Genomic DNA, 57671 nt, shown 5'->3' with positions numbered 1-57671 from the left:
AATCGGTAATTGTGCTAAGATTGCCCAGCGAGTCAGTAACCCGCAAGCAATTAAGATACCTCCAATAAAATGAGCAGGAGCAACATAGTGCAAAGCAAACATGCCCCCAACCATATTTTGCATGGGTTTAAACAATTCTGCAAGCATCATACTATCAGATACGAAATTAATTCCTTTAATAAACAAGAAAACACCAAGCGCTATTCTTAGTAAATCCAATGGTAAATAAGTATGCTTGTTAGCCCACTTATTTAGTGGTTTTATTGTATCCATAATTAAACTGTTTGATTTTCAATTATTAAGATACAAAAAATAAAACTAAAAAGCTAGTTAAACCTGAATCACTCCTAAATTGAATCGCTTCTCAATAGGGGCATGATTAGCGGCTTCAATACCCATACTAATCCATTTTCTAGTATCTAACGGATTAATTATGGCATCTGTCCACAAACGAGCTGCTGAATAATATGGTGAAACCTGTGCGTCGTAACGCGATTTGATTTCATTGTATAGCGCTTCTTCTTTTTCAGGAGTAATAGTTTCTCCTTTTTTCTTTAAAGATGTCGTTTCAATTTGAAGTAACACTTTAGCAGCACTATTGCCACTCATAACGGCTAATTCGGCACTTGGCCAGGCTACAATCAGTCTCGGGTCATACGCTTTACCGCACATAGCATAATTACCTGCGCCATAGCTATTACCAGTAATTATTGTGAATTTGGGTACCACCGAATTACTTACCGCATTCACCATTTTAGCTCCATCTTTAATAATACCACCATGTTCACTTTTACTTCCAACCATAAATCCGGTTACATCTTGTAAAAATACTAAAGGGATTTTCTTTTGATTACAGTTGGCTATAAACCGAGTAGCTTTATCTGCGCTATCATTATATATAACACCACCAAACTGCATTTCTCCTTGTTTTGTTTTTACTAGTTTACGCTGGTTGGCAACAATACCTACAGCCCATCCATCAATTCTAGCGTAACAAGTGATGATAGCTTTTCCATAACCTGCCTTGTATTCATCAAATTCCGAACTATCGACTAAGCGTTTTATAATTTCATAAACGTCATATTGATCAGCTCTTGATTTAGGTAAAATACCATATATATCTTGAGGGTTTTCCTTTGGTTTTAAACCGTCTATTCTATTAAAACCGGCTTTATCATAATCACCAATTTTATCTACAATATTCTTAATAGTATCTAAAGCATCTTTATCGTCTTTAGCTTTATAATCTGTTACTCCAGAAATTTCACAATGTGTGGTTGCTCCGCCTAAGGTTTCGTTGTCTATGGTTTCTCCTATGGCTGCTTTAACCAAATAACTTCCTGCTAAAAAGATGCTACCCGTTTTATCTACAATAAGAGCTTCATCACTCATTATAGGCAGATAGGCTCCTCCAGCTACACAGCTTCCCATCACCGCGGCAATTTGAGTAATAGCCATACTGCTCATGATGGCATTGTTTCTAAAGATTCGTCCAAAATGTTCTTTGTCTGGGAATATTTCATCTTGTAAAGGCAGGTATACGCCTGCGCTATCCACCAAATAAATAATAGGAAGTTTGTTTTCAATGGCAATCTCTTGGGCTCTTAGGTTTTTTTTTGCGGTAATAGGGAACCAGGCACCTGCTTTAACAGTAGCATCATTAGCAACTACTATGCATTGCTTACCTTTTATATAACCTATTTTTACGACAACACCTCCTGATGGACAACCACCATGTTCATTGTACATATCTTCACCAGCTAGCGCTCCAATTTCAATAGAATTCCTTTTTGAATCTAAAAGATAGTCAATACGTTCACGGGCGGTCATTTTTCCTTTGCTATGAAGTTTTTCGATGTTCTTCTTTCCACCACCTAAATGTACTTTTGCAAGTCGTTTATTTAGTTCGGATACTAAAAGTTTATTGTGATCTTCGTTTTTATTGAAGTTTAAATCCATTATAGTGTATTTTCCGGCTAAAATACAAAAGTTTCAAATTATCCGAATCTCAATTGTTAGGATAATATTAAAATGTATTCCATAGAAATATATTCCTTGGAATATAAAATTAATTTTTGTACATTTGAATTAAATAACCTAAAAAAAATTGTAGAATGAAAAACATAATAGCTTTTGCAGGGTCGAACAGCACAGACTCAATAAACAAACAATTAGTTACTTACGGGGCAAGTTTACTTGAATCGGTTGAAGTAGAATTGTTAGATTTAAACAATTTTGAATTACCTCTATTTGGTGTGGATTATGAGAGAGAACAAGGGATTCCGAAAGAGGCCTATAAGTTTTTAGAGTATATAAAGAATTCTAATGGTATTTTATTGTCTTTAGCTGAACATAATGGGGCTTATACAGCCGCTTTTAAAAATTTGTTAGATTGGATGTCTAGAATTGAAAGTAAAACTTTTTATGGAAAACCAATGCTTCTATTGGCAACTTCTACAGGAAAAAGAGGAGGAGCCTCGGTTTTAGAAATTGCAAAAAGCAGGTTCCCTTATCATAATGCCGAAATAACAGATGTTTTTTCGTTGCCATCTTTCGGGGATAATTTTAAAAATGGAAAAATTGTAAATGAAGAGTTTGATGCGCAATTGAAAGAAGCTGTAGAGGAATTTCAGAAGAAATTAGAGGTTGAAACTGTTAAATAGCACAATTCTATATTATGGGGGACTTAGGAAAAGAAATACGCTCAAAATTTGTTAATCATAGACAAAAGGCCTTAGTTAACATTCTTTACACTGCAAATTGGATTACGAGCTGTCAAAATGAGTATTTAAAGGTTTATGGTATCTCACCTCAACAGTATAATATATTAAGAATATTAAGAGGTGCTGGTGAGCCATTGAAGGTTCAGGTTATAAAAGACCGCATGATTGATAGAGCTCCAAATGCCACAAGGCTAATGGATAAATTATGCGCTAAAAATTTCATTGAGCGTTTACCATGTGCACATGATAGGCGCGTTGTGAAAATAGCCATAACCGATAAAGGTTTAGGGCTTTTAGCCTCTATACCTAATGATTTTAATAAAGATTTATTAAAAAACCTTAATGAAGAAGATGCAGAACAATTAAGTAATCTTCTTGATAAAATGAGGTAAACAAAAAGAAAGGAAAGAAACAATGAAAACAGTAGTTCACAGATCAGATAGTCGAGGTTTTGCAAATCATGGGTGGTTACAGGCAAATCACTCCTTTAGTTTTGCTAATTATTATAACCCTGAAAAAGTACATTTTGGTGCGTTACGCGTGTTAAATGATGATATGATTGCTCCTAGCATGGGTTTTGGTACACATCCGCATGATAATATGGAAATTATAACGATCCCGTTAAAAGGTATTTTAAAACATAGAGATTCTATGCATAATGAATGGCAGGCAGTATTGCCGGGAGAAGTTCAAGTCATGTCGGCTGGAACAGGAGTTCAGCACTCAGAAATCAATGGTTCAAATGAAGACCATTTAGGTTTATTTCAAATTTGGATATTCCCAAATAAGCAGAATGTAGCACCTCGATACGATCAAAAATCGTTCGGTGCTGAACATAGAAAAAACAAATTGCAGACTTTGGTAACATCTATAGATGAAAATCATGAAGGTAGTTTAAAGATTCATCAGGATGCTGTTTTATCAAGAATAGATTTAGATAAAGGAAAATCTTTTAATTATAAGCTAAAAAGTGAAAATCACGGGGTTTATGTTATGAATATTTACGGTGAATTACTTATTGATGACAGGGTGTTAGCAACTAGAGATGCGATGGGTATTTCAGAAACGAATAGTTTTGAAATTGAAGCTAAAGATGATTCTAGTATTTTATTTATTGAAGTCCCAATGGAAATTTTAAAAGATAATCTTTTTGCATAAAGTCTGACCCAGATGGTCGGACTTTTTTATTTTGTGATATTAACAATAAGACAACTATTAAATGTTCTATATATTATATTTCGAGTTATTTGAAAATGAAATGAAAACGGAATATTTAATAGAATCAAAATCCATATCAAGTAATAATATTAATTTTTAAGCTTTCCAATTCATGTTAAAAGTACGATATTTGTCGTTTAAAACAGGGTTCAAAGAAATACGGTGGTATCTTTTTGATTTTTTCACTAAAAAGTCACCAATGTAAAATCTAATCTTGTCTTTTCAAGAGAGTCCTAAAGAATTAAAATAATTAAGTATGGCAATGAATAAAAACACAGTGTTGGCATGGGCAACATGGATAATGATTTTTGTAGGTTTAATGTTAATCGCTCTGGGGGCATTTCGCTATGACGATGTTGCAGGCTGGGGTTTTGCTGCTGTTGGGCTTGGTTTTTTTGCAGTTGCTTGGGTTTTTAACGCTTTAAAAGGTAGAGTATAATGAGTGACGATAAGAAAGTTATATTTTCAATGTCTGGTGTAACCAAGACATTTCAGGGAGCTAACACCCCTGTGTTAAAAAATATTTATTTAAGTTTTTTCTACGGAGCTAAAATTGGAATTTTAGGTTTAAATGGTTCTGGTAAATCAACTTTACTTAAAATTATCGCCGGTATAGATAAAAATTATCAAGGAGATGTTACATTTTTACAGGATTATTCGGTTGGATATTTAGAGCAGGAACCGCAATTAGATGAAGATAAAACCGTTATAGAAATTGTAAAAGAAGGTGCTGCTGAAACGGTAGCTATTCTTGATGAGTACAACAAAATTAATGACATGTTTGGTCTGGAGGAAGTTTATAGTGATCCAGATAAAATGGAAAAACTAATGAACAAGCAGGCTGAACTTCAAGATAAAATTGATGCGTCTAATGCCTGGGAATTAGATACCAAGTTAGAAATTGCCATGGATGCATTGCGTACTCCAGATGGAGACAAAAAAATTTCTGTATTGTCTGGAGGTGAACGTCGTCGTGTAGCTTTATGTAGATTGTTATTACAAGAGCCAGATGTTCTATTATTAGATGAACCTACAAACCACTTAGATGCGGAATCTGTTCATTGGTTAGAGCAGCATTTAGCACAATACAAAGGAACGGTTATTGCGGTTACCCACGATAGATATTTCCTAGATAACGTAGCTGGATGGATTTTAGAATTAGATAGAGGTGAAGGTATACCGTGGAAAGGTAATTATTCCTCTTGGTTAGATCAAAAAGCAAAACGTTTAGCGCAAGAAAGTAAATCAGCATCTAAGCGTCAAAAGACATTAGAACGCGAGTTAGAATGGGTGCGTCAAGGACCTAAAGGCAGGCAAACCAAACAAAAAGCCCGTTTAAAAAATTACGATAAGTTAATGAGTCAGGACCAAAAACAACTTGACGAAAAACTTGAAATTTATATTCCTAATGGGCCACGTTTAGGAACGAATGTCATTGAAGCCGTCGGGGTTAGTAAAGGATTTGATGATAAATTGCTTTACGAAGATTTAAATTTTAAACTTCCACAGGCTGGAATTGTTGGAGTTATTGGCCCTAATGGTGCTGGTAAAACCACAATTTTTAAAATGATTATGGGAGAAGAAATTCCAGATAAAGGTGAGTTTATAGTTGGTGACACAGCTAAGATTGCTTATGTGGATCAAAGTCATTCTAATATTGACCCAGAAAAAACGATATGGCAAAATTTTAGTGACGAGCAAGAGCTTATTATGATGGGAGGTAAGGAAGTAAATTCTCGTGCGTATCTAAGTAGATTTAATTTTTCAGGCGGAGAACAAAATAAGAAAGTAAAATTACTTTCAGGAGGAGAAAGAAACCGACTGCATTTAGCAATGACCTTAAAAGAAGAAGGCAACGTATTGCTTTTAGATGAGCCAACCAACGACCTTGATGTAAACACTTTACGGGCTCTGGAAGAAGGACTAGAAAACTTTGCAGGTTGTGCTGTAGTTATCTCTCACGACAGATGGTTTTTAGATAGAATTTGTACGCATATTTTAGCTTTCGAAGGTGATTCTCAAGTATATTTCTTCGAAGGAAGTTTTAGTGAATATGAAGAAAATAAGAAAAAACGCTTGGGAGGTGATTTAACTCCAAAGCGTATTAAGTATAAAAAATTAGTTCGATAAACTATATGAATATATAAAAAAAGCCTGCATCTAGCAGGCTTTTTTTTATTAAAATTGACACATTATTTGTTGTTACCACCATACATGTGGCCTTCGGTAAAGTCGGTGTATTCTTCTTTTTGATTAGTAATTTCTTCGCTCAATTTATCGAGACGTTCGTTCTCTTTTTTTAGTTTATATGATTTCCGAATACCTAAAATTAATAAAACGGAAAAAAATATAACTACAACAATAAGCAGTGTAACTACATTACTCTGGCTTAATAATGAAGTATTCATTAAAATGAATGAGGGCAATTTGGGAAACATATTAGTCTTACAGATAAGGTGTTAGTCATGCTAAAGATAAGATAATTTTAATTACTAAGGATTAAAAATGGGATTATTCTCTAAAAAAATGTCAGATTTATACCATATAAACGTACAATTAATCTACTAAATTGGGAGGTTTTAGTTTAAAATATAAAATTAATTTTTACTGGAAATAATTAAAACTAAGACTATAATTTATAGGGAAATTTGTTAATTTCAAAAATAAATTAAGATGATTATTTATGCGTGAAAACCATATAAAAAATATAGAACAAGAAGTACTTTCTGATAATTATTATATATTAAATAAGATAACCTTTAGTTATTTAATGAAGAGTGGACAATGGGTAGCTCAAATGCGTGAGGTATATGATAGAGGAGACGGTGCAGGAATTTTACTTTATAATAAGAAAAAGCAAACGGTGATTTTAACAAAACAATTCAGAATGCCGACTTTTATGAATAATAATCCTGATGGTTATCTAATTGAAATCTGTGCAGGCATGTTAGATAAGGATAATCCTGAGGCCTGTATTATAAGGGAAACGGAAGAGGAGGTGGGCTATCGATTGAAAGAAGTAAAAAAAGTATATGAAGCCTATTCGTCACCTGGAGTTATGACTGAAAAGATGCACTTTTTTATTGGAGAATATACTGATAATATGAAAGTAAATGATGGAGGTGGTTTAGAAAGTGAACATGAGGATATAGAGGTTTTAGAGCTCCCGTTTACGGAAGCTCTGGAGATGTTACATACTGGAAAAATTCAAGATACGCGCACTATTGTGTTATTACAGTATGCGCAAATACATAAATTAATTGAAGTTTAGTTGTTATTAGCTCTAATAAAATCGGTAATTAAATAAGTGATTAATTTACCTATAAGACTCGCTGTTTTTGATGTTGGTGCCGCTTCGCAAATGTGTAGGTACTTGGCATTGTTGTGTGCTGCAAAAAAATTAATGAATTGTCTGGTTTTATTTGTTGAAAAACCACTTGGAGATTTTGCACTACTATTTATATTTTCAATAGCATCACAGTCTATCTCAATACCATAAGGACTTTCAGATATAAAATCAGAAGCGCGATTTAATTCTTTTTTAAATTTTAATTCTTTAGTAACTTCAAGGTCCTCATAGGTATTATAAGCAATATTTTCTAGCTTATTTAAAGATTTTAAAATTTTATCGGAGGTATAATTTTTATGTAAACCGAAAATAAAATAGTTGTTCAAGAACCCTTCATTATAGGCGTAACTAAAACCATTACCACTATGGCGACCTTCTTCTTGTCTAAAATCTGAATGCGCGTCAAAATTTATTGCATTTATTGGTTTTTTTAATGCAAGACTGGCTCCCTTAATATTTCCGTAAGCATTATTATGGCCTCCTCCAATTATAATAGGTGTCTTACCGGCCGTTACAATTTGCTCCACTAAATAAGCTACTTGAGTATCTATTCTCCCTACGAGTTCTCGGGCTTTAACAAGATGTTTCTTTTTAGACTGATCTAATTTAGAAACTTTTTCCATTTCTTCTGAAAAATCTAAATGTCCTAAAATAAGAACGGATTCCGGCATAGTATATTCATTGCTTTGTATATTTAATAAAACTTTTATTGTAGCGTCCCATGCTTTCGAGGTTCCTATTTTACCGTAATTAGCAAAAACCCCAACATCTTCGGGCAAACCAAATATTACGTACTTAACATCTAAATCTTTTAGATTTTCGTATATATTTGAAATGCTGGGTAATACCTGAACATATTGGCCAAATTTGGATTCGCCAGTGCGTTTGTTTAAAAGTTTATTAATATTGCTTCTATTAAATAAAACGAGCTTATCCATTAAAATAAATAATTTTTGTAACTAAAATACATTAATATTTATTTTCAGCATTAGAAAAATCAAATAATAAAAAAACAAAACAATTAAACTTAAAAAACACGTATTATGGACGGAAACAAAAGTAGCAAAGGATTAAAAATAGCGCTAGGTGTAGCTATAGCATTATTTATTGGAACTGCATTTTATACAATGAATTTATATTCAACAAGCTCTAAAATCCAAAAAGATTTACAGTCTGAAAAAGAGTTAGTAATAAACGATTTAGATGCATTATCAAAGCAATATGATGAAGCTTTAAGTGAAAATGAAGTAGCTAATAAAGATTTACTCGAAGCTAAAGCTAGAATTCAAGGGTTAATAGATTCTTTAAAAATTTCTGAAACCAATGTAAAAAGTCTTTGGAGGTATAAGCAAAAATATGTAGCGTTACAGAAAGAAATGGATGTGTTGTTAGCTCAAAATGACTCATTAAGAATTGAAAACTCATATTTAGCAACGTCTTTAGACAGTACGAGAGTTCGATTAGAAGAACGCACTATTTTTACCGATTCTTTATTGCTTCAAAATGATGCATTAGCAGAAGTAGTGTCTAATGCTTCAGTATTAAGTGCTGTAGATTTAAAAGGTTCTGGGGTTATTGTAAGAACATCCGGAAAAGTAATTCCTACTGAAAGAGCAGGTAGAAGTGATAAAATTAGAGTATGCTTTATTGTAGCTAAAAATAAATTAGTACAAGCTGGAGATCAAGAATTGTATGTGCAGGTTATCGATCCAAAAAACAATACACTTGGACTGAATGAGCAAGTACAGTTTGATGAAACTACTTTAAACTATAGTATTATTAGTAAATTTAATTACGAAAACACAAATTTGAATGTCTGTGAATTTGTTGAAGCTAAAAAGGATGAGAAATTTGAGAAAGGACGATATATTGTAAATGTGTTTAATGAAAAAGATTTGGTAGCAACTTCTGAATTTGTTTTAAAATAATAAATCCTTGATTGTAAAGTAAACCTCAAACAGATGTTTGAGGTTTTTTTTATTTAGTTCAATGAAAATCAATTCTTTATGTTTTTACATTGAAATTTAATCGATATAAAGTAAGTTTTTACGACAACGTGTTAACAAATTTATTGGTATCTAATAGATTAAATTTATTTTGTTTGTATTGTTGCTGTAACTTTATTGATTGAATAAGACTTCCTAATAAATAAGACTAAAAAATAATCGATTAAAAAAACTTTAATTTTTAATGAATTCCACTATAGCATTTTTAAATTCATTTACGTCATTATCAAATGAAACTTTACAGGAGCTTTCAGATATTTCGAATTTAAAAAGAGTAAAGGCTGGAAATCAACTGGTTAAATTTAATGAAACACCTTCTAAAGTATATTTATTAGTATCTGGAGTTATTCGCTGTTATTTAAATACTGAGGCAGGCAAGGAATATAACAAGAGTTTTTATTTGCCTATTAGTTTTGTTGGATCATTAACAGCTTTAATTGAAAAAAGGCCATCACTTTTTGTATTTGAAACGGTTACAGAATGCAAAATTTATGAAATTAGGTTTTCAGACTTTAGAGAGCTTTGTGAACGTAATATTGCTGTAAACACATTTTATTCGAAAGTATTAGAATCGGTATATAAGAGTTACGAAACACGCTTAGTAGAATTAATTTCATTAGATGCCACCGGCAGATATCTAGCATTAAAGAAGCAAATTCCTGAATTAGAATCATTAATTCCACAGTATCATATAGCTTCCTATTTAGGAATTACCCCGGTGCAATTAAGCCGAATTAGAAAAAAAATTGAGAGTGTTAACATTTGTTAACAAATAGAACTTATCTAAAACATATATTTGTTTCAAATCTTTATCAACTAACTAAGAGAAGATTAATAGCTAACCAACCAAGAAAAAAAACAGGTAATTTAATTACCTGTTTTTTTGATATTATACCTAAGTATATATTATTATTTTAAGCTTCCTACCATATCTTCTGGTTTCACCCATTCGTCGTATTCTTCGGGCGTGACATAACCTAGATTAACAGCTTCTTCTTTTAGTGTAGTTCCATTTTTATGAGCTGTGTTTGCAATTTCAGCCGCTTTATAATAACCAATTTTAGTGTTTAACGCAGTAACTAGCATTAAAGAATTGTTAAGTAACTTGGTAATCACCTCCTGATTTGGCTCTATACCAACAGCACAATTCACATCAAAACTAATACAAGCATCACCTATTAATTGAGCTGATTGTAAAACGTTAGCCGCCATAACAGGTTTGAATACGTTTAATTCATAATGTCCCTGTAATCCGCCAACAGATACAGCTACATCGTTACCCATTACTTGTGCGCAAACCATAGTTAAAGCTTCACATTGCGTAGGGTTTACTTTGCCTGGCATGATAGAACTTCCGGGCTCATTGGCGGGAATAATAATTTCACCAATACCACTTCTAGGACCAGAAGCCATAAGTCTAATATCGTTAGCTATTTTATTTAAAGAAACAGCTAATTGTTTTAATGCGCCATGCGTTTCAACTAAGGCATCGTGTGCGGCTAAAGCCTCAAATTTGTTCGGAGCCGTAATAAATGGTAATCCTGTAAACTGTGCTATAAATTCTGCTACACGCTTACTGTAACCTTTTGGTGTATTTAATCCTGTTCCAACAGCAGTTCCTCCAAGGGCTAATTCGCTTAAATGTGGTAATGTATTTTCTAAAGCTTTTAAACCGTGATCTAATTGCGCTACATAGCCCGACAACTCTTGTCCTAAAGTTAAAGGCGTGGCATCCATTAAATGTGTACGACCTATTTTTACAACATCTTTAAAAGCCTCTGATTTTTTCTTTAATGTGTTTCTTAATTGCTTAACCCCAGGAATGGTCGTTTCTACAATTTTTTTATATGCTGCAATATGCATCCCAGTAGGGAAAGTATCATTAGATGATTGCGATTTATTTACATCATCATTAGGTTGAATAACTTTTTCACCTTCACCAATCACTTTACCTGCTAATTGTTGAGCGCGGTTTGCTACAACCTCATTCACATTCATATTGCTTTGAGTTCCCGAACCTGTTTGCCAGATTACTAAAGGAAATTGGTCGTCATGCTTACCTTCTAAAATTTCATCACAAACCGCAGCAATTAGGTCTCGCTTTTCTATTGGTAAAACACCAAGTTCGCAATTTGTGTAAGCAGCCGCTTTTTTTAAATAAGCAAAGCCATACACTATTTCTAAAGGCATAGACGCAGAAGGACCTATTTTAAAATTATTTCTAGAGCGTTCTGTTTGTGCTCCCCAAAGTTTATCGGCAGGTACTTGTACCTCACCCATAGTGTCTTTTTCTATTCTAAAACTCATTGTATTATTCGTTTAATATGGAACACAAATTTAAATCTTTTCATACGGTTTTGGGTATGATATTAGTTAGTTTTTTAATTTTTTTAAACTAATTCTTTATTAATTAAAGGTTAGAATGAGCTTTGGCACTGCTCTTTAATTTTTTTGAATTGAATAATTTCAAAATCCAATTAATTTAGAATACCGGCTAAAACAAGCTAAATTTAAATTAACTAGGATGTTAATAAATCTTAATTTTAGTATTGTATAACAAAAAGGGATATATTATCTTTGCGACATATTATTAAAAGACACTTACACTTATGTTTGATTTTGACCAATATTTAGGATTTTTAGCTTTTTTAACCATACTTACTATTGGATTTTGGTTAATGATATTTTTATTAACCTTTGTAATTCCTTACTGGATTGGTGGTTCGTTAATTGAAAGATTAAAAGAAATCAGAGAAGAGAAAAAGGCGAAGCGTGAGAATTCTTAATCAAACAACAATATAAAATAAAAAAGGAAGCTAATAGCTTCCTTTTTTTATGCCTTATAATTACATTTCAATGGCTCCACCACCATAATCACCGCGATTCATAGTTGGTTTCTTTTTCTGATTGAATCTGTAGGTAAAAGAAAGATTATACGTTCTACCCCCTCTAAATCTTAAATTGCGTTCTGTAGTAAAATCTTCAGTATCTACTATGCCTGTCATAACACGAGTATTAAATAAATCATTTACGTTAAAGGCTAACGAAGCTTTCTCCTTAAATAAATCTTTACTCAGTGCCATATTGGTAGAGAACATGCCATCTCGCTTGTTCTGTGCATCCTGACTTGGACCGTTATAATTTAAATTCGTTTGCCAGTCTACACTACCTGGTAAGGTGTATTTATTACTTAGTCGCACGGTCCAACTCACATTTTTCGAATCGAAATTAACATCTTGATAATCGCCTTCTATAATCGAATTAAAGATGTTGAAATCTGTATTTACACGCCATTTTCTACTGGGATTGTAGGTTAAATTAAATTCAAACCCATAACGATCTTCCGTTGCAATATTGGCCGGACCTCGCTTAATTACAGGAACTTCCTGACCATCAATAATAACAGTTTCTCCTGTATCTTCACTAATAAATTTAATGATATTGATTGAGTGCTGGTAGTAAGCGGAGGAGCTAAGGGTAAATTTCCCCAATCGGTTTAGGTATCCTAAATCAAATTTTCCAGCATATGTTGGATCTAAACCGGGGTTGCCTTGAAAAATATTCGTTAAACTAGACCTGGATGGATAAGGATTTAAGAAAAACGACCATGGTCGGCTTAATCGACGGTTATAACCTAATGTTAGATTTTCTCGTTCACTAAATTCGTAACTTAAATTAACTGTAGGAAACAAACCAGTGTAATTGCGCTTTTCAAAATCACCGCTCGTAGGTTGATCTAATGTTAATTGCGTGTTTTCCATTCTCAATCCCAATAAATAAGAAAACTTATTAATTTTACTGCCAAATTGAGCATAGGCCGCATGTATATAATTTCGGAAGTTAAATACATTGGAAAGATTTTTGTCTAATTCGAATTCACCTGTATTTTCATTCAGTAATTCTACTTTGTAATCGGTCGTTCTATCACTATAATCACCTCGATACCCCATTTCAAATTGATTATTATCACCTATAGGTAATACATAATCTGCTCTTAATAATATTTTAGCCTCATCATTTAATTCAGTAAGGATATCTGTATTTACACCATCTACCTCTATTAAAGAAAGATTATCGTCGGAGTTATCTTCATGCTGAAAATCAAAAGAGAATTTATGACCTTCTGTTTCAAATTCTTTAGTAAAATTAACAGAATACTGAAGGTTTTTATTGTCGTTCAATTTAGGGTCAAATCTTAAACTTTGTCCAATTAAATTGTTATTAGAATCGTATTGAAGCAGTCTATTAGTAGAATTATTGTCGTTACTCCCATCATTATAAACAAAAGAGGTTGTTAAGGATGCGGAATCATTGATATACCATTCAACACCAATATTATTAGTGACACCTTTTCTAGTGTCTACCCAATTTCTTTTTTCATCTAAGATGTTACCGTTGTTTTTATAGGTGGTATAAGAATACCAATTACCTATAGATTCATTATATCTATAAGACAAGGTGTTAAATATATTAACATTTCCGGTTCTGTAATTTATGTTTCCAGAAATTCCAGCTGCATCTGGATGACCTACATTTGCCGTTAAGGCTCCGTTAAGTCCAAGTAATTTGCTGCGACGAATAATGATATTTAAAATACCTGCAGTTCCTTCAGATTCATAGCGTGCTGAAGGCGATGTAATAACTTCAACTTTTTCAATGGCATCGGCGGGTAATTGGCGTAATGCATCTGTAGAATTCAGCCCCACTAAACCAGAAGGCTTTCCATTAATCAATATTCTTACATTATCATTACCGCGTAAAGCTACATTGCCTTCGGCATCAACTGAAACCGAAGGTACATTATCCAAAACATCACTAACGTTACCTCCGCGTACCGTTAAATCTTGACCTACATTATAAATTTTTTTGTCTAATTTAACCTCTACGGTTGTACGCTCGGCTATAATTTCAACCTCACCTAAAGATTCCAAATCGAGATCGAGCGCTATTACGCCCAAATTTAAATTTTCAATAATTTTCTTATTAGAAAGTTTATATGACTTATACGATATGTATTCTGTTGAAATATCGTAAATACCTGGTTTTATTTTAATAGAAAAATTACCATTAACATCTGTAATTGTGCCATCGACTACCTTTTGGGCTTCAACACTGTAAAAGGATATGGTAGCGTATTCTAATGGTTGCTTTGTTTCCGAATCGATAACTTTTCCTGATACTGTAAAATTTTTATCTGTAATTGCTCCGGAAGCAAAGGAAATCATTAAAAGAAATAGACTGAAAATAGTTTTGAGCATAAGTAAGTGTTAAAAAGTAAAAGTAATGGAAGATAGAAGGTATAAAGGTTAAAGACTTGTTAAATTAGTTCTGTAATTCGTTAATATATAAGAAAAGGACTCGTTTGAGTCCTTGTAATTTGGGTTATAAAAGATTGCTAAAATTCAAAGTCATCATCACCACTATTATCACCAGAATTTCTACGCTCATTTCGTTGTTTTTGTTGATTAAAGCGATAGATAAACGAAACATTTACCTGGCGTTGCCTCCATTGTGATTCACTATAACGCTCAAAAAAACCTGTAGTTGTTAGAGTTTTTCGTTTTCTAGAGTTAAAGACATCACGCGCATTCAATGCGATAGTAGCATTATTATTAAGAATTTCTTTGCTAATTGCTAAGTCTAATGAAAAAATACCTTCCGATTTACTTTGAGCATTTTCATTGGGACCCCGATAATTAGCATTTGTTTGCCAGTCAATTTTACCAGGTAATGTAACTTTGCTGTTAAAACGAGCAAACCAAGAGGTGTTTTTCGCACCATAATCGACATCATTAAAAAATCCATCTTTCTTAAATTGAAAAATATTAAAACTAGAATTTAATCGTAACCACTTTTTAGGGTTATATAATATCCCGAATTCTGCTCCTGTTCTTTGATTGGTTGATAGATTCACAGGAATCCTTCTAATAATATCGATACCATCTGATGTTTGTTTACCTGTGTTTTCCTCAATACGCTCAAAAGCATTAGTTTCATACTGATAATACACCGAACTGCTTAATGTTATCTTTTCCCATCGTTTTAAATAACCTATATCGAAGGCACTAGCAAAGGCAGGATTTAAATTGGGGTTTCCTTGAAACACATTGGTGCGACTCGATCTAGAAGGAAATGGATTGATGTAATAACCTCGTGGACGGTTAATACGGCGGTTATAGCCGATTGTAATGCTTTCTTCTAAATCATCATTTTTGCTTAAGTTATATATTAGATTTACTGTGGGAAATAACCCGAGATAATTTCTATTGAAATCCAGATCGATTGGAAAACCAAAAGCTTCTTCAATTTCTTCATCTGTTAATTTTGAATCGATAGTACCTTTAAGTTGTGTGTTTTCTAATCTTAAACCTAATAAAAATGAAAATCTACCAAGTTTAGAACCGTATTGCGTGTAAATGGCATTAATATTTTCGGTATAATCAAAAATATTAGAAATGGTATCGTTAATAATAAACGCTCCTGTATTAGTGTCTTCCTGCTCTAAGAGATAGTTGGTTATTTCATTATCATATTTACTTCGGAAACCCGCTTCAAATCTTGAATTTTCTCCAATAGGTAATACGTAGTCAGCTTGAATTAAGTATTCTTTTTCGTCCTCGGTGGCATAGACTTTTTCATCTTGTAATTTCTCTGGATTAGGAGTGATAGTTTCTAAAATTTCTTCATCAATAAAAGTGAATTGCTTCTCGAACCCACTTTCAATTTGGATGTCGGCCGTTAATTGATGCCCGTCATTATTAAATTTATTAATATAGTTCAAAGCAACCTGAAAATTATCACCATCTTCATCTTGCTTTTCCGAACGTAAGGTACGCTCTTCAATAGTTCCACTATTAAATCTGTCGCTATTATTAAGTGATAAATCGGCATCTTCACCATACCTATAAAAAACAGTTCCCGTTAATGATGATTTTTTAGTTAGAAAATATTCCATTCCTAAATTCGCATTGTAATTTCTATTTAATCGAGTAACTTCTTGTTTCTCACGAATACGTTCAAATTTTGGCACTACTGGATTTCCTGTTTCCTCAAAAGATTCAAAATAATGAGCATCGCTAAAACTATTTCTTGGAGCATCGAAATAACGAAAGCCTAGAGTAGAGAATAGGTTGAATTTTTCTGTGCGATAATTAATATTTGCTGAAACACCTACATTATCAGGGCTACCTAGTGTAAAGTTAAAAGAACCATTAAAACCGAGGGTTTCCTTTTGTCTTAAAATAATATTTAAAATACCTGCGGTTCCTTCAGCGTCATATCTAGCAGAGGGAGACGTTATTACTTCGACGCGTTCGATAGCTTCTGCCGGTAATTGACTTAAAACATTGGTATCCCCAAAACCAGCCATCGCCGATGGTTTCCCGTTAATTAAAATACGAACATTTTCATTACCACGCAGACTAATACCACCTTCAATATCGACAGCTACCGATGGCACATTGTTTAAGGCATCACTTACTGTTCCTCCAGCCGAGGTAAGATCTTTACCTATATTATAAATTTTCTTGTCAAGTTTAATCTCAACAGTAGTACGTTCTGCTATAATTTCTACCTCGTCAAGGGTGCCATAATCAATTTCTAAAAAAAGGACGCCTAAATCCACGTTTTTGGAAAGGTTTTTATTCTTGAAAACAATAGGTTTATAAGATATATATTCAATGGAAATGTCGTAGACACCATGGTGTATTTCTATGGCAAATTCTCCATCAAAATTAGTGATACCTCCATCGATAATTTTACCAGCCTTTTTATTAAAGAATGAAACAGTCGCATATTCTAATGGCAGCTTAGTTTCTTTATCCAAAACCTTCCCTGAAACTATAACTTTTTTATCGTCATTAAGAATGATGTTTTTAGGTTGTGCAATTAATGATAGAAATGAAAAAATGGAAATAAATATAATGAATGAAAATTTAGTCATAGTTATACTTTAACATTTAGACCCAGTAGGCTCTACTTGGTTTAACTAATAATAGTTAAAAAAAAGTTAATAAAAAAGAGGCATAAAAGCCTCTTAAATGATTTTAGAAATATTTTCGGTAGGTCTTCCTATAACTGCCTTATCTCCATTTATAATTATTGGTCGTTCAATTAATTTCGGGTGATTAACCATAGCTTCAACAATGTCGTCATTACTAAGCTCTTTTCCTTTGAAATCACTTTTCCATATGGCTTCGTTTTTACGGACTAAGTCAATAGGTTTTACACCTAAAAGAGATATGATATTCTTTAATTCTGAAGCTGTAGGTACATCTTCTAGATATTTTATAATTTCAAATTCTTTACCTAATTCTTCAAGGAATGCCACGCCTAAACGTGATTTACTACACCTGTTATTGTGATATATTTTTATCATTTTAAATAGTTATATTATATCGTTGTAATTCTTTTCTTAGTTGATTGGGGGTTTTAAAGTGAATACCCTTTATTCCTAATGATTTGGCAGCTTCAACATTACGAAGATTGTCATCGATAAAAATGGCATTTTCAGGAGTGATATGGTAACGATTTATACAAGTTTGATAGATTTCTTTGAATGGTTTACGAGTTTTTTCTTCACCAGAAACCACAATACCTTCAAACCAATTTAAAAACTCGAATCGTTGTTGTGCAATCGGGAAGGTTTCGCTACTCCAGTTGGTAAGAGCTACAACCTGATATTGATTAGAATTGATTAATGCCTTGAGAATATCTACGGTTCCCGAAATAGAACCGCCTAACATTTTTGGCCAATCTCCATAAAACATTTTAATATACGATTTGTATTTGGGGAATTTTGCAATTAAATCGTTAGTCGCTTGCTCTAATGGATATCCGGCATCTTGATTTTCATTCCAGTCGCTCGTACATACGGTATCTAAAAACCAACGCATTTGTTCGTGATTACCATTAAAAGCATCCAGAAAAACATATTCTGGATTCCAATCGATTAATACGCCTCCTAAATCAAAAATAATGGTATTAATAGTCATTATAAGCTGTTTTCGTCCTCTACTTTTTGACCCATCATCATTAAATAGGACTTTAAAAACGGACTAATATTACCATCTAAAACGCTATCTACATTACTTGTTTCGTGCGCCGTTCTAACATCTTTAACCAATTTATAAGGTTGCATAACATAGTTACGGATCTGACTTCCCCATTCAATTTTCATTTTACTTGCTTCAATGTCATCTCGTTGTGCTAATTGCTTCTGAAGTTCAATTTCATACAATTGCGATTTCAGCATTTGCATTGCACGAGCACGGTTATCATGCTGAGAACGTGTTTCTGAACATGATATTTGAATACCGGTAGGTTTATGTGTTAACTGCACTTTAGTTTCAACCTTATTTACATTTTGCCCTCCGGCACCGCTAGATCGCGCTGTAGTAATTTCTATATCTGCAGGGTTGATTTCTATCTCAATAGTATCGTCTACTAGTGGATAAACATACACTGAAGCGAAACTAGTATGTCGTTTAGCATTACTATCGAATGGAGAAATTCTAACTAAGCGATGCACACCGTTTTCACCCTTTAGCCAACCAAAAGCAAAATCGCCTTCAATTTCTAAAGTAACGGTTTTAATTCCTGCAACATCTCCTTCCTGAAAGTTCAGCTCTTTTACTTTGAACCCACTTTTTTCTGCATACATTAAATACATACGCATAAGCATACTAGCCCAGTCACAACTTTCTGTCCCTCCGGCACCTGCGGTAATTTGAAGTACAGCACTTAGGCTGTCACCTTCATCGGAAAGCATGTTTTTAAACTCGATATCTTCGAGCAGAGAGAATGCTTTTTCATATTGCTCTTCAACATCTTCCATGCTAGATTCTCCTTCTTTATAAAATTCATAAAGAACATCTAAATCTTCAATTAAGATTTTTGCAGCATTGTAATCTTCAACCCATTTTTTCTTACCTCGGAGCGACTTCATGGTTGCTTCCGCAGATTTTGGGTCATCCCAGAAATTAGGGTCAAACGTTTTTTCTTCTTCGTTTTGTATTTCTATAAGCTTAGTATCTACGTCAAAGATAGTGCCTTAGTTTGTCAAGGCGGGTATTGAGATCTTTAATTTGATCTGAAGTAATCATAATTCAATTGTTTTGAGCAAAAATATAACTTAATAATCAGCAGAAAAATATTTAAAACTTTAATTTTATCGAATTAAAATAAAGATTGCGCATATGAAAATTGATTTAAGAAGCGATACAGTAACAAAACCTACAACCGAAATGCTTGAGGCTATGATGCAGGCCCAAGTTGGAGATGATGTTTTTAGCGAGGATATTACCGTAAATGCACTTGAAGACAAATTAGCAAACATGTTTGGTAAATCGAACGCTCTGTTTTTTCCAAGCGGAAGTATGGCTAACCAGACAGCCATAAAATTACACACCAACCCAGGGGAACAGGTGATTTGTGATAAATATGCTCACATCTATAATTACGAAGCTGGAGGCGTATCGTTTAATAGTGGCGTATCATGTAAGTTAATTGATGGTAATAGAGGTATGTTTAACGCTGAACAAGTGATGGACGCTATTAATCCTGATTTGTATTATTATAGTAAGACAACGTTAGTTGAAATAGAGAACACCACAAATAAAGGAGGAGGGGCCTGTTGGGATTTTGATGAAATAAAAAAAATTAAAGACGTATGCGATGTAAATAATTTTGGTTTTCATCTGGATGGTGCGCGCTTATGGAATGCCATGCAAGTGAAAAATGTTTCCCCTAGACAGTATGGTGAAGTGTTTGACACCATTTCGGTATGTTTAAGCAAAGGATTAGGATGCCCAATAGGCTCAGTGCTAATTGGTGATGCAGATATTATGGCGGATGCTATGAGATACCGAAAGGTATTTGGAGGCAATATGCGTCAGGTAGGATATCTTGCAGCAGCAGGCTTATATGCCCTTGAAAATAATATAGAGCGACTACGTGATGATCATAAGAGGGCTGAGGAACTTGGTGTTGAGTTATCTAGATTATCGATCGTAAAATCAGTAGAGCCAACAGAAACAAATATTGTAATTTTTGAACTTAACAAAGGGGTTAATGAATCATTTTTTTTACAAAAATTACTAGATAACAATATACATATCATCAGTATGGGCAGTGGTAAATTACGCATGGTAACACATCTTGATTATACCGATGATATGCATGACATTGTAATTAGAACTTTAAAAAATATATAACTATTTAAAAAAATCCATACCAGGGATATTAGGCATTCCCTCTTTAGCAACAGCCGCTAATTCAGCTTCATTAACTTTAGTAGCTCTTTCTATAGCTTTGTTTATAGTTAAAATAAGATAGTCTTCTAGCTGTTCTTTGTCTTCTAGTAAAGCATCGTCTATAGCAATAGATTTAATTGTTCTATTAGCTGTTAGCCTTACTTTTAAAAGGTTGTCACTGCTAGATTCATCAATTAAAACGGTATCTAATCGCTTTTTAGTTTCTTCAACTTTTTGCTGGGTTTCTTTTAGTTTCCCCATCATATTCATCATATCTCCAAACATAGTATATAATTTAATTTTTACGCAAATGTAAAAAATCACTATCTTAAAAACTTATTATATATGAAAAATGAAAAAGCTTACTGTTATTTTAATCATTAACTTTATTTTTGCGCATTCGTGCAAACAAGAAATTAAAATGACAGATAGTAACGTGATAATTACACCTCCTAAAGCGAAAAAAATACCGAAAGAATTAGTAATTCATGATGATGTTAGAATAGATAATTATTATTGGTTGAATGATAGAGAAAACCCTGATGTGATTGATTATTTAACAAAAGAAAATGATTACACTAAAGCTACATTGAAACATACAGAGGCATTTCAAAAGACTTTGTTTGAAGAGATGAAAGCTAGAATAAAGGAAGACGATACTTCGGTACCATACAAATTAAATGGTTATTGGTATATTACACGTTATGAAAAGGGTCTGGATTACCCAATTTACTTACGAAAAAAAGAATCTTTAGATGCTCCTGAAGAAATTTTATTCGATTGTAATGACATGGCTAAAGGACATGCGTATTTTAATTTGGGGAGTATTGCAGTGAGTCTAGATAATAAATTAGCTAGTTTTTCTACAGATATTGTTGGAAGACGCCAATATACCATTCAGATAAAAAACTTGGAAACGGGCGAAATATATTCGGATAAAATTACAAACACAACAAGCAGTAGCACTTGGGCAAACGATAACAAAACATTGTTTTATTGTAAAAAGGATGAAGTCACCTTACGATCGGATAAAATTTACAAGCACACATTAGGTGTTAATGATACACAAGATGTCTTAGTTTTTCACGAAGAAGATGAAACCTTTAATACTTTTGTTTACAAGACAAAATCAAGAAAATATATTGTTATTGGTTCGTCCAGCACCTTAACTTCAGAATACCGCTTTTTAAATGCTGATACCCCGAATGATGATTTTAAGGTGTTTCAAAAACGTCAACGAGAACTAGAATATAGCATTGCACACTATGATGATCGTTTTTATGTTATTACGAATAGTGATCATGCTACCAATTTTAAGCTTTTAAAAACACCTGAAACACATACAGAAATGAAATATTGGGAAGAAGTACTTCCGCATAGAAAAGATGTGCTTTTAGAAGATATTGAAATTTTTAAAGACTATTTAGTTGTTAATGAACGGGAAAACGGACTAAACAATCTGCGTATAATAAGTTGGGATGGTACAGAAGATTACTACCTGCCATTCGACAGTGAAACATATACGACCTATATAGGTAACAACCCTGATTTTGACAGTGATGTATTGCGTTATTCTTATAACTCACTAACATCTCCCAGTTCTGTTATAGAATACAATTTTAAAACAAAGAAGAGTGAAATTAAAAAAGAGCAGGAAGTTTTAGGTGGTAAATTTAAAAAGAAAAATTACGAATCTAAACGCGTGTGGGCTACTGCAAGAGATGGAGTTAAAGTACCTATTTCATTAGTTTACAAAAAAGGAGTGAAGTTTGATGGCACAGCGCCATTGCTACAATATGCATATGGATCTTATGGTTCAACAATTGATCCTTCCTTTTCATCAATCAGATTAAGTTTATTAGATAGAGGATTCATTTATGCTATTGCTCATATTCGTGGTGGCGAATATTTGGGGCGTGATTGGTATGAAAATGGAAAACTTTTAACGAAGCGTAATACTTTTTATGATTATATAGATTGTTCAAAATATTTAATCTCAGAAAATTACACATCTGCTAAACATTTATACGCATACGGCGGTTCTGCGGGTGGATTATTAATGGGGGCCATAATTAATATGAATCCGGAATTATATAATGGTGTACTAGCCGCTGTACCTTTTGTAGATGTGGTAACTACGATGCTCGACGATTCTATACCATTAACCACTGGGGAATACGATGAATGGGGGAATCCTAATAACGAAGAGTATTATTTTTATATGAAATCATATTCTCCATACGATAATGTTGAAGCAAGGAACTATCCTAATATGTTGGTGACTACAGGGTTGCATGATTCTCAGGTGCAATACTGGGAACCGGCAAAATGGGTAGCTAAATTAAGGGAGTTAAAGAAGGACAATAATATTTTACTATTACATACAGACATGGATTCAGGTCATGGTGGGGCCTCTGGAAGATTTGAAAGCTTAAAGGAAGTCGCGATGGAATACGCCTTCTTATTAGATTTAGAAGGAATACATGGCTAATTCAAAAAAAAAAATTATTTTTGTCTGGTTTTTGGTTACAAAAATATTTCTTAATATTACTGTAGCTTTTTAAAAAGCATATATGAAACACAGAAATCAAGTTTTTGATAATGTATTAGACTTAGTAGGTAAAACACCACTTATTAAACTAAATAGAATCACGTCTAAGTTTGAAGGTGATTTTTACGCCAAAGTAGAATCTTTTAATCCTGGACATTCTTCAAAAGACCGTATAGCCCTCTACATTATTGAACAAGCTGAAAAAAAAGGAATTCTAAAGCCTGGTGATACAATAATTGAAACAACTTCAGGTAATACTGGGTTTAGTATTGCCATGGTAAGTATAATTAAAGGTTATGAATGTATTTTAGCAGTAAGCTCGAAATCTTCAGCAGATAAAATTGACATGCTGAAAACTATGGGTGCCAAAGTATATGTTTGTCCTGCCCATGTTAGTGCGGACGACCCAAGATCGTACTATGAAGTCGCTAAGCGTTTACATCAGGAAATTAAAGGATCGGTTTACATAAACCAATACTTTAATGAATTAAATATTGATGCGCATTATAACTCCACTGGTCCAGAAATCTGGAATCAGACTGAAGGGGGAATTACACACCTTGTGGCTTGCAGTGGTACCGGAGGAACGATTTCAGGAACCGCAAAGTATTTAAAAGAACAGAACCCAAATATTAAAGTTATAGGTGTAGATGCTTTTGGTTCAGTAATTAAAAAATATCACGAAACCAGAGAATTTGACGCCAAGGAAATATATCCATACAGAATAGAAGGTTTAGGTAAAAACTTAATTCCTACGGCGACTAATTTTGATGTTATAGATGAGTTTGTTAAAGTAACAGACGAAGATAGCGCACACACGGCAAGAGAAATAGCGAGAACCGAAGGCATGTTTGTTGGGTATACTTCGGGTGCTGCTATGCAGGCTATCAAGCAATTGGAAGAGCAAGGTGCGTTTAAAAAAGGAGATAGAGTAGTTGTTATTTTCCCAGATCACGGTTCACGATACATGAGTAAAGTATATAGTGATAAGTGGATGCAGGAACAAGGGTTTTTCGATAGTATTAATGAAGCTGCAGCGCAAGAGATTCAGTACATAAAATAAGATTTATTGATATATTACCAAAGAGATAACAAATTGTATTAAAAGCAAAAGTTATCTCTTTTTTATTTTAGTACATAATTGAATCAATAAAATTATGTACTAATAATTTAAATAATTAGTTTTGCAGAAATCTTAGGACTATAAATATGTGTTAAGATTTTTTTAATGAACATCGATAGGTTAGTCAATTTGATATCCGAAGTTTAATAGCAAATAAAAGTAAATGAAAGATTTATTTGAAAAAATTTATAGAGATAAAGGTCCATTAGGTAAATGGGCGTCACAAGCCGAAGGCTATTTTGTTTTTCCAAAGTTAGAGGGGCAGATTTCCAACAGAATGAAATTTCAGGGAAAAGATGTTATTACTTGGAGTATTAATGATTATTTAGGATTAGCTAACCACCCTGAAATCCGAAAAGTGGATGCGCAAGCGGGTATCGATTATGGATCGGCTTATCCAATGGGAGCGCGCATGATGTCTGGTCATACAGATTTACATGAAACGCTTCAAAATGAATTGGCTGAATTTGTAAACAAAGAAGCGGCTTATTTGTTGAATTTCGGGTATCAAGGTATGGTTTCTACAATTGATGCCTTAGTAACTAAAAATGATATTATTGTTTACGATGTAGATGCACATGCCTGTATTATTGATGGTGTACGTTTACATATGGGTAAACGATTTACTTATAAGCATAACGACGTTGAAAGCTTAGAGAAAAACCTTGAGCGTGCTTCGAAAATGGCCGAGCAAACAGGTGGAGGAATTTTAGTTATTTCTGAAGGTGTTTTTGGTATGCGTGGTGAGCAAGGTCGTTTAAAAGAAATTGCAGCGCTTAAAAAGAAATATAATTTTAGATTCTTAGTTGATGATGCACATGGGTTCGGGACTTTAGGTAAAACGGGAGCTGGAACAGGTGAGGAGCAAGGTGTTCAGGATGATATTGATGTTTACTTTGCAACGTTTGCCAAGTCTATGGCAGGTACTGGAGCTTTTATTGCAGCAGACCAAGAAATTATTGATTATTTAAAATACAACTTACGTTCTCAAATGTTTGCAAAATCATTGCAAATGCAATTAGTTGTAGGGGCAAGGAAACGTCTAGAGATGCTTAAGACGATGCCAGAATTAAAAAATAAACTTTGGGAGAATGTAAATGCCCTTCAATCTGGTCTTAAGGATAGAGGTTTCGATATTGGAACTACACAAAGTTGTGTAACGCCTGTTTATTTAAAAGGTAGTATTCCAGAAGCTATGGCATTAGTTAAGGATTTAAGAGAAAACTTCGGAATATTCTGTTCAATAGTAGTGTATCCAGTAATTCCTAAAGGATTAATTCTTTTAAGATTAATACCAACTGCTACGCATACCCTAGAAGATGTAAATGCAACTTTAGATGCTTTTGACGGTATTAGATCTAAACTTGAAAATGGAACTTATAAACGTTTGTCTGCAGCTGTAATGGAGGCTATGGGAGAATAATAAAAGTCAAGAAATACGATATTAAAAAAAGCACCGTGTATTTAACGGTGCTTTTTTGTTTTTATAAGTCTTTTCTAAAAGTTTTACGGCGTTTCGTAACAGTAGAGTCAAAATGCTTCCAGATTTGCTGTATTGCAAAATTATCATCTAATTCCGGAGTACGAATACAGTATTCAATACCTTTTTCTTTAAATGTTTTATAGTATTCCTTGAAAATTAAGGCGTTAAGTCCTTTGTTTTGATATTCTGGTCGTATTCCAATCAAATAAAACATAACTTGTTTGCTGTTCTTTTTTGCTTGTAAAATATGCCAAAATCCAAATGGAAATAACTTTCCTTTTGCTTTTTGTAGTGCTTTTGCGAAAGAGGGCATTACAATAGAAAAAGCAACAAGCTTATCATCCTTATCTACAATAAATTTAATGTATTCAGGGTTTATGAAACTAATAAATTTCTTTTTAAAATACTCTTTTTGAATGTCCGTTATGGCGACGAATGATGAAAGTTTAGCATAGGTCTCATTAAACAAATCGAACATGCTATCCACATAAGGCATTACATCAGAAGTCTTAGTAAAGTTCAAAGGCTTTACCTGATAACGCTTGGTTATTATTTCAGAAGCCTTTACAAAAAAGTCAGGGTTTACATTTGAAAATGGAAAAATGCTTTCGGCATAACCTTTTTCTATTCGGTAGCCGGCAGCTTCATAATGTTTAACATAATATTCATGGTTATACCAAGTTATCATGGTTGAAATGGTGTCGAAACCTTCCGTCATAACACCTACCTTATCCAAGTTCGAAAATCCAACCGGACCTTCTGTATATCCAAGATTGTTTTCTCTCCCTATACTTTCTACTTTGTCAAATAAAGCCTTAGAAACCTCCAAATCATCTATAAAATCGAACCATCCAAAGCGCATTTTTTTTACACCCTGATCATTAACTTCTAAATGATTTATCATGGCAGCCACCCGACCAACAATTTTTTTGTTTTTATAAGCTAAAAATAACTGAGCATCTGCATTCAAAAAAACAGGATTTTCCTCCTTATCGAAAGTTTTCATTTCCTGACTAATTATAGGGGGTACCCAATACTTTGAGCCTTTATAAAGTGTAAAAGGAAATTTTACAAAAGCTTTGAGGTCTTTCTTCGTTTTAACTTCTTTTAATGTTATCATAAATTATTGATGGGTAGATTTAGTTGAAATCTATCGCTTCGCGTTTTTGTTGTTTTATACTATTGTTTGTGCCAACTCTTTTATTTCTGTTTCTTCGAGAGCGTCTTTTGCCTTCATCTTCAGCGGAGGTTCCATTGTCTATTTCAGGATCTTGATGAAAATCTAAACGATAAGACATGCCAAAGTTAACATTAAAAATCGAAGGAGTGTCTTTTGTGTTCAGAGTTAAAGCCGTATCTAGTTGAAAATTTTTAGACAATAAATAAGCGCCTCCAAAGCGAATTAAGTTATCTGCATAAAAATCGCTTTTAATACCCTGTGTTTCACCAAAAATCACCCATTTAGGACTAAAGGAATGAGTAAGTGTTAATATATATTGAAAATCAGATTGGTCGGTCCCAATTCTATCTTTTATAAAATTCATTACAAATACCCAGCCTCCGTTAAAATTATGTTGTGTTGCAATTAATACTTTTGGACTAAAACCTTCAATTCCATATGCCGTATACGGATTATCTTTTGTATCGTAATTAACTCCGGCATATAAAGATACTGCTGGTATTAACGAGTTCCACTTAAAACTATGATTAGCTTTCCAACTATATAAATTAGGTTTGTCACGCTCGGTATTTTTATACGGATCGTAAATTAAATATTTAGCACCGATAGCTAAAAATTTAAAGTTTGCTCGATCTACTTCCTCTATAATAGTAGTGGCATACGTTTTTGTATCATTTTGATAAGTTCCTTCAATATTTAATTCTAACTGTTCAAAAAACAAGCCATAACGTGCTGCAAAATCAACGCCGAAACCAGAGACTTCATAAGCAGTTGCAGGCGTTCTTTTTTCTTTTAAAAAATAAGGTCCCGCTTCGAATTGTAATACGTTAGTACCTACCGAAAACGCACTTCTAGAAACGCCTGGTCGATTTGAATTAATAACGTCGGTATACTGAGAGAAAGCATTGATACTAAGTAGGCTAATTAAAAAAAACAGTGTAGATTTTACTGGGTTCATAGTATTGTTTTTTATTAATGTAGTAATAACAAGCCTATAAAATAAAGGCTTCTTCACATATTATGGGTGTTCAAAGATAACTTTTTTATAGTTTTTTTATCAGTTTTAGCCCTTTTTTACTCGTATAGAATTGTATTTTTGTGTATAAATTTAATATTATGTTACATCAAGCATCTGTGCCTGGTTTCCTCAGAACAATCTTAATCATACTTCTTATATATTACGGGCTTAAAGTGCTATCAAGACTTTTTGCACCCTTTCTAATAAAATATGCCGCTAAAAAAGCAGAAGAAAAATTTGGCGGGCAGTTTAGTCAATTTCAACAAAAACAGCAGGAATCGATGAAAAAAGAAGGAGAAGTGAGTATTGATAAAATGCCTAACAAAAAATCTTCAAACAAAGAATTGGGTGAATATGTCGATTACGAAGAAATTGACTAATTTTCGCACTCATTGGTTTTTAAAGACATTATATGCAATTTTCTATAAAAAGAATACTTCCACATTTTTTAATCTTAGTTGGTTTCGTAGTAATTTCATTAGCCTATTTTAATCCTGTATTAAAGGGTAAAGAAATATTTCAAAGTGATATCATGCAATATATTGGCATGAGTAAGCAACAAAAGGACTTCCGTGACGCCACAGGTGAGGAAACCTACTGGACAAATAGTGCATTTGCTGGAATGCCAACATATCAATTAGGTGCTAAATATCCACATAATTATATAAAGAAACTAGATTTAACCCTTAGGTTTTTACCAAGACCTGCTGATTATTTGTTTCTATATTTTTTAAGTTTCTATATTTTAATGTTAGTGCTTAAGGTTGATTTTAAATTAGCGGCATTAGGAGCATTAGCGTTTGGCTTTTCTACGTATTTAATAATTATAATAGGGGTTGGGCATAATAGCAAAGCTCATGCTATTGCATATATGCCGCTTGTTTTAAGTGGAATATTACTCACTTTTCAAAGGAAGTACATTGCTGGATTTTTACTAACAGCAATAGCCATGGGGCTTGAAATTGTTGCGAATCATTTTCAAATGACCTACTACTTGATGTTTTTGGTTTTTATTATAGGAGTAGCATTTTTGGTAGATGCCTACAAAAAAGCGGAATTACCACATTTTTTTAAATCTGTGGGTATACTAACTTTAGCCGTCGTGCTTTCTGTAGGTTTAAATGCAACTGGTGTTATGGCAACCAAAGAATATGTAAAAGAGAGCACCAGAGGTAAAACAGAGTTAACAATAAATGAAGATGGCTCACCAAAAGAAGTTACTGCCGGACTTGATAAAGATTATATAACACAGTTTAGTTACGGATTTTCTGAAACATTTAACCTTTTTATTCCAAGGTTTATGGGAGGCGGAAACGGTGAGGACGTAGGCAAAGATTCCGCTACTTATGAGGCTTTCCGAAAATTGGGAGCAACTACATCGCAAGCCGCACAGGAAGCTAAGCGAGCACCTATGTACTGGGGAGAACAGCCTATAGTTGAAGCGCCAGCGTACATTGGCGCTGTTGTCTTGTTTTTATTTGTTCTAGCTTTATTCTTGGTTAAAGGACGCTTAAAATGGTGGCTTGTAGGCGGTACTGTGTTTTCGCTATTGTTATCATACGGTAAAAATTTAGGTTTCCTTACAAATTTCTTTATAGACTATGTGCCGCTCTATAATAAGTTTAGGGCAGTCACTTCTATTCAGGTTATTTTAGAGCTATGCATTCCTGTGCTGGCTGTTTTTGGGTTGGTGAAATTATTTGGTAATGAATACAAAAATCAAGATAAGTTCAGAGCCCTTAAAAAAACAACGCTTATAACAGGAGGTTTAGCTTTACTGTTCTTAATGTTTAAATCTTCATTATTCGATTTTGTTGGAATCAATGATGGTTTTTACAGACAAAATTATGGTCAAGATTTTGTAAATGCTTTAAAGACCGACCGAAGCGCAATTTTTACTGAAGACACTATAAGAACTTTGGTATTAGTAATAATATCTGCGACTCTCATATTTTTCTATTTAAAAGAAAAATTGAACCAACAATGGGTCATTGTCGGATTGACTGCATTGATTTTATTTGATCTAGTAGGTGTTGGTAGACGTTATGTGAATAATGATGATTTTGTTGCTTCAATTGAGGTTAATAAACCATTTAAAGCTAATGCGGTTGATCAACACATATTAAAAGATACTACATATTATAGGGTTTTCGATTTGGTTTCAGGACCATCAAAACCTTCTTATTTTCATAATTCGTTAAGTGGGTATAATGCTGCCGAGTTAAAACGTTATCGGGAAATCTTCGATTGGTATGTGTCGAAAAACAATATTAATATTCTTAATATGCTTAATACCAAGTATATTATAGCGCAAGATGAAAAAGGTAATTTGTTTCCTTATAAAAATGAAGAAGCCAATGGTAATGCCTGGTTTATAAAGGAAATTAATAAAGTGGCCTCGGCAAATGAGGAAATTCAAGTGCTTGATAGTTTGGATAATAAAAATAAAGCTGTGTACACTTTGCAAAAGCATACACAAGTAATTGATGAATTAAAACCTTCATATAAAGTTGACTCTTTAGCAAATATTAAAGTATTGAAGCATGCTCCAAATTATTTAAAATATGAATCTAACAACTCAAATGACGGTTTTGTTGTTTTTTCGGAAATATATTATGGTAATGGCTGGAAAACTTTTTTAGACGGTAAGCCAGTGAATCATATGCGTGTCAATTATACCTTACGTGGTATGCCAGTGCCAGGAGGTAAGCATATTATTGAATTTAAATTTGATCCAGATGTCGTTAAAAATGGGAGTCGCATAGCTTTAGCTAGTTCTTTGTTATTAGCTGTATTGCTAATAATAGGTTTACTCTATGCGTTTAAAAATAAATCAGCAAAAATTGCGTAAAAAGGCACTCATAATAGCGTATTATTGGCCACCTGCAGGAGGGCCGGGTGTGCAGAGGTGGTTGAAGTTTGTTAAATATCTGCCTGATTTTAACATTGAACCCATTGTTTACATCCCTGAGAACCCGAATTACCCATTGATAGATAAAAGTTTGACGGATGAAGTTTCTCAAGATCTAAATATTTTAAGATACCCAATAAAGGAACCTTATAAGTTAGCGGGGTTGTTTTCTAAGAAATCGACAGATACGATTAGTAAGGGTATTATCTCTAATCCGAAGAAGCAAAATTTAATTGAAAAGTTACTACTATTTATAAGAGGTAATTTTTTTATTCCAGACGCCAGAAAATCTTGGGTAAAGCCTTCGGTAAATTATTTGTTGGAATACATTAAAAAAGATCCTATCGATGTCGTTATAACAACGGGGCCTCCTCATAGCTTGCATTTGATTGGTTTAGAATTAAAGAGACAGCTTAATCTAAGATGGATAGCTGATTTTAGGGACCCATGGACAACCATCGGTTATCATAAGCAGTTAAAACTGACAAAATACGCCAGAGAAACACATAAAGCATTAGAAAAAACTGTTTTAAACACAACCGATCAAATTATCGTGACCAGTCATGCTACAAAAAAAGAATTTGAATCATTAACCACCAAACCAATTGAGGTTATTACTAATGGTTATGATTATGAAACTGTAGGAGCAACAACTCTTGATGAAAAATTCAGTATTTCTCATATAGGGTCATTATTATCAGATCGAAATCCTGAAGTACTTTGGCGTGTGTTAGGTGATATCATTCTAGAAAATCAATCCTTTTCAGAGGACTTACAGTTAAATTTTGTTGGTGCTATTAGTGAAGACATACTCAAATCTATTAATCTTTTTGATTTAAGTGATTATGTAAATAATGTTGGTTATGTTTCACACAATGAAGCAATTATTTTCCAGAAAAAATCTCAAATATTACTCCTGGTAGAGATTAATTCTGAAGACACAAAATGTATTATTCCTGGCAAATTGTTTGAGTATATGGTTTCAAGTCGCCCAATAATGGCTATAGGTCCAAAAAACTCAGATGTTGAAATTATTATTCAGCAAACCAACACGGGGAAATACTTTTATTATGACGATTACGATTCGTTAAAATCAATTATTTTAGAGCATTACGAATCTTATAAAAACAATAATTTACAAGTGCATCCAATAGGTTTGCAAAAGTATAGTAGAAAGAATCTAACGGAGACCTTATCTAAACTGATTTAATGGGAGTTGTTGCATCGCAATCTTTTAAAAATGTTATTTCAACCTATTTAGGCTTTTTTATAGGAGCCATTAATACGCTATTTCTTTACACTAAATTCCTAAGTGATGAATACTACGGCATGGTTGGTTATATGTTGTCTTTAGCATATGTAATAATGCCTATCATGGCATTTGGCACACATAATACGATTGTTAAGTTTTATTCAGTTTTTAAGACAAAAAAAACACTTAATAGTTTTTTGACCTTGATGTTGTTTCTCCCAATGGTTTTAATTATTCCAATTACATTAATTGGATATTTTAGCTACGAGAGTATTGGAGAATTTTTATCTTCAAAAAACACTATCATTAAAAGTTATCTATTACATACTTTAATAATTGCTGTATCCTTGGCTTATTTTGAAATCTTCTTTGCTTGGGCTAAAGTGCAAATGAAAACAGTTTTTGGGAATTTCATGAAGGAAGTTTTTCACCGAGTAGGAGCCATGGTACTGTTATTCTTATTGTTTTTAGATGTCTTGGATGTAGAAGGGTTTATGGTAGGCTTGGTTGTTGTATATGTGTTAAGAATGGTAATTATGAAAATATTTGCCTTTTTTGTTTATCATCCCGTTTTTATAGTATCTAAACTAATTAATCTCAAGGAGGTGCTGAGTTACTCATTTTTAATAATTATAGCAGGTTCGATTGCGACTATTTTATTAGATGTTGATAAGGTGATGCTTGGACATTATATTCCTATAGAAGAAATAGCCTATTATAATGTCGCTATATTTATAGCTGCTGTTATAGCTGTTCCACAACGCTCTATGCATCAGATATTACTACCACTTTCAGCACAATATATCAATAACAAAGATATTGATTCGCTAGATGATTTAGCTAAAAGAAGCTCCATTACATTGTTTTTAATTAGTGGCTTAATATTTATATTAATAATCACTAATATCAAACAACTATATCATATTATACCAGAAGAATTCAGTAACGCTTTATTCGTTGTTTTTATAATTAGCCTAGCTAAACTTTATGATGCTTTATTAGGAAGCAACAATGCTATCCTATTTAATAGTGATTACTACAGAATGGTTTTATTTCTCGGCGTTATACTTGTTGTGTTGATGGTGATTTTAAATATTATTTTTATTCCTTTATTTGGAATAAATGGAGCTGCTTTAGCGACCTTTTTAGCTATGTTTGTCTATAATACTATTAAGTTGTTTTTTGTTTATAGGAAGTTTAAGATAATTCCATTTACAATGGCCACCGTTAAGATTGGAGGACTTATACTTAGTAGTATATTAATCTTTTATTTTTGGGATTTTAACTTTCATCCTATTTTAAATATAGCTTTAAAATCTAGTTTAATAGGAGGGGTGTATCTTTTTGTAATTCATAAATTTAAATTATCTGAAAACATCTCTAATTTTTTAGATAAATTCATAAAACTTAATTAAAACAGAAAGCCCTTCATTGTTGCTTTGAGGCATACATTAAGAAGGGCTTTCCAAACTAACCAACCAAAATTTTAAAATCGTCTAGTATTAACGTTACGAGACTTTGTATTATTATTTCTACTAATGCTCTTGTTTTTATAAACAGCCTGATTGCTTCTTGTAGGTCTAGAAACAGAATTTCTCTGTTTACTATAATTTGAACTTTGTTGAGCTACCTTTGGCGCATTTCTAGAAATTGTTTTGCTTTTATGATATGTACGAGAATTATAAGTATTTGGTTTTTTTGTCTCTATATTTTTTTGTCCTCGATACTGATTACTCATTCTTGAATTGTTCTGCGAAGAAATAGTTCTTCGACTCGATTCCTTTGAAGTGCTGTTTCTATTTGATTTGTAATTATTGTTTCCCTTGTATTTATTAGTATTTCCAACTCTAGAGCTGTGATTGTTGTGGTTTGAAACCGTTGTTCTCCCTGCGTTATTATAAATAGCTGTTTTATTTCTTGGATTCCTGTTTACCGTTGCATACTTCTTGTTCCTTACGATTCTATCACCATGTCTTAGTGAGACGGCTGTTCTCGGTCTGTAATTATTGTAAAAAGGTCTCTCATATCTGTATCGAACTGGATGATAATATTGTCTATACGGTCTGTTATAAACAATACAATGGTTGCGAGAAGGTACTCTATAATATCTATGCCAAGGTCTGTAGATATAACCTCTATTATAAACGTTTATATACCCGGTACAATGAGAAAATACTCTGTAATTATTATAGTGTACATATAGACCGCCAACGCGTGAAACATAACCATAATTATTATAATTTATATTTACATTACCCACCTGATTAACACGTCCGTAATAATCATAATAAATTGGAATATTTTCTATTTGAATTATGGCTCCGAATTCATCGTATTGCACATAAGGATTGTAATCGTAACCCGAATTAAAACTAACATTAACATTAGGTGTTCCAATAGAAACACTTAAATTTGAATTGTTTCGCAATATGTTAAAATCGAATTGTCCATCAGGAAAAACAGAGAATTCAATACCACCTTCTAAAAATATGAAAGAATTTCCATAGCCTCTATTGTATGTCGTGGATACCTGGCTAGATTCGATAACTGAAGTGGCGTTTAAAATAAAGCTATTTAAAGCGAACGCAACTAATAAAAACATAATCTTTCTCATAATAACTTGTTTTAAAGTGATACGCTAGGTTGATTACAAACAGCGTGCCAAAAACAAAATCGTTAATCTATGAGAATGAGTAAATATATTGTAATTACTTTATTATGAGTTGCTTATTGTTTTTGTCAGTAAGTTTTAAAATCATAATTTTTCTTTTAAATATGCCCCAATCACCGATTCTTTATTAGTAATAATTTCTTCAGGCGTGCCAAAAGCGATTAAATTTCCTCCGTGCTCACCGCCTTTAGGTCCGAGATCTATAATATGATCTGCACATTTAATAAGTTCAATATTATGTTCTACAACAATAATAGAATGCCCTATTTGGATTAAAGCATTAAACGATTTTAGTAATTTCTTAATATCATGAAAATGTAACCCCGTAGTTGGTTCATCAAAGATAAACAAGGCTTTTTCCTTAGTTGAGCCTTTCCCTAGAAAGGTCGCAAGCTTAATGCGCTGTGCTTCACCTCCAGATAAGGTAGAAGAACTTTGTCCTAATGTAACGTATCCTAAACCAACATCTTGTAAAGGCTGTAACTTGTTTTTTATTTTAGACTGTTTATGGGTTTCAAAAAATGTTATAGCGTCATCAATAGTCATATTTAAAATGTCGTCTATATTTTTATTCTCAAAAGTGACTTCAAGCACTTCCTTTTTAAAGCGCTTTCCTTTACAAGTCTCACATTCCAAATGTACATCGGCCATAAATTGCATTTCAATAGTAACTTCACCTTCACCTTTACAAGTCTCACAGCGTCCGCCGTCTACGTTAAATGAAAAATGCTTAGCCTTGTAGTTTCGAATTAAACTTAACTTTTGTTTCGAGAATAAATTTCTTATGTCATCATAAGCCTTAATATAGGTAACGGGATTTGAACGCGATGAACGGCCAATAGGGTTCTGGTCTACAAATTCAATATGTTTTATATTTCCAAAATTCCCTTCCAACGAAGTAAACTGCCCTGGCTTATCACTAAAATCGGTTAGTTTTTTCTGTAAAGCAGGAAATAATATTTTTTTAACCAATGTGCTTTTTCCACTACCAGAAACCCCTGTAACCACAGTTAGCATGCCTAAAGGGAATTTAACATTTATATTTTGTAAATTATTTTCGCGGGCTCCTACAATTTCTACGTAATATTTAGTAGTTCTTCTGGATTTTGGTGTATCAATTTTTAATTGCTCGTTTAAGTATTGAGCGGTTAAAGAAGACGAATTTAAGATGTCTGAAAACGTGCCGTTAGCAACCACAGTCCCTCCAAAGGTCCCTGCTTCAGGACCAATATCGATAATGGTGTCAGCCGCTTTCATAATATCTTCATCATGCTCAACTACAATTACAGTGTTTCCTAAATCACGTAATTGTTTCAATACCATAATTAACCGCTCCGTATCTTTCGGATGCAAACCAATACTAGGTTCGTCTAATATGTACATTGATCCTACAAGACTACTTCCTAGAGAAGTTGCGAGGTTTATGCGCTGACTTTCACCACCTGAAAGGGAGTTTGATTTCCTATTAAGCGTTAAATAATCTAGTCCCACGTTAGCTAAAAAAGTTAAGCGGTTATTAATTTCTTTAAGCAGTCGATTAGCAATTTTCGTATCGTATTCATTTAATTTAAGTTCATTAAAAAAATGCGCTAATCGATCTAAAGGCATTTCTACCAAATCTGTTATGGTAGCTCCGTTAATTTTCACATAATTAGCCTCAGCCCTTAAACGCTTCCCATTACAGGTTTTGCATTTGGTTTTTCCTCGGTAACGTGAGAGCATTACGCGGTTTTGAATTTTGTAGGCCTTGGCTTCTAATTCAGAAAAGAAAGAATTTAACCCTTCAAAATATTGATTTCCGTTCCAAATGAGTTCTTTTTGCTCTTGACTTAGTTTAAAGAATGGTTTATGAATTGGGAAATCAAATTTATGAGAATTATTTACTAACTGATCCCGATACCAACTCATACTTTCACCGCGCCATGGGAAAATCGCATTTTCATAGATTGACAATCCGGTATTCGGAACCACTAAATCTTCATCAATACCTACAATGTCACCATAACCTTCACATTTAGGGCAAGCTCCATAAGGATTATTAAAACTAAAAAGGTGTACATTGGGCTCTAGAAAACTGATGCCATCAAGTTCAAACTTATTACTAAAATGTCTTTGATCACTATTAGATAAGCTTTCAACGTAACATTCACCTTTTCCTTCAAAAAAGGCTGTCTGGATAGAATCTGCTAAACGATTATAGAAATCTTCATCATTCTTGGTGATTACACGGTCTACTACCAAAAAAACAGAAGCGTTATCATCAATAGTCGAAATTTCATCTATTCTCTGAATGTTTCCATTTACTTTTATTCTAGCGTATCCTTGCTGATTGAGTGTTTTAAGTTTATCTTCCATACTGCGCCCTGATTCTAAATGAATAGGAGCGAGGAGTAGAAGTTTTTCCTGCTCGGGAAATACTTTAAAATAGTTTAAAACATCAGTTACAGTATCTTTCTTTACTTCTAGCCCCGAAACAGGTGAATATGTTTTGCCAATACGAGCAAAAAGAAGTTTTAGGTAATCGTATATTTCGGTGGTGGTTCCTACTGTTGATCTTGGATTAGTGGAATTCACTTTTTGCTCTATAGCTATTGCTGGCGCAATACCTTTAATGTAATCAACTTTCGGTTTATTTAGCCGACCTAGAAATTGTCGGGCATAACTGGAAAGGCTTTCAACATAACGTCTTTGCCCTTCTGCATACAAAGTATCAAACGCTAAACTCGACTTTCCTGAGCCAGACAAACCTGTTATAACGACTAGTTTGTTTCTAGGAATAACAACATCTATGTTTTTTAAATTGTGCAACTTTGCACCTTTTATAATGATATTTTCTTTTGGATTTACTTCTAAAATATTAGCATTCATAGGTTGTGATAACGTAATTTAACAAAGATACTATAAGTATTTTTTCTGCTGAGTTTAATTCAAGCTAAAAATAATATTATCGCTTACTTTATGTTTTAGTACTCAAAGATTTTTGAACATGTGTTTTTTGTTAATTTTAGAATAAATCATAAAAAATAGTTTATTTTTTTGCTTTTTTGCTTAGATTGTTCATATATTTGAATAACAACAAACACAATTAAACACTTGCCTATAGCATAAAATTACTTTATAAACAAATAACCTTAAGTACAATATCATAGGATTTGTACAGCTTAAAGTAATTAATATGCAAAATCAACTAACATCGGATGCTACTTTAGTACACAGTTATATTAATGGGAATGAATGTGCTTTAGAGATTCTTATTCACAGGCATAAACAAAAGATATACAGTTTTATTTATTCTAAAGTTTACGATAAAGATATCGCTGAAGATATTTTTCAAGATACCTTTATTAAGGTAATACAAACTCTTAAGCGTGGTGCTTATAATGAAGAAGGTAAATTTTTACCATGGGTAATGCGTATTGCTCATAACTTAGTAATCGACTACTTTAGAAAGAATAATAGAATGCCAAAATTTGACAACACTGATGAGTTTGATATTTTTTCTGTTTTAAGTGATAACTCATTAAATGCGGAATCATATTTAATTAAAATGCAGGTTGAAAACGATGTACGCCGGTTAATTGAAGAGTTACCTGAAGACCAAAAACAAGTGCTGCTAATGCGCATTTATGAAGATTTAAGTTTTAAAGATATTTCAGATAAGACAGGGGTAAGTATTAATACGGCGTTGGGACGTATGCGATACGCCTTAATTAACCTCAGAAAGGTGATAGAAAAACATAATATAGTTTTAACAAATTAATACAATAAAGTGAATTTTATAGCGTTAGTAGTGTGTAGCAATCCTTAAACCACTATAATGGCAAAACTTTACTCTGAAAATTCTATTAAAAATTCGAAACACCTAGAACCTAAAGAAGAGACCATCAATTTTCTTCTTAACTATTCAAAAGCTTTAAATGTGATAAATTGTAATAAAATGAAGTTTGAAGCACTTCTAAACTAAGTGTTCGAGAAAAAAGTCCTAAATTCCTTAGGACTTTTTTGCTTTATAATAGTCTTGTATTACAGATTTCCTACCTACGGTTTTAGTAATAACATCCTTGTCTAAATCCCAACCTCTGGCAGGTGAATATTCTCGACCATACCAAATTATTTGAAGGTGTAAGTCATTCCATAATTCTTTGGGAAACAATCGTTTAGCGTCTTTTTCTGTTTGAGCTACATTTTTTCCATTGGACAAACCCCATCGAAACATTAATCGATGGATATGAGTATCTACAGGAAAGGCTGGTATCCCAAAAGCCTGTGATAAAACAACGCCAGCGGTTTTATGACCAACCGCCGGAAGCTCTTCTAAATCCTCAAAATTTTGAGGCACTTCTCCATTGTGTTTTTCAATTAGTATCTTAGATAATCCATGAATACCTTTGCTTTTCATAGGGCTTAAACCAACCGGTTTTATAATTTCTCTGATTTCTTCAACGCTTAATTTTACCATATCATAAGGATTATCAGCCTTTTTAAATAATATAGGTGTAATTTGATTTACTCTCACATCCGTGCTTTGCGCAGACATTAATACAGCGATTAAAAGTGTATATGGATCTTTATGATCTAATGGCACAGGGATGGTAGGGTATAAGTCTTTTAGGGTGTTTATAACAAATGCAACCTTTTCGTCCTTAGTCATGAATAATATTTTTATCATTGCCAAATTTAATATTATAAATTTGACTGAGCACATTGTTTTGAGAGATAAACTATTTCAGTATCTTGCTAAATAATATTGAAAAACAAAAACATTATATGAAAACATTACAAGCAGGAGATCAGGTACCTGATTTTACAGTGAAAGACGAGCAAGGTAATGACGTGTCTTTAAGTGATTTCAAAGGAAAAAAGTTAATTGTTTTTTTCTATCCGAAGGCAAGCACACCAGGTTGTACGGCTGAAGCATGCAATCTAAGAGATAACTATGAAGTCTTAAAAGAGGCTGGGTATTCATTACTAGGTGTAAGTGCTGATAGTGAAAAACGACAGGCTAATTTTAAAGATAAATATAAATTTCCGTTTCCTTTATTAGCCGATGAAGATAAAACAGTAATTAATGCCTTTGGGGTTTGGGGACCTAAAAAATTCATGGGAAAGGAATATGACGGGATTCACCGAAAAACTTTTTTAATTAATGAAGAGGGATTAGTTGAACGCGTAATCGATAAAGTCAAAACAAAAGATCATGCTGCTCAAATTTTAGAATAAAAAAAAGTCCTTCTATTTTTGAAGGACTTTTTTATTTATTTAATTTTTTTTCTGTTTAACAAGGTTAATGGTTTTCTTGAATACCCAAATAATCTGTATTCTTTTATTAAATCGGCAGTACCTTCAGGTACCATCTTTTCCCAGCCAGTATCACCACTTGCAATTAATTGTAGGATCTCTCTTGAGAAGATATTCATAATTTCCGGATCATAATCCTTGATATCAACCACTTTACCATTGTATTTAAAGAATTTATACAATTCTTTCATACGTGGATAAACTTTTAAATTCTCACTAGTGATTAATTCTCCAGTTTCTGGATCTAGCATAGGGTATAGGTAAACCTTTAAATCTTTAAAGAATAATTTTCCGAAGGCCTCTAAAATTCCACCACTAATATGACGATAGTATTTCTCGTCAAAAATATCCACTAAATTACTAACTCCCATAGCTAATCCCATACGTGCTTTGGTGTAGTTTGAGAAGTACTCCACTACCTTATAGTATTCCTGGAAATTAGTAATCATAACTGATTGTCCTAAAGAGCATAGTAGGTCCGCTCGATCTATAAAATCCTGTTCGTCAATTTCGCCTTCAGCTCGTAAATTTGAAAGTGTAATTTCGAAAACTACACAGGTCTTATCAACATCGACTTTGTTTTCAGCAATAAACATTTTATACGACTTCTCGTACATTTCCATATTCACTTTAGTTACGGGTCTAAAACTACCTCTTAAGGCTAAAATGTTCTTTTTGTAAAACACCTTAGCTGGTAACACATTTGTCCCATCTGGCCCAAACATTACCGCATCGGTCATGCCGTTTTTGACAAGTTGCAAACTCATTAACCGGTTGTCTACATTTTTAAAGACAGGTCCTGAAAAGTTAATAGTGTCAATCTCTATTTGATCCTTATGAAGATGATCATATAAATAGCGTAACAATTTTTTCGGTTCATTGTATTTATAAAATGCCCCATAAATCAAGTTTGTTCCTAATACTCCTAAAGTTTCTTGCTGTAATCGAGCATCAGTTTCTTTAAAGCGTACGTGTAAAATAATCTCATTATATTCTCCTTTTGCTTCTACCTGATATTTAATACCAACCCAACCATGTCCTTTAAACTGCTTAGCAAAATCAATAGTTGCAACAGTATTGGCATAAGTAAAGAAAATTTTATTTGGATTCTTCTCACGAGTTAATCGATTCTCCATTAAATTCATCTCATGAGAAAGCATTTTTCGTAAACGCGCCTCGGTTACATAACGCCCATCATCTTCCGCGCCGTAAATAGCGTCACTAAAATCTTTATCATAGGCAGACATAGCTTTTGCTATTGTTCCGGATGCACCACCTGCTCTAAAAAAATGACGACAGGTCTCTTGACCTGCGCCAATTTCAGCAAAGGTTCCGTATATATTTTGATTTAAGTTGATGCGGAGGGCTTTTGATTTTAACGAAGGAATATCATCAAACTCTTTATCTCCTTTTATTCTAATCTCCATAGGCTTTAGGTTAAATTCAATAAAGAGTAAAGATAGAAATTAAGTACCTCAAACAAAAAAATAACCTTATTTTTGAGGAAATTTTATGATATTTTGAAAATTACTTTTCTCGGTACAGGCACATCACAAGGGATCCCTATTATTGGGAGCAATCATCCGGTTTGCTTAAGTGAAAACCCAAAAGATAAACGCTTAAGAGTATCAGTTTTAATTGAGTGGGATAACTATAGTTATGTAATTGATTGTGGTCCAGATTTTAGATATCAAATGTTACGTTCAAAATGCACGCGTATAGATGGCATTTTATTTACTCATGAGCATTCTGATCATGTTATGGGGCTTGATGATATCAGACCTTTTTATTTTAAACAAGGAAATATATCGCTTTATGGGCATCAACGCGTGATAAAGTCTCTTAAACAGCGATTTGATTATATTTTTGCTACAGAAAATAAATATCCTGGAGCGCCTTCTGTAGATATTAATATTTTAGAAAATAAACCATTTAAATTGAACGACTTGAAGGTTGTTCCTATAAATGGTGAGCATGCTGAATTACAAGTTTTCGGATTTCGATTTAAGGATTTCGCTTATTTAACCGATATGAAAACTGTTTCAGATGAAGAAACAAAGAAGCTAAAAGGAGTTAAAATTCTTGTTGTAAATGCGCTCCGAATTGAACCACATAGGTCACACTTTAACTTAAAAGAAGCTTTATGTTTTATTGAAAAAGTGAAACCTGAAAAAGCATACTTAACTCATATTAGTCACTTGCTAGGTTTTCATGATGAAGTTGAAAAAAACTTACCAACCAATGTATTTTTAGCTTACGATCAATTGCAATTATCTATTTAAATAGCACTATGAAACAAAAAATTTTCACCTATCTATTCGTGTTTTCTATTTTATTAATAATCTTTCAATTTATGAATTCGAAACGTGTTTTCGAAGACATGAACAGACAGCTCGGCAATTATAAAGAGCAATATCACTTATATAAAGACTCCGTTAATAAATTAGAAAATGAAATTTCGGAATTGTCACATTTTAATTTTTCTAAAAACGAAGATGCTTTAAGTTATTTTGAAAACAAAGGGCTTTCGGTAAATGGATTAGAAAACCACATAAAAGATGAGCTTTATAAATTAAACGAAGCAAAGGACGAACACCCTATAATACCTTATGCCTCGAGTGAAGGCAGGCGTATGATGATTAACACTATTAAGCTATTAAATCATAAATGGATAATTTCCGACTTTTCTGATGGAGAGTATTGGGGAGAAGTATTTCTGACTTATTATATTAATGAAGACAAAACTGTAGACTTCGAATTAGCAGAATCATTTTTATATCCGTTTAATTAAAATTAATCAACCTTGTAAGCAATACCTTTTTGTTTTCTAGTTTCACCAACATATGAATATTCAAAAGTGTAAGAAGAATCAGTGGTTGTTAAAATCTTTAAATGAATGTCTTTTTTATCGGCCATACTTTTTGGATTGATAGTTTTAAAAACAACCTCACAATCATTAACCCATCTTACTTTTGCAGAATCTATTTTGGCATTGTAGACTTCAATTTGAAACTCTTCTGTTCTACGAAATGTAGATTTATACACAACACCATCTATCACAACTTCACTACGAAATTTGCCCGTTTTAAAATCTTTGCAGTTTCTACTGGATTCATAACAACTAAAACAGCAAAGCAGGAATAAAAGATAAAGGGATTTCATGTATTTAATGATTGAAGTTAAACCTTAATTATAAATCGTAAGCAAAGGTACATAACTAGATTCATTAATTATGGTAGTTTTTAAAAGTGCCGTCAGAATAAAATACAACTATGCGCTCTATAACTTTTCCATTTGTATTTTCTGAAAATATTTTTTCGTTTACGGGATTTACGGAAACCGGCTCTGAGGATGGTCGACTAGGTATTGATGCTTCTTTTTGCATTGTCGGAACAGATGCTTCACTTTCTTTTGATGAAGGGAAGCTTCCTTTGCCATTTAATAACCAATATAATTCCACATCCGGATAAGCAGAAAGAATTTTTAAAACAAACTCCAAACTTGGCTTATTTCTTCCTGATAAAATATGTGAAATACTGGATCGTTGCACTCCAACATTTTCAGCAAAAGAGGAGGCAGATTCACCGTAATAATCCATCACTTTTTCTAATCGCTTTGCGAATTGCTCTGTGTTTACCATTGTATCAGTTTACAAATGTTATTTGTTTACAAATGTAATCAATAATTTTGTATTATATCAAATTTTATGTTTAAAATTGTAATTATACTTAAATTATCACATCAATATATATTAGCTAATATACTAGGGGGTAATATCGTATATTAATTATTTTGATGTACTTTTTTAGATATTTAACACTGTAAACACTGTATATAATTTATGTTTACAGATGTAATAAATTTGATACTAATTTCTGTTTACAATTGTAAAACACCTATTGTTTACAATTGTAAAATATGAAATTCATACATTTGAAGCTTAATTTATAATCATGACATTAGAGGATTTTAAGGCGCTTTATCAATCAAATAAAGAACAAGATTTATCACACAGATATATCACTAATTCACATATTAAACCATTGTTTTCTAAGCTTAATAAAATTGTTGAGATTGAAACCATTGGATATTCAGTATTAAACAACCCTATTTATGGATTAAAAATTGGCTCTGGAGAAAAACGAATTTTAATGTGGTCGCAAATGCATGGTAATGAATCAACTACCACAAAAGCAATTTTTGACTTATTAAACACTTTAGTCAATAATTCAGGAGATATAAATTACATACTAAACTCGTGTAGTTTGTATATCATTCCTATATTAAATCCAGACGGCGCTAGGTCTTATACTCGTATAAATGCTAATGAAGTGGATTTAAATCGTGACGCACAGAACTTAACTCAACCAGAAAGTATCGTGTTGCAAAACGTCTTTAATACATTTAAACCGCACTTTTGTTACAATCTGCATGGGCAACGTACTATATTTAGTGCCGGAAAGACTAATAAGGTGGCTACAGTATCGTTTTTGGCACCTGCACAAGATAAAGATTGCACGGTGACTAAAAATAGAACGCGAGCCATGGAGATTATTAGTGTCATGAACACTGCCTTACAGCAAATCATCCCTAATCAGGTCGGTGTTTACGACGATGCTTTTAATATTAATTGTGTGGGAGATACGTTTCAATCTAAAAATGTTCCAACAATTTTGTTTGAAGCCGGGCATTTCAATAATGATTATGGTCGTGAATTTACAAGAGAGCTCATCTATTTATCTTATATAGTTTCTCTTGATTACATATCATTAAATGATGTTACTGGAGAGAACTACAAGGCTTACTTTAACATTCCTGAAAATGAAAAGTTATTTTTCGATGTTATTATCAAAAATGCTAGGAATGGCAATGATGAAACCGTAGATATTGCCATCCAATACCAAGAACGCTTAAGTGGAGATCTGGTAGTTTTTGTTCCAAAGGTTGAAAAAATTGGAAATTTAGGTCAATTTTATGCTCATAAAAATATAGATGCTAATAGCTTAAAGGTGAAAACTCATAAAGGTGAGGTGGTGAATATTGGGTACGAAAACGATTTCGTTATTATAGAAAATGAAAAAGTATCGTTGTTTTCGTAAAAAAACGTAGTGTTTATATGTAAATATTAACAAAAATGTACTAATTTTGGAATATATTTAAGAATAGTTAATTATGGGGAAAATAAAATTAGACGAAATTGATCACCAAATTCTTGATATGTTAATCGATAACACAAGGATTCCGTTTACAGATATTGCAAAAAAATTATTAATATCAGCAGGTACTGTTCACGTTCGCGTAAAGAAGATGGAAGAGCAGGGAATTATTAGAGGCTCTTCTTTAATGTTAGATTACAAAAAGTTAGGCTATTCGTTTATCGCTTATGTAGGGGTATATTTAAACAACACGTCTCAAACAAAATTTGTTTTAGAACGTATTAGTGAGATTGCTTATGTCACTGTTGCGCATATAACAACGGGGAAGTTTAATATATTCTGCAAAATTAGAGCTAGAAGTACAGAGCATGCAAAAGAAGTTATTTTCCTTTTAGATGATATTGAAGGTGTATATAGAACTGAAACAATGATATCACTAGAAGAAAGCATTAATGACAAGAAAAGATTGATGCATTCTATATTTAACGATATGTAATGTGATCGGTGCTAATTATTACAAAAAAGCTCAACTTAATTTTTAAGTTGAGCTTTTTTGATTTGAGAAGTAGTAACTAAAGTCGTTTGGTTACAGCTTCTTTAAGTACACCTTTTACGTCGTATAAGACACCGTTTGATTTAACCAGACTTGACAATCCTTGGTTTAGAAATTCATTATGAGCTACAGTTAGTACAACAGCGTCATAACAATCTGTTGGTAATTCGTTTGTCATATTTAACTGGTATTCCCTTAAAACTTCGTCGACATTAGCCCATGGATCATAAATTGAAATTTCTGGCCCATAGCTTTTTAACTCCTTAATTAAGTCTACAACTTTTGTATTTCTAACATCCGGACAATTTTCTTTAAAAGTGATACCTAAGATTAAAATTTTAGAACCTTTAATTTTTATATCCTTCAAAGACATGAGTTTAATAACTTCAGATGCGACATATTGCCCCATACCATCATTAACTTTTCTACCTGCAAGAATAATTTCGGGATGATAACCAATTTCTTGAGCCTTTTGTGCTAGGTAGTAAGGATCAACACCGATACAATGTCCGCCAACAAGTCCAGGTTTAAATGGAAGAAAATTCCATTTGGTTCCTGCAGCTTCTAAAACAGCATGAGTGTCAATATTCATTAAGTTGAATATTTTCGCCAATTCATTAACAAATGCAATATTAATATCCCGTTGGGAATTTTCAATTACTTTGGCCGCTTCAGCTACTTTTATGGTTGGAGCTAGATGGGTTCCAGCCTTAATAACACTAGCGTAAAGTTTGTTTACTTTTTCTCCTATTTCTGGTGTTGATCCAGCCGTAACTTTTAGTATATTCTCAATAGTATGAATTTTGTCGCCTGGATTAATTCGTTCTGGAGAATAACCAACAAAAAAATCACTATTATATTTTAAGCCACTGGTTTTTTCCAGTATTGGAACACATTCTTCTTCCGTTGCACCAGGAAATACGGTGGATTCATAAATAACAATATCATCTTTTTTTAATATCTGCCCAACGAACTTACTGGATTTATATAAGGGGCGTAAATCAGGATGATTATTTTCATCAACAGGAGTAGGAACTGTTATAATATAATAATTACAATCTGCAATATCCTTAAGGTATGAGGTGCAAAACAAACCTCTTTCAGGGGTATTGCTAGACTTAAGTACAGATTTAAGTTTATCGTTTTCTATTTCTAAAGTACTGTCAAAACCAGATTGTAATTCTTTGATTCGATCTAATTTAATATCAAACCCTGTTACGCAATATTTTGTAGCAAATAATCTTGCTAATGGTAAACCTACGTAGCCTAAACCTATAATTGCGATTTTTATATCATTCATACCAAATAATCTTTATTTTAAATTGTTCCAATACCAACAAATAGCTTCTTTTAATCCTTTATTAAAGTCGTGTGTCGGTTTGTAATTTAATAAGGTTTTTGCTTTTTGAATAGAGGCTAAGGAATGAGGGATGTCACCAACTCTATTATCTCTAAATTTTATATCAATGTCATTAATCTTACCATCAAATTCAGTTAAATAAGATTTGATAGAGGTGGCTAATTTTAAAAGTGTAGTTCGTTCACCACAAGCCACATTGTAAACAGTATTTAATGCTTCTGGATCCTCAGTAATAAGCGCATTAATATTCATTTGAATCACATTTTCTATATAAGTAAAATCTCTTGAATAACTACCGTCTCCATTAATTACAGGTGATTCGTAGTTTATATACTGCTGTATGAATTTTGGTATAACTGCCGCATATGCGCCATTAGGATCTTGATTTTTACCAAATACATTAAAATAGCGCAGTCCGATTGTATCTAAATTGTAAGTCTTTTTAAAGATGTCAGCATATAATTCGTTTACATATTTGGTAATTGCATATGGAGACAGAGGTTTTCCAATAATATCTTCTTTTTTTGGTAAGGCTTCATGGTCGCCATAAGTTGAAGAACTAGCCGCATAAACAAATCGACTTACGGCATTATCTCTTGCGGCCACCAACATATTTAAAAAACCTGATACATTGACATTGTTTGTTGTAATGGGATCGTTGATAGATCTCGGCACGGATCCTAAGGCAGCCTGATGAAGAATATAATCGACATGCTTACAGGCAATCATGCAATCATGCAAATTTCTTATATCACCTTCAATCAATTTGAAATTTTCATGCTGCAAAAAAGGCGCAATATTTTCATGTTTTCCGGTAGAAAAATTATCTAAGCATATAACATGTGTATTTATAGATAACAGGTGCTCACACAAATTGGAGCCAATAAAACCAGCACCACCTGTGACCAAAACCGTCTTATTTTTTAATTTTTCATACAGATTCATATTCCTTAGTTCATTTCGTTTCTGATAACAAATATTGTAAATTCTAATAGTTTAACTGTCTTTTTTGGAAAGATATTTTTTCTACTGCAAAATACAGTCAAAAATTGAAATCAGGATAGGTTAATTCAATTAATTGATTATGTTTATAGGGTGAATTAAAAGCTAAAATGGAAACAGCGTCTAAAATATATTTATCACCACCACATCTAGGTGATTTTGAAATCGAATATATTAAAAAGGCTTTCGAGTCAAATTGGATCGCACCAATAGGTCCAAATATAGAGTTGTTTGAAAATAAAATCTCGAAATATTTAAATGAACCAGTTCATGCTACAGCCTTGAATTCTGGTACTGCAGCTATCCATTTAGCACTTCAGCTACTTGATGTAAAAGAAGGGGATGAAGTGATTTGTCAAAGTTTTACCTTTGTTGCAACAGCTAATCCTATTATTTATCAGGGAGCGAAACCTGTATTTGTAGATAGCGAATTGGATACTTGGAATATTTGCCCCGAATTACTTGAAACAGCAATATTAGACCGCATTAGTAGGTATAAAAAACCAAAAGCTATTATTGCCGTGCATCTATATGGCATGCCTTATAAGGTTAATGTAATTCATGATATTGCTAAAAAATACGATATTCCTATTATTGAAGATAGTGCCGAAGCGCTTGGTTCGAAATACAACGGTAAATATTGTGGTGTATTTGGAGATTTTAGTGCTTTTTCTTTCAATGGAAACAAAATAATAACGACCTCTGGTGGTGGAGCATTGATTACAAAATCGACTGAATTAAAATCGAAATCGATTTATTTAGCTTCTCAGGCTAAAGAAAACACCGTTCATTATGAACATAATAACACAGGATACAATTATTTATTGAGTAATGTGTTAGCGGGAATAGGCGTTGGACAGATGGAAGTTTTAAATAATAGAATAATAGCCAGACGGTCTAATTTTGAGTTTTATAAAAAGTATTTGTCTCAATATGATGATATTTCTTTTCTGCATGAACCTGAAAACATGTTTAGCAATCGATGGTTATCATGCTTAATTACTACGTCGTTCGAATTAAGAGAACAAATACGATTAGAATTAGAGCAAGAGAACATAGAATCTAAGCCTCTTTGGAAACCCTTACATTTGCAACCTGTTTTTAAAGATTGCCTAAGATTCACTAATAATGTATCAGAAAACCTTTTTGATACAGGCTTATGTTTGCCAAGCGGCTCTAATTTAAATCAAGCAGAATTAATCAGAATTGTTTCGACTATTTCGAAAGTTTTAGAAAACAAATAATAAAGTACTGCGACTTAAGCATTATAATAATCAAAGGACTCTATGATTAAGTCATCTTCAACTAAACAATCTATTTTTGGTTTTCCAATAGCTTCTAAGAGTACGAAATTAATATTACCATGATTATTCTTTTTATCATATTTTAATAAGTCGATAATAGGTGTGTAATCTTCTTTTGGAATGATGATTTTATCGTAATAGTTCAAGAATAGCTTCTTTATCTCGTTGGTGGTTTCCATTGGAAAGCCTGCTAGTTTTGACGATAAATACGAAGCTAAAATCATACCAATTACAATTGCTTCACCATGAAGTAGGGTAGTTCTATTAGGATTGCTTAAATAATAAGATTCTATAGCATGACCTAAGGTATGTCCGTAATTCAAGGTTTTTCTTAAACCATTTTCAAACGGATCTACTTCAACAACATGCTTCTTTATTAGAACAGATTCGTAGATTAATTGATCTAAATCGTCAAGTTTTAATTTTGATAAATCTTGAAATTTGTTCCAATATGCTATATCGCTTATTAAGCCATGTTTTAACATTTCTGCTAAACCTGAACGCATTTGATTTTGAGGCACTGTATTTAAGTAAAACGTATCGATTAATACCAAATCAGGATTACTAATAACGCCTATTTGGTTTTTTAAATGCCCTAGATCTACACCGGTCTTCCCTCCAACAGAAGCATCTACCATAGATAACAGGGTAGTTGGCACATTTACATATGCCATGCCGCGTTTAAAAGTACAAGCAACAAATCCTCCTAAATCGGTAATAACACCACCACCTATATTAATAAGTAAACTTTTTCTGTCAGCATCTAATTCAGAGAGGGCGTTCCAAACTCCCGTACATGTTTCAATAGTCTTGTTTATTTCTCCAGATTCGATCTCAATAATTTCAATACTAATATTGGTGTCCAATTTTTCCAGAAAAATAGGTAAGCAATTTTGGTGAGTATTTTCATCAACTAAAATGAATATTTTTGAAAAATTATTTTCTTTAACATGTTGATTTAAAGATACGTAGCAGTCTTCATTAAAATGAATAGTACAATTTCCTGTAGTAATGGAATCCATGAAATAAATTAACTTTTTTTTAAGTGCGTGAAATTAAGAAGAATTTGGGAAAAAATGATAACTTCGCCACGCTTATATTCAATAATTTTCTCAATTAATGAGTGCCAAAAAACTATTTGACAATACAGAGATTGCTTTTGCGTTAAAAAGCGACTCAGAACTAGAGCGTGCTTATTTCTTATTTAAGATGATATCAATTGAGCCATTGGTGAAAATTGGTACTGCCGCAACAAATTTCGCATTAAAAGCTAAATTACCCATTGAAGGTTTAATACGAGCAACTGTGTTCGACCATTTTTGCGGAGGGGTAAATGAAAAAGACTGCTTACCAGTAATTGATAAAATGTATCAAAAGGGAGTGAGTTCGGTATTAGATTATTCTGTTGAAGGAAAGGAAAATGAACAAGAATTTGATTCTGCTAAAGATATCATTTTAAGAATTATGAACTTTTCAAAAGAAATCAAGGCTATGCCTATCGCCGTTTTTAAACCTACGGGGTTTGGAAGACTAAGTCTTTATGAAAAGGTTGGAAAAGGTGAGGCTCTGACAAGTGAAGAACGGAGTGAATGGAGTCGAGTAGAGGCACGTTTTGATGCTGTTTGCAAACGAGCACAGGATAACAATATAGAAGTCCTAATTGATGCAGAAGAAAGCTGGATGCAGGATGCCGCGGATGCTTTAGTAACTAAAATGATGCAGAAGTACAACACCCAAAAAGCAGTTGTTTTTAATACTTTACAGATGTATCGTCATGATCGTCTTGCTTTTATGAAAAAGGAACATGAAAAAGCTAAAAATGAAGGCTACTTTTTAGGTTATAAATTTGTTCGAGGAGCCTATATGGAAAAGGAGAATGAGCGTGCTGAAAAACGAGGATATACATCTCCAATTTGCCCAAATAAAGCTGCGACAGATGAAAATTTTAATGAAGGATTACGCTACGCAGCTGATCATATCGATACAATTTCTATTTTCAACGGAACACATAATGAAGAAAGTTCATATTTGTTAATGGATTTGATGGAAAGTAAGGGTATTGCCAAAAACGATTCGAGGATTTGGTTTGGACAACTTTACGGAATGAGTGATAACATCAGTTACAATTTAGCTGCCGAAGGATACAACGTTGCTAAATATATGCCATTTGGACCTGTAAAAGACGTGATGCCTTATTTGATTCGTAGAGCAGAAGAGAATACTTCGGTTGCAGGACAAACAGGACGTGAATTAATGTTAATAGAGCGCGAGAAAAAACGCAGAAAATCATAATAATCCTTCAATATAATTTTTTAAAATAATTTTTAAATTATCATTATTAAAACCTGCAGGTATATTTAGAATATCTTGCAGGTTTTTCTTTTTTGGTACTCTAGAGTTCTTTTTTGTTATTTTTAGAATTTCAGGAAAACGAGTCGCTGTTACATCTTCATTTTTAGAGACTATTTTTTCATGAAGTTTTTCTCCGGTTCGTAAACCTACAATATCAACCTTTTTTCTGTAGTCATGTTCTTTCATGATGTAGCTTGCCAATTCAACTATTTTTATTGGAGTACCCATTTCGAAAGTAAATAGATTGCCCTGAGATTTATTGAAAGTTGCAATTTTTAAAATAAGATTACCTGCTTTTTTCTTGCTTATAAAATAACGTGTAGCTTCAGTACTCGTTATGGTTATAGGTTTGTTTTGTTTTATTTGCTCTAAAAAGATAGGTAATGCAGAACCATTTGAGCCAAGAATATTGCCAAAACGAGCGGAAACAAAAGAAATATTATGGTTGTTATTTAATTCCATTAGATAATTTTCAGATATTGCTTTAGTCATTCCCATTACACTAATCGGATCTACAGCCTTATCGGTAGAAATGAAAATAAATTTTCTGCATTTATATTTAATTGCTAATTCAGATAAACAAACAGTCGACCCGATATTTAATGTAATGGCCTCATAAACTTTGCTTTCCATTTCTGGTACATGTTTATGCGCAGCAGTGTGAAAAATTAATGTCGGAGTATACTTTTTAAATAATTCAGTTAAATCACCTCTTTTAGTAATATCTAAACATTCTACTATGATATTAATGTTGCTATCTAAACGTAATTCCTTATTTAATTGAAAAAGTGCGTTTTCAGCAATATCTATAAGAACGAGCTTAAAGAATTTTAACCTAGAAATTCTTTTGACTAATTCGGAACCTAGTGAACCAGCAGCCCCTGTGATTAGGATTGTCTCTTTCTCGAATTCTGAATCAAATGTGTATGCATCATCCTGTTTGGATGGTGTCATTAGCTTTTCCAATTGATGACTTAAAATTACGGGCATTTAAGTTTTTAAGTTTAATAGAATTTCTAAAGTATACTAAATTAATTTGAAGAGCAAATTCAGTAATACATTAAACTAGACATAGTGTTAATTAAATATTACGATGAAAATAGTTCGCCATAATATTTTTAGATCGAATAGAAAGCTACTCTTTTTTAAATAAACCTTGTTAAATTTCAGCTTAGCAGGTATTATGTTTTTTATATAGTAAATTTCGGGAGCTTTTTGATTCTTTAACAATTCAACTTCATTTCGGAAGTTTAAGGATGCTAAACCAGTTAAACCTGGTCTGACGCTAAAAATATTTAAATCATCTTCGTTATAGTAGTTTACAAAATGTCGTAACTCTGCTCTTGGCCCAACAAAACTCATATCTCCTTTTAAGATATTATAAAGTTGCGGGAGTTCATCAATCTTGTAGCGTCTTAAAAACAAACCAACTTTAGTGATTCGCGAATCCTTATTTCCGATAGTTAATAAGCCGTCAAATTCAGAATTAAGCTTCATGGTCCTGAACTTGTAAATTTTAAAATCCTTATTGTGTAATCCAACCCTATTTTGCTTAAAAAACACAGGTCCCTTAGAATTAAATTTAATTAAAATGGCAAGACATAAAAATAAAGGAGAAAGCAATACGAGGCCTAAAGTTGAAAAAAATATATCAAAAGACCGTTTTAGCATTATTAATCCTTTATTTTAAACTGTAGATGTTTAATAGTTGCTGTGCTATCACAGTTCTCTATAGTTAAAAGAACCTCCTTGTTACCATAATCACCTTCAACTTCATAAATCCCACAAGGTTTTTTTCTAGATTCACTTGTCGAAAAATTTACACTTCCCTTCTTTAAAACATATGGCACCAATAACGAATCGATATGATTTTCTAAGATTATTTTATTTACTATATCAGAATATTCAATATTTTTCTGTCTAATATTTTTTAAAACCCTTGCTTCAGGACCATAACTACATGATGTTTTTTTTCCATTTAAAAAGAAAGCTAAAATGATTAATCCCATGGAAAAACCACCGAGATAGTAACCTATACGTTGTATTAATTTCATTAATGTTTTTTAAAAGCTAAAGAGTAGATGTTCTTAGAAAATAATTAAATTAATATCACTGTAATTTAAATCGAACCATTCTCCAACCGATTTACTAGTTAAAATTCCGTGGTAAAAATACAACCCATTTTTTAAACCCTTATCAAATCTTAAGGAATTTTCAATACCACCATCATCTGCAATTTTTAATAAATATGGGGTAAATATATTACTGATTGACAATGAAGATGTTCTAGAATATCTTGCCGGTATATTAGGAACACAATAATGTACTACACCATATTTAATAAATGTAGGGTTCTTGTGGGAGGTAACCTCGCTAGTTTCAACACATCCTCCCATATCGATACTTACGTCTATAAGTATGGATCCTTTTTTCATCGATTCAACCATAGATTCATTCACAATAACAGGGGCTCTATTGGATCCGCGAACAGCTCCAATAAGGACATCACAACGTTTTAAGGCTTTGGTTAAATTTTTAGGTTGAATGGTAGAGGTGTATAGAGGGCGTCCTAAATGTGCCTGAACTCTCCTAAGTTTTGTTATAGAATTATCAAATATTTTCACACTTGCACCCAAACCAATAGAGCTTCTGGCTGCAAATTCACCAACGGTTCCGGCTCCAAGAATTACAACCTCTAAAGGGGGTACCCCACTTATATTGCCAAACATACGTCCGTTTCCGCTACTTGAATCAGATAACAATTCAGAAGCTATTAAAACCGAAGCTGTACCTGCAATTTCACTTTGAGATTTTACCGCTGGATAATTCCCGTCAGAATCTCTAATAAATTCAAACGCCAAAGCCGTGATGCGCTTTGCTGCAAGGGCTTCAAAGTATTTTTTTGTTTGTGTTTTTATTTGTAAAGCAGAAATTAAAATAGTTTGTGGATTTATAAGTTTAATTTCATCTAAAGTGGGCGGCTCTACTTTTAAAATCATTGGGCAAGCAAACACTTTAGCTGTGTCATTGGTAATTTCGGCACCGGCTTCACTATAATCCCTATCTACAAAATTAGCCCCATCACCTGCACCAGATTCTAAAATCACTTGATGTCCGTTACTAACTAATGCATAAACAGCATCAGGAGTTAAACATACCCGCTTTTCCTGATAAGAATTTTCTTTAGGTATTCCTATAAATAGATTTCCTTTTTTTTTGAATATTTCAAGCGTTTCTTCTTGTGGTAATAATTGCTGCTTAGTAAAAGGAGATAACTGTTTAGACATGTTTGGTTGAATTAGAATAAATCAAATTACGAATATTTTCCCTATTGTTTTAATTTATCCCAAAAATAACTATTTTACGCTTATTAGGCATTCCTTTTATTCGAACTAAATAAAAAAGTGAGAATTTTATGGTTTTCCCTCAAAGCGATTCAAATTAAATATTTTAAGTTTGTAGTTATAACCCAATCCATGACAGAAAAATTTCTTTTTTATTTAGCATTTCTTTTGTCCAGTCTCAGTTATAGTCAGGTTTTTTTTCTGAAAGGGCAGGTTATGGATCATTCCGGCACAGAAATTCCTTTCTGTAATGTAACGATCTTAAATCAAGAAGAGTCTAAAATTTTATTTGGGACCACAACTAATGAAAATGGGATATTCCGCCTAGAAAACATAAATACAGGAGATTATTATATAAAAATAACCTATTTAGGCTTTGAAAATTACCTGTCAGAGATTAATATAAACTCTGACAAAGATTTAGGAACTATTGTTTTAAATGAAAAAACAGAATCACTAAAAGGAGTAACTATTACTGCAAAACGCCCAACAATTAAAAGACTAGTGGATCGATTGGTGTTTAATGTAGAAAATTCAACATTATCAAATAATAATATTTTAGATGTACTTAAACATGCTCCGGGGGTATTTGTTTCCAATGACAAAATAACTGTGAAAAATGGTAGTCCGACTATTTATATAAATGACCGAAAAGTGCATTTATCTACTAATGAGGTTCAGCAATTATTGGAAGGCACTTCCGCGAGTAATATTAAATCCATTGAAGTCATTACGAACCCTCCTGCAAAATATGAAGCTGAAGGAGGAGCTGTAATTAATATAATTACAAGTAAAAATATTATTTCTGGATATAACGGAAGTATTTTTGGTAATTACAAGCAAGGTTCCAATTATCCGAAATATATGGTTGGTACTAGTCATTTCTTTAAAACGAAAAAATTAAACACATACTTAAATTATAGTTATAGTCCCCGCAAAGATTACCGCAACAATGATGAATTTATAAATTTCATAGATAACAATCAAATTGATTCACGTTGGCAAACAGACTACAAAAGAACAAAGCAATCAGCTCATCATAATATAAACGCCAATTTGGATTACAATTTTGACCAATTTAATTCAATAGGATTTTCATCTAACATATTAATAGCTCCAAAAGAGAACACTAAAACGAAAGTCAATTCTTTAACCGAGGTTTATAGTAGTAATATTGTTTTGGACTCTTTGTTTAATACAGAAAACAACTCCTTTGGTGAAACCTTTAATTTAGCTTTTACTTTAGATTATACCCATAAATTTAAAAAGGTAGGAGAGAAGCTGTCGGTGAGTTTACATCATACTAATTATGACGATACTAATTTTCAGGACGTCTACACCGATTATTTTTTACCAGATAATAACAATCCTTTTAATACAAACAATTTTCAAACCCATTCCAGGCAATATATTAAACTCTACACTGGGCAATTAGACTATGAATTACCCACTAGCGAAACAGATTTGTTTGAAGCGGGCATAAAAATCTCTAGTATTAATTCTGATAACTTATTAACTCAATATACTATAGAAAATGAGGTCATGATCCAAGATTTTGGAAATACGGATACTTTCTTGTACGACGAGATGAATTATGCTGGTTACTTGAGTTATTCTAAAGATTGGTCGAAATGGAATTTAAAAGCAGGGCTACGAACCGAATATACTAGTTTAAAAGGAGTGTCTGTGTCTTTAAATACTGAAAACAAAAAGGATTATGTGAAATTTTTCCCTTCTATCCATATTTTGAAAAGATTTGATTCTGATGATGAAATTTATTTCAACTATAACCGAAGGATTTTCAGACCTCGATACAGTCAATTAAACCCTTTTAGATATTACTTTAATGATAATAGCTTTATGACTGGAGACCCTAAATTAAAACCTCAAATTGATGATGTTTTTACACTGGGATATACTATAGATCAAAAGTATACTTTCGAGGTGTATTATAGGCAAGAATATGATACGGCTTTACAGATCGTCTTTCAAGACAATGAAGATAGGTTGATTAAATATGTAAATACAAATATAGACAATAGTATTTCTTACGGTCTAGATTTTACAACCTATACTTCAATTACCAAAAACTGGGATTTTTATTGTTTTTCATCTGTGTTTTTTTATCAAAACAATTTTTTTGCCTTGGCAAGTAATAATGAGTTAACCTCTACTAATCAGTGGTCTTATTACGGGCAATTCGCAAATTACTTTAGTATTCTAAAGGACAAGAGCTTGATAGCTGATTTAAGTTTGTCTTACATATCTCCTGTTAATGATGGACCAAAATTAGGTAGTGAACGAATGGGGGTAGATATTAATTTTAAAAAGACCTTCTTTGAGGATAGAGCTTCCTTAAACATTGGTGTTACAGATATATTTAATACTCAAAATTTTAGTGAAACGACTAAATATTTAAATCAGGATATTTACAGTAAGAGTTATATAGAAAACCGATTATTTGTTATTGGTTTTAATTATAACTTTGGCAATTCCAAATTAACAACCAATGAAAAGTCTATAGAATCAGAGGAGAGAGAAAGACTTTAACTTCATTATGCTTTT

Annotated in this window: 53 protein-coding genes (1 of these 53 only partly in view); 27 read left to right on the top strand and 26 right to left on the bottom strand. The window is 32.7% G+C overall.

Annotated elements, in window-relative coordinates; genetic code table 11:
- Window positions 1–273, bottom strand: partial view of a DoxX family protein gene (locus H611_RS0100575; protein ID WP_027136517.1) — the 5' portion only. 150 nt of this gene lie to the left of the window's left edge; only the first 273 of its 423 coding nucleotides appear in the window; the start codon lies at window positions 271–273; the stop codon falls past the left edge of the window.
- 57 nt (window positions 274–330) lie between these two features.
- A complete protein-coding gene (locus H611_RS0100570; RefSeq protein WP_027136516.1) occupies window positions 331–1959 on the bottom strand; it encodes an acyl-CoA carboxylase subunit beta in 1629 nt (542 codons plus the stop codon).
- 155 nt (window positions 1960–2114) lie between these two features.
- Here H611_RS0100570 and H611_RS0100565 point away from each other — a divergent pair, with 155 nt between their 5' ends.
- The 5 genes from H611_RS0100565 (at window position 2115) to ettA (ending at window position 6071) form a co-directional block, all read left to right on the top strand.
- Window positions 2115–2663 (top strand): NADPH-dependent FMN reductase, encoded by a 549-nt coding sequence (locus H611_RS0100565; RefSeq protein WP_027136515.1) that lies wholly within the window; start codon window positions 2115–2117, stop codon window positions 2661–2663.
- Window positions 2664–2677: 14 nt separating this feature from the next.
- Window positions 2678–3115 carry a MarR family winged helix-turn-helix transcriptional regulator gene (locus H611_RS0100560; RefSeq protein ID WP_027136514.1) on the top strand — a complete coding sequence of 146 codons (438 nt, stop codon included), beginning with the start codon at window positions 2678–2680 and terminating at the stop codon, window positions 3113–3115.
- Window positions 3116–3137: 22 nt separating this feature from the next.
- Window positions 3138–3881 (top strand): pirin family protein, encoded by a 744-nt coding sequence (locus tag H611_RS0100555; protein WP_027136513.1) that lies wholly within the window; start codon window positions 3138–3140, stop codon window positions 3879–3881.
- A 316-nt stretch (window positions 3882–4197) separates the two neighbouring features.
- Window positions 4198–4380 (top strand): CAL67264 family membrane protein, encoded by a 183-nt coding sequence (locus tag H611_RS0100550; RefSeq protein WP_027136512.1) that lies wholly within the window; start codon window positions 4198–4200, stop codon window positions 4378–4380.
- Window positions 4380–6071: an energy-dependent translational throttle protein EttA gene (gene ettA, locus H611_RS0100545; RefSeq protein ID WP_027136511.1), complete on the top strand. Its 1692-nt coding sequence runs from the start codon at window positions 4380–4382 to the stop codon at window positions 6069–6071. Before H611_RS0100550 ends, ettA begins: the two co-directional genes overlap by 1 nt.
- Before the next feature lie 62 nt (window positions 6072–6133).
- Here ettA and H611_RS0100540 read toward each other — a convergent pair whose 3' ends face one another.
- On the bottom strand, window positions 6134–6349 hold the full coding sequence (locus tag H611_RS0100540; RefSeq protein ID WP_035483171.1) for an FtsL-like putative cell division protein: 216 nt from the start codon (window positions 6347–6349) through the stop codon (window positions 6134–6136).
- A gap of 275 nt (window positions 6350–6624) precedes the next feature.
- Between H611_RS0100540 and nudK the strand changes: the two genes are divergently transcribed.
- Window positions 6625–7212 (top strand): GDP-mannose pyrophosphatase NudK, encoded by a 588-nt coding sequence (nudK, locus tag H611_RS0100535; protein ID WP_027136509.1) that lies wholly within the window; start codon window positions 6625–6627, stop codon window positions 7210–7212.
- Here nudK and H611_RS0100530 read toward each other — a convergent pair.
- Complete coding sequence (locus tag H611_RS0100530) at window positions 7209–8228, bottom strand: formimidoylglutamase (protein ID WP_027136508.1); 1020 nt, start codon at window positions 8226–8228, stop codon at window positions 7209–7211. The genes nudK and H611_RS0100530 overlap by 4 nt on opposite strands.
- Before the next feature lie 105 nt (window positions 8229–8333).
- Here H611_RS0100530 and H611_RS0100525 point away from each other — a divergent pair, with 105 nt between their 5' ends.
- A complete protein-coding gene (locus tag H611_RS0100525; RefSeq protein WP_027136507.1) occupies window positions 8334–9218 on the top strand; it encodes a chromosome partitioning protein ParA in 885 nt (294 codons plus the stop codon).
- A gap of 262 nt (window positions 9219–9480) precedes the next feature.
- Window positions 9481–10065, top strand: a complete 585-nt coding sequence (locus tag H611_RS13720; RefSeq protein ID WP_051238668.1) for a Crp/Fnr family transcriptional regulator — start codon at window positions 9481–9483, stop codon at window positions 10063–10065.
- 140 nt (window positions 10066–10205) lie between these two features.
- Here H611_RS13720 and fumC read toward each other — a convergent pair whose 3' ends face one another.
- On the bottom strand, window positions 10206–11603 hold the full coding sequence (gene fumC / locus H611_RS0100515) for a class II fumarate hydratase (protein ID WP_027136506.1): 1398 nt from the start codon (window positions 11601–11603) through the stop codon (window positions 10206–10208).
- A 302-nt stretch (window positions 11604–11905) separates the two neighbouring features.
- Here fumC and H611_RS14795 point away from each other — a divergent pair, with 302 nt between their 5' ends.
- Window positions 11906–12082 carry an ATP synthase subunit B family protein gene (locus H611_RS14795; protein ID WP_169515971.1) on the top strand — a complete coding sequence of 59 codons (177 nt, stop codon included), beginning with the start codon at window positions 11906–11908 and terminating at the stop codon, window positions 12080–12082.
- 60 nt (window positions 12083–12142) lie between these two features.
- On the opposite strand, the gene H611_RS0100505 is transcribed toward H611_RS14795, so the two are convergent.
- The 5 genes from H611_RS0100505 to prfB all read right to left on the bottom strand — a co-directional run bounded on the left by H611_RS0100505 (window position 12143) and on the right by prfB (window position 19399).
- Window positions 12143–14554 carry an outer membrane beta-barrel protein gene (locus H611_RS0100505; RefSeq protein WP_027136505.1) on the bottom strand — a complete coding sequence of 804 codons (2412 nt, stop codon included), beginning with the start codon at window positions 14552–14554 and terminating at the stop codon, window positions 12143–12145.
- Window positions 14555–14691: 137 nt separating this feature from the next.
- Complete coding sequence (locus H611_RS0100500) at window positions 14692–17238, bottom strand: outer membrane beta-barrel family protein (RefSeq protein WP_035483096.1); 2547 nt, start codon at window positions 17236–17238, stop codon at window positions 14692–14694.
- 93 nt (window positions 17239–17331) lie between these two features.
- Window positions 17332–17673, bottom strand: coding sequence for an arsenate reductase (glutaredoxin) (arsC, locus tag H611_RS0100495; protein WP_027136503.1), 342 nt, complete (start codon window positions 17671–17673; stop codon window positions 17332–17334).
- A gap of 1 nt (window position 17674) precedes the next feature.
- Complete coding sequence (locus H611_RS0100490; protein WP_027136502.1) at window positions 17675–18289, bottom strand: HAD family hydrolase; 615 nt, start codon at window positions 18287–18289, stop codon at window positions 17675–17677.
- Window positions 18289–19399 (bottom strand): peptide chain release factor 2 gene (gene prfB, locus H611_RS0100485; protein WP_157515010.1). Its coding sequence is split into 2 segments (ribosomal slippage): window positions 18289–19335 and window positions 19337–19399, totalling 1110 coding nucleotides; the frame shifts between segments, so codons are not numbered across the junction. Before prfB ends, H611_RS0100490 begins: the two co-directional genes overlap by 1 nt.
- Before the next feature lie 93 nt (window positions 19400–19492).
- Between prfB and H611_RS0100480 the strand changes: the two genes are divergently transcribed.
- Window positions 19493–20509 carry a threonine aldolase family protein gene (locus H611_RS0100480; protein ID WP_027136500.1) on the top strand — a complete coding sequence of 339 codons (1017 nt, stop codon included), beginning with the start codon at window positions 19493–19495 and terminating at the stop codon, window positions 20507–20509.
- Here the strand turns inward: H611_RS0100480 and H611_RS0100475 are convergent, their stop codons facing one another.
- Window positions 20510–20833 carry a YbaB/EbfC family nucleoid-associated protein gene (locus H611_RS0100475; protein WP_027136499.1) on the bottom strand — a complete coding sequence of 108 codons (324 nt, stop codon included), beginning with the start codon at window positions 20831–20833 and terminating at the stop codon, window positions 20510–20512. It lies immediately after the preceding gene.
- Window positions 20834–20900: 67 nt separating this feature from the next.
- On the opposite strand from H611_RS0100475, the gene H611_RS0100470 reads away from it, so the two are divergent.
- The 3 genes from H611_RS0100470 (at window position 20901) to H611_RS0100460 (ending at window position 25645) form a co-directional block, all read left to right on the top strand.
- Window positions 20901–23039 carry a S9 family peptidase gene (locus tag H611_RS0100470; RefSeq protein ID WP_084158108.1) on the top strand — a complete coding sequence of 713 codons (2139 nt, stop codon included), beginning with the start codon at window positions 20901–20903 and terminating at the stop codon, window positions 23037–23039.
- An 82-nt stretch (window positions 23040–23121) separates the two neighbouring features.
- Window positions 23122–24162: a PLP-dependent cysteine synthase family protein gene (locus tag H611_RS0100465; RefSeq protein WP_027136497.1), complete on the top strand. Its 1041-nt coding sequence runs from the start codon at window positions 23122–23124 to the stop codon at window positions 24160–24162.
- A 223-nt stretch (window positions 24163–24385) separates the two neighbouring features.
- A complete protein-coding gene (locus H611_RS0100460) occupies window positions 24386–25645 on the top strand; it encodes an aminotransferase class I/II-fold pyridoxal phosphate-dependent enzyme (RefSeq protein WP_027136496.1) in 1260 nt (419 codons plus the stop codon).
- 61 nt (window positions 25646–25706) lie between these two features.
- On the opposite strand, the gene H611_RS0100455 is transcribed toward H611_RS0100460, so the two are convergent.
- A complete protein-coding gene (locus tag H611_RS0100455; RefSeq protein ID WP_027136495.1) occupies window positions 25707–26825 on the bottom strand; it encodes a hypothetical protein in 1119 nt (372 codons plus the stop codon).
- Window positions 26826–26844: 19 nt separating this feature from the next.
- Window positions 26845–27843: a transporter gene (locus tag H611_RS0100450; RefSeq protein ID WP_027136494.1), complete on the bottom strand. Its 999-nt coding sequence runs from the start codon at window positions 27841–27843 to the stop codon at window positions 26845–26847.
- Window positions 27844–28001: 158 nt separating this feature from the next.
- On the opposite strand from H611_RS0100450, the gene H611_RS0100445 reads away from it, so the two are divergent.
- The 4 genes from H611_RS0100445 to H611_RS0100430 are packed head-to-tail and all read left to right on the top strand — an operon-like array spanning window position 28002 to window position 33481.
- Complete coding sequence (locus tag H611_RS0100445; RefSeq protein WP_027136493.1) at window positions 28002–28283, top strand: DUF4834 family protein; 282 nt, start codon at window positions 28002–28004, stop codon at window positions 28281–28283.
- A gap of 32 nt (window positions 28284–28315) precedes the next feature.
- Entirely contained in the window at window positions 28316–30754 is a 2439-nt protein-coding gene (locus H611_RS0100440; protein WP_027136492.1) for a YfhO family protein, read from the top strand.
- The gene (locus tag H611_RS0100435) at window positions 30720–32024 is read left to right on the top strand and encodes a glycosyltransferase (RefSeq protein WP_035483092.1); all 1305 of its coding nucleotides are present in this window, start codon (window positions 30720–30722) and stop codon (window positions 32022–32024) included. Before H611_RS0100440 ends, H611_RS0100435 begins: the two co-directional genes overlap by 35 nt.
- Window positions 32024–33481 (top strand): oligosaccharide flippase family protein, encoded by a 1458-nt coding sequence (locus H611_RS0100430; protein ID WP_027136490.1) that lies wholly within the window; start codon window positions 32024–32026, stop codon window positions 33479–33481. The genes H611_RS0100435 and H611_RS0100430 overlap by 1 nt, the downstream gene beginning before the upstream one ends.
- A gap of 71 nt (window positions 33482–33552) precedes the next feature.
- On the opposite strand, the gene H611_RS0100425 is transcribed toward H611_RS0100430, so the two are convergent.
- Together H611_RS0100425 and uvrA are read right to left on the bottom strand one after the other, a co-directional pair.
- Entirely contained in the window at window positions 33553–34680 is a 1128-nt protein-coding gene (locus H611_RS0100425) for a hypothetical protein (RefSeq protein ID WP_027136489.1), read from the bottom strand.
- Window positions 34681–34821: 141 nt separating this feature from the next.
- The gene (gene uvrA, locus H611_RS0100420) at window positions 34822–37605 is read right to left on the bottom strand and encodes an excinuclease ABC subunit UvrA (RefSeq protein ID WP_027136488.1); all 2784 of its coding nucleotides are present in this window, start codon (window positions 37603–37605) and stop codon (window positions 34822–34824) included.
- A 307-nt stretch (window positions 37606–37912) separates the two neighbouring features.
- Here uvrA and H611_RS0100415 point away from each other — a divergent pair, with 307 nt between their 5' ends.
- Both H611_RS0100415 and H611_RS14790 read left to right on the top strand, forming a co-directional pair.
- A complete protein-coding gene (locus H611_RS0100415; protein WP_027136487.1) occupies window positions 37913–38497 on the top strand; it encodes an RNA polymerase sigma factor in 585 nt (194 codons plus the stop codon).
- Between the two features lie 57 nt (window positions 38498–38554).
- A complete protein-coding gene (locus H611_RS14790) occupies window positions 38555–38701 on the top strand; it encodes a hypothetical protein (protein ID WP_169515970.1) in 147 nt (48 codons plus the stop codon).
- 27 nt (window positions 38702–38728) lie between these two features.
- On the opposite strand, the gene H611_RS0100410 is transcribed toward H611_RS14790, so the two are convergent.
- The gene (locus H611_RS0100410; RefSeq protein WP_027136486.1) at window positions 38729–39388 is read right to left on the bottom strand and encodes an endonuclease III domain-containing protein; all 660 of its coding nucleotides are present in this window, start codon (window positions 39386–39388) and stop codon (window positions 38729–38731) included.
- Window positions 39389–39504: 116 nt separating this feature from the next.
- Between H611_RS0100410 and bcp the strand changes: the two genes are divergently transcribed.
- The gene (gene bcp, locus H611_RS0100400) at window positions 39505–39957 is read left to right on the top strand and encodes a thioredoxin-dependent thiol peroxidase (RefSeq protein WP_027136485.1); all 453 of its coding nucleotides are present in this window, start codon (window positions 39505–39507) and stop codon (window positions 39955–39957) included.
- 35 nt (window positions 39958–39992) lie between these two features.
- Here the strand turns inward: bcp and H611_RS0100395 are convergent, their stop codons facing one another.
- Window positions 39993–41462: a nicotinate-nucleotide adenylyltransferase gene (locus H611_RS0100395; protein ID WP_027136484.1), complete on the bottom strand. Its 1470-nt coding sequence runs from the start codon at window positions 41460–41462 to the stop codon at window positions 39993–39995.
- Window positions 41463–41555: 93 nt separating this feature from the next.
- Between H611_RS0100395 and H611_RS0100390 the strand changes: the two genes are divergently transcribed.
- Entirely contained in the window at window positions 41556–42317 is a 762-nt protein-coding gene (locus H611_RS0100390) for an MBL fold metallo-hydrolase (protein WP_027136483.1), read from the top strand.
- Window positions 42318–42325: 8 nt separating this feature from the next.
- Window positions 42326–42826 carry a hypothetical protein gene (locus H611_RS0100385; protein ID WP_027136482.1) on the top strand — a complete coding sequence of 167 codons (501 nt, stop codon included), beginning with the start codon at window positions 42326–42328 and terminating at the stop codon, window positions 42824–42826.
- A gap of 2 nt (window positions 42827–42828) precedes the next feature.
- On the opposite strand, the gene H611_RS0100380 is transcribed toward H611_RS0100385, so the two are convergent.
- Entirely contained in the window at window positions 42829–43197 is a 369-nt protein-coding gene (locus H611_RS0100380; RefSeq protein WP_051238666.1) for a hypothetical protein, read from the bottom strand.
- Between the two features lie 64 nt (window positions 43198–43261).
- Window positions 43262–43675, bottom strand: a complete 414-nt coding sequence (locus tag H611_RS0100375; RefSeq protein WP_027136480.1) for a helix-turn-helix domain-containing protein — start codon at window positions 43673–43675, stop codon at window positions 43262–43264.
- 313 nt (window positions 43676–43988) lie between these two features.
- Here H611_RS0100375 and H611_RS0100370 point away from each other — a divergent pair, with 313 nt between their 5' ends.
- Window positions 43989–45134: a M14 family zinc carboxypeptidase gene (locus H611_RS0100370; protein WP_027136479.1), complete on the top strand. Its 1146-nt coding sequence runs from the start codon at window positions 43989–43991 to the stop codon at window positions 45132–45134.
- A 73-nt stretch (window positions 45135–45207) separates the two neighbouring features.
- Window positions 45208–45687 carry an Lrp/AsnC family transcriptional regulator gene (locus H611_RS0100365; RefSeq protein WP_027136478.1) on the top strand — a complete coding sequence of 160 codons (480 nt, stop codon included), beginning with the start codon at window positions 45208–45210 and terminating at the stop codon, window positions 45685–45687.
- A 76-nt stretch (window positions 45688–45763) separates the two neighbouring features.
- On the opposite strand, the gene H611_RS0100360 is transcribed toward H611_RS0100365, so the two are convergent.
- Window positions 45764–47044: a nucleotide sugar dehydrogenase gene (locus tag H611_RS0100360; RefSeq protein WP_027136477.1), complete on the bottom strand. Its 1281-nt coding sequence runs from the start codon at window positions 47042–47044 to the stop codon at window positions 45764–45766.
- A 12-nt stretch (window positions 47045–47056) separates the two neighbouring features.
- Window positions 47057–48049 carry an SDR family oxidoreductase gene (locus tag H611_RS0100355; RefSeq protein ID WP_027136476.1) on the bottom strand — a complete coding sequence of 331 codons (993 nt, stop codon included), beginning with the start codon at window positions 48047–48049 and terminating at the stop codon, window positions 47057–47059.
- A gap of 167 nt (window positions 48050–48216) precedes the next feature.
- Here H611_RS0100355 and H611_RS0100350 point away from each other — a divergent pair, with 167 nt between their 5' ends.
- Entirely contained in the window at window positions 48217–49350 is a 1134-nt protein-coding gene (locus H611_RS0100350; RefSeq protein ID WP_027136475.1) for a DegT/DnrJ/EryC1/StrS family aminotransferase, read from the top strand.
- Between the two features lie 14 nt (window positions 49351–49364).
- On the opposite strand, the gene aroB is transcribed toward H611_RS0100350, so the two are convergent.
- Window positions 49365–50432: a 3-dehydroquinate synthase gene (aroB, locus tag H611_RS0100345; RefSeq protein ID WP_027136474.1), complete on the bottom strand. Its 1068-nt coding sequence runs from the start codon at window positions 50430–50432 to the stop codon at window positions 49365–49367.
- Between the two features lie 97 nt (window positions 50433–50529).
- Between aroB and H611_RS0100340 the strand changes: the two genes are divergently transcribed.
- Window positions 50530–51702 carry a proline dehydrogenase family protein gene (locus H611_RS0100340; protein ID WP_027136473.1) on the top strand — a complete coding sequence of 391 codons (1173 nt, stop codon included), beginning with the start codon at window positions 50530–50532 and terminating at the stop codon, window positions 51700–51702.
- Here the strand turns inward: H611_RS0100340 and H611_RS13715 are convergent.
- The 4 genes from H611_RS13715 to H611_RS0100320 all read right to left on the bottom strand — a co-directional run bounded on the left by H611_RS13715 (window position 51697) and on the right by H611_RS0100320 (window position 55049).
- Entirely contained in the window at window positions 51697–52752 is a 1056-nt protein-coding gene (locus tag H611_RS13715) for a polysaccharide biosynthesis protein (RefSeq protein ID WP_084158107.1), read from the bottom strand. The genes H611_RS0100340 and H611_RS13715 overlap by 6 nt on opposite strands.
- Before the next feature lie 87 nt (window positions 52753–52839).
- On the bottom strand, window positions 52840–53433 hold the full coding sequence (locus H611_RS0100330; RefSeq protein WP_027136472.1) for a sugar transferase: 594 nt from the start codon (window positions 53431–53433) through the stop codon (window positions 52840–52842).
- 2 nt (window positions 53434–53435) lie between these two features.
- A complete protein-coding gene (locus H611_RS0100325) occupies window positions 53436–53816 on the bottom strand; it encodes a hypothetical protein (protein WP_027136471.1) in 381 nt (126 codons plus the stop codon).
- Between the two features lie 33 nt (window positions 53817–53849).
- Window positions 53850–55049 carry an alanine dehydrogenase gene (locus tag H611_RS0100320; RefSeq protein ID WP_027136470.1) on the bottom strand — a complete coding sequence of 400 codons (1200 nt, stop codon included), beginning with the start codon at window positions 55047–55049 and terminating at the stop codon, window positions 53850–53852.
- 189 nt (window positions 55050–55238) lie between these two features.
- On the opposite strand from H611_RS0100320, the gene H611_RS0100315 reads away from it, so the two are divergent.
- Window positions 55239–57656 carry an outer membrane beta-barrel family protein gene (locus tag H611_RS0100315; protein WP_027136469.1) on the top strand — a complete coding sequence of 806 codons (2418 nt, stop codon included), beginning with the start codon at window positions 55239–55241 and terminating at the stop codon, window positions 57654–57656.
- The last annotated feature ends 15 nt before the right edge of the window (window positions 57657–57671 follow it).

Origin of the sequence: Gaetbulibacter saemankumensis DSM 17032, assembly GCF_000425645.1 — a bacterium.
Classification (GTDB): Bacteria; Bacteroidota; Bacteroidia; order Flavobacteriales; family Flavobacteriaceae; genus Gaetbulibacter; species Gaetbulibacter saemankumensis.
The sequence above is the reverse complement of the archived record's forward strand: the minus strand, read 5'-3'. Positions and strand labels throughout refer to the sequence as shown.

Excerpts from the sequence above, each read along its gene's own strand:
- H611_RS0100570 (WP_027136516.1), bottom strand. The coding sequence starts at position 1,959 with ATGGATTTAAACTTCAATAAAAACGAAGATCACAATAAACTTTTAGTA.
- H611_RS0100565 (WP_027136515.1), top strand. The coding sequence starts at position 2,115 with ATGAAAAACATAATAGCTTTTGCAGGGTCGAACAGCACAGACTCAATA.
- H611_RS0100560 (WP_027136514.1), top strand. The coding sequence starts at position 2,678 with ATGGGGGACTTAGGAAAAGAAATACGCTCAAAATTTGTTAATCATAGA.
- H611_RS0100555 (WP_027136513.1), top strand. The coding sequence starts at position 3,138 with ATGAAAACAGTAGTTCACAGATCAGATAGTCGAGGTTTTGCAAATCAT.
- H611_RS0100550 (WP_027136512.1), top strand. The coding sequence starts at position 4,198 with ATGGCAATGAATAAAAACACAGTGTTGGCATGGGCAACATGGATAATG.
- ettA (WP_027136511.1), top strand. The coding sequence starts at position 4,380 with ATGAGTGACGATAAGAAAGTTATATTTTCAATGTCTGGTGTAACCAAG.
- H611_RS0100540 (WP_035483171.1), bottom strand. The coding sequence starts at position 6,349 with ATGAATACTTCATTATTAAGCCAGAGTAATGTAGTTACACTGCTTATT.
- nudK (WP_027136509.1), top strand. The coding sequence starts at position 6,625 with ATGCGTGAAAACCATATAAAAAATATAGAACAAGAAGTACTTTCTGAT.
- H611_RS0100530 (WP_027136508.1), bottom strand. The coding sequence starts at position 8,228 with ATGGATAAGCTCGTTTTATTTAATAGAAGCAATATTAATAAACTTTTA.
- H611_RS0100525 (WP_027136507.1), top strand. The coding sequence starts at position 8,334 with ATGGACGGAAACAAAAGTAGCAAAGGATTAAAAATAGCGCTAGGTGTA.
- H611_RS13720 (WP_051238668.1), top strand. The coding sequence starts at position 9,481 with ATGAATTCCACTATAGCATTTTTAAATTCATTTACGTCATTATCAAAT.
- fumC (WP_027136506.1), bottom strand. The coding sequence starts at position 11,603 with ATGAGTTTTAGAATAGAAAAAGACACTATGGGTGAGGTACAAGTACCT.
- H611_RS14795 (WP_169515971.1), top strand. The coding sequence starts at position 11,906 with ATGTTTGATTTTGACCAATATTTAGGATTTTTAGCTTTTTTAACCATA.
- H611_RS0100505 (WP_027136505.1), bottom strand. The coding sequence starts at position 14,554 with ATGCTCAAAACTATTTTCAGTCTATTTCTTTTAATGATTTCCTTTGCT.
- H611_RS0100500 (WP_035483096.1), bottom strand. The coding sequence starts at position 17,238 with ATGACTAAATTTTCATTCATTATATTTATTTCCATTTTTTCATTTCTA.
- arsC (WP_027136503.1), bottom strand. The coding sequence starts at position 17,673 with ATGATAAAAATATATCACAATAACAGGTGTAGTAAATCACGTTTAGGC.
- H611_RS0100490 (WP_027136502.1), bottom strand. The coding sequence starts at position 18,289 with ATGACTATTAATACCATTATTTTTGATTTAGGAGGCGTATTAATCGAT.
- H611_RS0100480 (WP_027136500.1), top strand. The coding sequence starts at position 19,493 with ATGAAAATTGATTTAAGAAGCGATACAGTAACAAAACCTACAACCGAA.
- H611_RS0100475 (WP_027136499.1), bottom strand. The coding sequence starts at position 20,833 with ATGTTTGGAGATATGATGAATATGATGGGGAAACTAAAAGAAACCCAG.
- H611_RS0100470 (WP_084158108.1), top strand. The coding sequence starts at position 20,901 with ATGAAAAAGCTTACTGTTATTTTAATCATTAACTTTATTTTTGCGCAT.
- H611_RS0100465 (WP_027136497.1), top strand. The coding sequence starts at position 23,122 with ATGAAACACAGAAATCAAGTTTTTGATAATGTATTAGACTTAGTAGGT.
- H611_RS0100460 (WP_027136496.1), top strand. The coding sequence starts at position 24,386 with ATGAAAGATTTATTTGAAAAAATTTATAGAGATAAAGGTCCATTAGGT.
- H611_RS0100455 (WP_027136495.1), bottom strand. The coding sequence starts at position 26,825 with ATGATAACATTAAAAGAAGTTAAAACGAAGAAAGACCTCAAAGCTTTT.
- H611_RS0100450 (WP_027136494.1), bottom strand. The coding sequence starts at position 27,843 with ATGAACCCAGTAAAATCTACACTGTTTTTTTTAATTAGCCTACTTAGT.
- H611_RS0100445 (WP_027136493.1), top strand. The coding sequence starts at position 28,002 with ATGTTACATCAAGCATCTGTGCCTGGTTTCCTCAGAACAATCTTAATC.
- H611_RS0100440 (WP_027136492.1), top strand. The coding sequence starts at position 28,316 with ATGCAATTTTCTATAAAAAGAATACTTCCACATTTTTTAATCTTAGTT.
- H611_RS0100435 (WP_035483092.1), top strand. The coding sequence starts at position 30,720 with ATGCGTTTAAAAATAAATCAGCAAAAATTGCGTAAAAAGGCACTCATA.
- H611_RS0100430 (WP_027136490.1), top strand. The coding sequence starts at position 32,024 with ATGGGAGTTGTTGCATCGCAATCTTTTAAAAATGTTATTTCAACCTAT.
- H611_RS0100425 (WP_027136489.1), bottom strand. The coding sequence starts at position 34,680 with ATGAGAAAGATTATGTTTTTATTAGTTGCGTTCGCTTTAAATAGCTTT.
- uvrA (WP_027136488.1), bottom strand. The coding sequence starts at position 37,605 with ATGAATGCTAATATTTTAGAAGTAAATCCAAAAGAAAATATCATTATA.
- H611_RS0100415 (WP_027136487.1), top strand. The coding sequence starts at position 37,913 with ATGCAAAATCAACTAACATCGGATGCTACTTTAGTACACAGTTATATT.
- H611_RS14790 (WP_169515970.1), top strand. The coding sequence starts at position 38,555 with ATGGCAAAACTTTACTCTGAAAATTCTATTAAAAATTCGAAACACCTA.
- H611_RS0100410 (WP_027136486.1), bottom strand. The coding sequence starts at position 39,388 with ATGACTAAGGACGAAAAGGTTGCATTTGTTATAAACACCCTAAAAGAC.
- bcp (WP_027136485.1), top strand. The coding sequence starts at position 39,505 with ATGAAAACATTACAAGCAGGAGATCAGGTACCTGATTTTACAGTGAAA.
- H611_RS0100395 (WP_027136484.1), bottom strand. The coding sequence starts at position 41,462 with ATGGAGATTAGAATAAAAGGAGATAAAGAGTTTGATGATATTCCTTCG.
- H611_RS0100385 (WP_027136482.1), top strand. The coding sequence starts at position 42,326 with ATGAAACAAAAAATTTTCACCTATCTATTCGTGTTTTCTATTTTATTA.
- H611_RS0100380 (WP_051238666.1), bottom strand. The coding sequence starts at position 43,197 with ATGAAATCCCTTTATCTTTTATTCCTGCTTTGCTGTTTTAGTTGTTAT.
- H611_RS0100375 (WP_027136480.1), bottom strand. The coding sequence starts at position 43,675 with ATGGTAAACACAGAGCAATTCGCAAAGCGATTAGAAAAAGTGATGGAT.
- H611_RS0100370 (WP_027136479.1), top strand. The coding sequence starts at position 43,989 with ATGACATTAGAGGATTTTAAGGCGCTTTATCAATCAAATAAAGAACAA.
- H611_RS0100365 (WP_027136478.1), top strand. The coding sequence starts at position 45,208 with ATGGGGAAAATAAAATTAGACGAAATTGATCACCAAATTCTTGATATG.
- H611_RS0100360 (WP_027136477.1), bottom strand. The coding sequence starts at position 47,044 with ATGAATGATATAAAAATCGCAATTATAGGTTTAGGCTACGTAGGTTTA.
- H611_RS0100355 (WP_027136476.1), bottom strand. The coding sequence starts at position 48,049 with ATGAATCTGTATGAAAAATTAAAAAATAAGACGGTTTTGGTCACAGGT.
- H611_RS0100350 (WP_027136475.1), top strand. The coding sequence starts at position 48,217 with ATGGAAACAGCGTCTAAAATATATTTATCACCACCACATCTAGGTGAT.
- aroB (WP_027136474.1), bottom strand. The coding sequence starts at position 50,432 with ATGGATTCCATTACTACAGGAAATTGTACTATTCATTTTAATGAAGAC.
- H611_RS0100340 (WP_027136473.1), top strand. The coding sequence starts at position 50,530 with ATGAGTGCCAAAAAACTATTTGACAATACAGAGATTGCTTTTGCGTTA.
- H611_RS13715 (WP_084158107.1), bottom strand. The coding sequence starts at position 52,752 with ATGCCCGTAATTTTAAGTCATCAATTGGAAAAGCTAATGACACCATCC.
- H611_RS0100330 (WP_027136472.1), bottom strand. The coding sequence starts at position 53,433 with ATGCTAAAACGGTCTTTTGATATATTTTTTTCAACTTTAGGCCTCGTA.
- H611_RS0100325 (WP_027136471.1), bottom strand. The coding sequence starts at position 53,816 with ATGAAATTAATACAACGTATAGGTTACTATCTCGGTGGTTTTTCCATG.
- H611_RS0100320 (WP_027136470.1), bottom strand. The coding sequence starts at position 55,049 with ATGTCTAAACAGTTATCTCCTTTTACTAAGCAGCAATTATTACCACAA.
- H611_RS0100315 (WP_027136469.1), top strand. The coding sequence starts at position 55,239 with ATGACAGAAAAATTTCTTTTTTATTTAGCATTTCTTTTGTCCAGTCTC.